The sequence below is a fragment of the Alterirhizorhabdus solaris genome (genome assembly GCF_007785815.1).
GTDB lineage: Bacteria > Pseudomonadota > Alphaproteobacteria > Sphingomonadales > Sphingomonadaceae > Alterirhizorhabdus > Alterirhizorhabdus solaris.
The window spans coordinates 1-42227 of the sequence record NZ_VNIM01000030.1; the positions used below are offsets into that span (position 1 = coordinate 1).

At 65.1% G+C, this 42227-nt stretch carries 32 protein-coding genes and 1 tRNA gene; 26 read left to right on the top strand and 7 right to left on the bottom strand.

Going from position 1 to position 42227, the window contains the following annotated elements; translation table 11 throughout:
- Positions 1-50 precede the first annotated feature (50 nt).
- Positions 51-127: transfer RNA gene (locus tag FOY91_RS09150), tRNA-Met, on the top strand.
- Here FOY91_RS09150 and FOY91_RS09155 read toward each other — a convergent pair.
- The 4 genes from FOY91_RS09155 to FOY91_RS09170 all read right to left on the bottom strand — a co-directional run bounded on the left by FOY91_RS09155 (position 84) and on the right by FOY91_RS09170 (position 4178).
- Positions 84-1799 (bottom strand): recombinase family protein, encoded by a 1716-nt coding sequence (locus FOY91_RS09155; RefSeq protein WP_238995325.1) that lies wholly within the window; start codon positions 1797-1799, stop codon positions 84-86. The genes FOY91_RS09150 and FOY91_RS09155 overlap by 44 nt on opposite strands.
- A gap of 437 nt (positions 1800-2236) precedes the next feature.
- Entirely contained in the window at positions 2237-2464 is a 228-nt protein-coding gene (locus tag FOY91_RS09160) for a hypothetical protein (protein WP_145150363.1), read from the bottom strand.
- An 83-nt stretch (positions 2465-2547) separates the two neighbouring features.
- Positions 2548-3198 carry a Ros/MucR family transcriptional regulator gene (locus tag FOY91_RS22800; RefSeq protein WP_145150366.1) on the bottom strand — a complete coding sequence of 217 codons (651 nt, stop codon included), beginning with the start codon at positions 3196-3198 and terminating at the stop codon, positions 2548-2550.
- A 506-nt stretch (positions 3199-3704) separates the two neighbouring features.
- Complete coding sequence (locus FOY91_RS09170; RefSeq protein WP_145150369.1) at positions 3705-4178, bottom strand: helix-turn-helix domain-containing protein; 474 nt, start codon at positions 4176-4178, stop codon at positions 3705-3707.
- Positions 4179-4571: 393 nt separating this feature from the next.
- On the opposite strand from FOY91_RS09170, the gene FOY91_RS09175 reads away from it, so the two are divergent.
- The 18 genes from FOY91_RS09175 to FOY91_RS09260 all read left to right on the top strand — a co-directional run bounded on the left by FOY91_RS09175 (position 4572) and on the right by FOY91_RS09260 (position 22800).
- The gene (locus FOY91_RS09175) at positions 4572-4895 is read left to right on the top strand and encodes a TrbC/VirB2 family protein (protein ID WP_145150372.1); all 324 of its coding nucleotides are present in this window, start codon (positions 4572-4574) and stop codon (positions 4893-4895) included.
- A 28-nt stretch (positions 4896-4923) separates the two neighbouring features.
- Positions 4924-5211: a type IV conjugative transfer system protein TraL gene (traL, locus tag FOY91_RS09180; protein ID WP_145150375.1), complete on the top strand. Its 288-nt coding sequence runs from the start codon at positions 4924-4926 to the stop codon at positions 5209-5211.
- An 11-nt stretch (positions 5212-5222) separates the two neighbouring features.
- Complete coding sequence (locus FOY91_RS09185; protein ID WP_145150378.1) at positions 5223-5789, top strand: type IV conjugative transfer system protein TraE; 567 nt, start codon at positions 5223-5225, stop codon at positions 5787-5789.
- Positions 5786-6592 carry a type-F conjugative transfer system secretin TraK gene (locus tag FOY91_RS09190; RefSeq protein WP_145150380.1) on the top strand — a complete coding sequence of 269 codons (807 nt, stop codon included), beginning with the start codon at positions 5786-5788 and terminating at the stop codon, positions 6590-6592. The genes FOY91_RS09185 and FOY91_RS09190 overlap by 4 nt, the downstream gene beginning before the upstream one ends.
- Entirely contained in the window at positions 6589-7935 is a 1347-nt protein-coding gene (locus FOY91_RS09195; RefSeq protein ID WP_145150383.1) for a TraB/TrbI/VirB10 family type IV secretion system protein, read from the top strand. Before FOY91_RS09190 ends, FOY91_RS09195 begins: the two co-directional genes overlap by 4 nt.
- Positions 7936-7946: 11 nt before the next feature.
- On the top strand, positions 7947-8816 hold the full coding sequence (locus FOY91_RS09200) for a DsbC family protein (RefSeq protein ID WP_238995322.1): 870 nt from the start codon (positions 7947-7949) through the stop codon (positions 8814-8816).
- Positions 8813-9649 (top strand): TraV family lipoprotein, encoded by an 837-nt coding sequence (locus FOY91_RS09205; protein WP_145150388.1) that lies wholly within the window; start codon positions 8813-8815, stop codon positions 9647-9649. The genes FOY91_RS09200 and FOY91_RS09205 overlap by 4 nt, the downstream gene beginning before the upstream one ends.
- Positions 9646-12213, top strand: coding sequence for a type IV secretion system protein TraC (gene traC, locus FOY91_RS09210; protein ID WP_145150391.1), 2568 nt, complete (start codon positions 9646-9648; stop codon positions 12211-12213). The genes FOY91_RS09205 and traC overlap by 4 nt, the downstream gene beginning before the upstream one ends.
- The gene (locus FOY91_RS09215) at positions 12206-12565 is read left to right on the top strand and encodes a hypothetical protein (RefSeq protein WP_145150395.1); all 360 of its coding nucleotides are present in this window, start codon (positions 12206-12208) and stop codon (positions 12563-12565) included. The genes traC and FOY91_RS09215 overlap by 8 nt, the downstream gene beginning before the upstream one ends.
- Positions 12558-12956 (top strand): TrbI F-type domain-containing protein, encoded by a 399-nt coding sequence (locus FOY91_RS09220; RefSeq protein ID WP_145150398.1) that lies wholly within the window; start codon positions 12558-12560, stop codon positions 12954-12956. The genes FOY91_RS09215 and FOY91_RS09220 overlap by 8 nt, the downstream gene beginning before the upstream one ends.
- On the top strand, positions 12943-13482 hold the full coding sequence (locus tag FOY91_RS09225) for a S26 family signal peptidase (RefSeq protein WP_145150401.1): 540 nt from the start codon (positions 12943-12945) through the stop codon (positions 13480-13482). The genes FOY91_RS09220 and FOY91_RS09225 overlap by 14 nt, the downstream gene beginning before the upstream one ends.
- Positions 13479-14126, top strand: a complete 648-nt coding sequence (traW, locus tag FOY91_RS09230; protein WP_238995323.1) for a type-F conjugative transfer system protein TraW — start codon at positions 13479-13481, stop codon at positions 14124-14126. Before FOY91_RS09225 ends, traW begins: the two co-directional genes overlap by 4 nt.
- Positions 14123-15157, top strand: a complete 1035-nt coding sequence (traU, locus tag FOY91_RS09235) for a conjugal transfer pilus assembly protein TraU (RefSeq protein WP_145150404.1) — start codon at positions 14123-14125, stop codon at positions 15155-15157. The genes traW and traU overlap by 4 nt, the downstream gene beginning before the upstream one ends.
- Complete coding sequence (gene trbC, locus FOY91_RS09240; RefSeq protein WP_145150407.1) at positions 15157-15915, top strand: type-F conjugative transfer system pilin assembly protein TrbC; 759 nt, start codon at positions 15157-15159, stop codon at positions 15913-15915. The genes traU and trbC overlap by 1 nt, the downstream gene beginning before the upstream one ends.
- Positions 15912-17654 carry a conjugal transfer protein TraN gene (locus FOY91_RS09245; protein WP_145150410.1) on the top strand — a complete coding sequence of 581 codons (1743 nt, stop codon included), beginning with the start codon at positions 15912-15914 and terminating at the stop codon, positions 17652-17654. The genes trbC and FOY91_RS09245 overlap by 4 nt, the downstream gene beginning before the upstream one ends.
- Positions 17655-17683: 29 nt before the next feature.
- On the top strand, positions 17684-18472 hold the full coding sequence (locus FOY91_RS09250; protein WP_145150413.1) for a conjugal transfer protein TraF: 789 nt from the start codon (positions 17684-17686) through the stop codon (positions 18470-18472).
- A 124-nt stretch (positions 18473-18596) separates the two neighbouring features.
- Positions 18597-19991, top strand: a complete 1395-nt coding sequence (locus FOY91_RS09255; RefSeq protein WP_145150461.1) for a conjugal transfer protein TraH — start codon at positions 18597-18599, stop codon at positions 19989-19991.
- Between the two features lie 10 nt (positions 19992-20001).
- Complete coding sequence (locus tag FOY91_RS09260; RefSeq protein ID WP_145150416.1) at positions 20002-22800, top strand: conjugal transfer protein TraG N-terminal domain-containing protein; 2799 nt, start codon at positions 20002-20004, stop codon at positions 22798-22800.
- 5 nt (positions 22801-22805) lie between these two features.
- Here the strand turns inward: FOY91_RS09260 and FOY91_RS09265 are convergent, their stop codons facing one another.
- The gene (locus FOY91_RS09265; protein WP_145150419.1) at positions 22806-23063 is read right to left on the bottom strand and encodes a hypothetical protein; all 258 of its coding nucleotides are present in this window, start codon (positions 23061-23063) and stop codon (positions 22806-22808) included.
- 581 nt (positions 23064-23644) lie between these two features.
- Between FOY91_RS09265 and FOY91_RS09270 the strand changes: the two genes are divergently transcribed.
- The 6 genes from FOY91_RS09270 to FOY91_RS09295 all read left to right on the top strand — a co-directional run bounded on the left by FOY91_RS09270 (position 23645) and on the right by FOY91_RS09295 (position 31934).
- Positions 23645-25588: a PIN-like domain-containing protein gene (locus tag FOY91_RS09270; protein WP_145150423.1), complete on the top strand. Its 1944-nt coding sequence runs from the start codon at positions 23645-23647 to the stop codon at positions 25586-25588.
- Positions 25585-27144, top strand: coding sequence for an ATP-binding protein (locus FOY91_RS09275; RefSeq protein ID WP_145150426.1), 1560 nt, complete (start codon positions 25585-25587; stop codon positions 27142-27144). The genes FOY91_RS09270 and FOY91_RS09275 overlap by 4 nt, the downstream gene beginning before the upstream one ends.
- Before the next feature lie 119 nt (positions 27145-27263).
- Positions 27264-28277: a DGQHR domain-containing protein gene (locus FOY91_RS09280; RefSeq protein ID WP_145150430.1), complete on the top strand. Its 1014-nt coding sequence runs from the start codon at positions 27264-27266 to the stop codon at positions 28275-28277.
- The gene (locus tag FOY91_RS09285; RefSeq protein ID WP_145150433.1) at positions 28277-29899 is read left to right on the top strand and encodes a radical SAM protein; all 1623 of its coding nucleotides are present in this window, start codon (positions 28277-28279) and stop codon (positions 29897-29899) included. Before FOY91_RS09280 ends, FOY91_RS09285 begins: the two co-directional genes overlap by 1 nt.
- A complete protein-coding gene (locus FOY91_RS09290; protein WP_145150436.1) occupies positions 29896-31425 on the top strand; it encodes an ATP-binding protein in 1530 nt (509 codons plus the stop codon). Before FOY91_RS09285 ends, FOY91_RS09290 begins: the two co-directional genes overlap by 4 nt.
- 65 nt (positions 31426-31490) lie before the next feature.
- Entirely contained in the window at positions 31491-31934 is a 444-nt protein-coding gene (locus FOY91_RS09295; protein ID WP_145150439.1) for a hypothetical protein, read from the top strand.
- Between the two features lie 27 nt (positions 31935-31961).
- Here the strand turns inward: FOY91_RS09295 and FOY91_RS09300 are convergent, their stop codons facing one another.
- Complete coding sequence (locus tag FOY91_RS09300) at positions 31962-34331, bottom strand: DGQHR domain-containing protein (RefSeq protein ID WP_145150442.1); 2370 nt, start codon at positions 34329-34331, stop codon at positions 31962-31964.
- A 350-nt stretch (positions 34332-34681) separates the two neighbouring features.
- Entirely contained in the window at positions 34682-36082 is a 1401-nt protein-coding gene (locus tag FOY91_RS09305; protein ID WP_145150445.1) for a hypothetical protein, read from the bottom strand.
- A gap of 1028 nt (positions 36083-37110) precedes the next feature.
- Between FOY91_RS09305 and FOY91_RS09310 the strand changes: the two genes are divergently transcribed.
- A partial coding sequence (locus FOY91_RS09310) for a sacsin N-terminal ATP-binding-like domain-containing protein (RefSeq protein WP_145150448.1) occupies positions 37111-42227 on the top strand: 5117 nt, incomplete at its 3' end.

The window sequence follows — 42227 nt, forward strand, 5'->3', positions numbered from 1 at the left end:
AGAACCCGTTCACATACCTCACACCGGAAATATCCCGGTCATAACCTCGGCGCGGGGTGGAGCAGCCCGGTAGCTCGTCAGGCTCATAACCTGAAGGTCACAGGTTCAAATCCTGTCCCCGCAACCATCTCAACTTGCGAAAGCCCCGCCCGTAAAATGGCGGGGCTTTTCGCGTTCGATGCGATCGTCAGGATGCCGGCGAGGTCGCCCTGCACGTCCATCTCCAGGCCACTGTCGCTGGGCGTAAGCACGATCGCGGAGATCAGCGATCGGAGCAGGTCCGCGGCCTTGAGCCGCTCTGCCTCCGGTCCGGAGTTGAGTGCCTCGTGCAGGCTCTCGACCTGGCGGCGATAATAGCCTGCCATCTCGGGGTGAAGCAGCGGTGCCGGCTCCTTGCTTTGGGCGACAACAGCTTCGAGCTCGCGCTTGCGCGCTTCCATTCGGACCATGCGCTCGTTGAGCCGATCGGCGGCACCGCCGCGCAGGATCATGTCGACGAGCCGGTCGAGGTCGCGGTCGATCTTCCTGATCTGGGCCCGCGACGCCTCCAGCGTCTCGGATCCGGCGGAACGGATACGGTTCATCTCGCGTGTGAACTCCTCGCAGAATTCGGCGAACAGCGCCGGCTCCATCAGATGATGCCGCAGGGCTGCAAGGACGCGAGCCTCGAGTTCATCGCGCCGCATGTTCGTCCGATTATCGCAGGTGCCTTTGTTACGGGCGGTCGAGCAGCCGAGCATCTCGGATGAGATCATCGAATATCCGCCGCCGCAGCAGCCGCAGCGGGTCAGTCCGGAGAGAAGATAACGTGGCCGCTTCCGGTCTCTCGCCGTGCTGAGCGTCGAAGCGTCGGGCTCGGGCTTCTCAGCCCGCATCGCCGACTGCCGGGCCTTCACCATCGACCATGTCTCGTCGTCGATGATCCGGAGCTCTGGCACCTCCTGTGTGATCCGGTCCTCCGGGGCGTTCAGCCGGGCTTGCCGCTTCCCCGTCGCCGGGTCCTTCACGAACCGCTGCCGGTTCCAGATGAGCTTACCGACATAGAGCTCGTTGTTGAGGATGCCGGTGCCGCGCTTCGGATTGCCGTTGATCGTGCTGAAGCCCCAGTCGCCTCCGTTCGGTGCGGATATCCCCTCGCGGTTGAGTTCCACCGCGATGCGCTTCGCCGATTTGCCGGCGGCGTAGTCGCTGAAGATGCGACGGACGACCGCAGCTTGGTCGGCGTGGATCGTTCGGTCGCCGCGAACCGCCTCACCATGCGCGTCGAACTGCTTCACCACGGTGTAGCCGTAGGAGTTGCCGCCGCCGGACTTTCCCTGCTCAACGCGCCCGCGCAGACCGCGGCGCGTTTTGTCCGCGAGATCCTTGAGGAACAGCGCGTTCATCGTGCCCTTGAGGCCGACGTGGAGTTGGGTGACCTCTCCCTCGGACAGGGTGATGATCTTCACGTCGCCGTACGCCATGCGCTTGAACAGGCCGGCGATGTCCTCCTGATCGCGCGACAGCCGATCCATTGCCTCGGCGAGCACCAGCTGAAAGCGGCCGCTCAGCGCGTCGGCTATCATCGCCTGAATGCCGGGACGCAGGAGCGACGCGCCGGAGATCGCGTGGTCGGTATATTCTTCGATGATCTGCCAGCCCTGACGCTCGGCGTGAGCGCGGCAGACGCGGAGCTGGTCCGCGATGGAGGCGTCTCGCTGCGAGTCGCTTGAGTAACGCGCGTAGAGGGCAACCTTCACGAGGGTTCTCCTGCTTCGGTAAGGGGGCACCGCGGGCGCGCTCCTTTTCAGTCTCGGCATTGTATCCGTGAGCCGTGCAGCAGGCCAGAGCCAGTACGAACTCGATCAAGCCAAATAGCGTACCTACGACAGCAGGACAGATTTCGCGACGATCATGCCAACGGCGGACCGACGAAGGTCGCACATCCGGGCGAAACCTGCTACAGTGTTGGCAACCAAAGCCGTTTAGTGGCGGACACACAGGAGAGCGACAATGCAGCGGATTTTCCCGCACGCCCTGCTGGCGTGCATTATCGAGGGTAGGCCGCCTCGACCTCAGGAACTGGAATGCGTAACCGATCGGGTTCTACGGGAGGCGTTAGGCGCGAGCGCGGCTTACGGCCGGCAGCATGCGGAGGCCTTGGCTCGAGCCGCGCTCGCCGGCGTGGATACGGTGAGGTCCGAGGCTGGCCTAGTAGCGGCATAAGCGCGCTCCGCATCATCGCAACCAGCGCCAACTACGCCTTTGGCGCGGGGCGCTCGGCGAGTTCATGCTCGAGGCTCTCGATCAGCACGTCGAGCTCCGCAAGCTCGGCCCCGGCGGCATTGCCCCGGGCGCGACGGCCCTCGTGCAGAAGCTCGCGCCAGAAGGCGATCGTGTCGGGATAGACGGGGTGGCCGCGAAGCCGCTGCGCGCTGGCGATGGCCAACTTCAGATTATTCGCGATCGTTCCGTCTATCTTCATGCCCGGTCGGTAGCACGGTTGGCGACCGGTGCCAGCAGGCCGGCGAGCACGCGACCAGCGATGCCCCGCCGCCCTTGTCGCGATCAGCCGTCGACCGGCTCGCCCCGCGCCTTCGCCAGCGCGTCGGCACCGCTGAGCTTTCTGGAACGTGGCTTGCGCGCCGGCTTCTCGGCCGGAGCGGCCTCAGCGGTCTTGGCCGGCCGGCCGCGTTTCGTCTTCTTGGGCGCAGGCTCGGTGTTCGCCTCTGCGATGGGCTCGGCGCTCGCCTCTGCCGCCGGCTCTGCGCTCGCCTCGGCCGCGGGCTCTAAGGTAGGGGCCTCCGCCGGCGCGCTCTTGCGGCCGAGCCCGATCGAGTGCGCGAGCGTGCGGCGCTTCTCGGCGTAGTTTGGCGCCACCATCGGGTAGTCGCTCGGCAGGCCCCACTTCCGGCGGTATTCGTCGGGGCTCATGTCATAGTTGGTCCGCAGGTAGCGCTTGAGCATCTTGAGCTTTTTGCCGTCCTCCAGGCACACGATATAATCCGGCCTGACCGAGGCGCGTACTGAGACGGCGGGGTCCTGCTTGGCGCGCTCAGGCTCTGCGGGGGCGTCGAGACCGGTGAGTGCTGAGTATATCGAGCCGATCAGCGCTGGTAGGTCCGCCGCTGCGACAATGTTGTTGCCTACATGCGCCGAGACGATGTCAGCGGTCAGCGTGAGAAGGTCTTGAGATCCGGTGGCGTTCTCGTCGGACATGTACGACCCCGTGTTCGTTTATGATTGTAAGCTCACGGTATGCGATCCAGCGAACCAATTCCTCGGTCGATCTAGAGGCATATCCCTGCATTTCACTGTAGTCGCAAGTCACGCCATAAGCGATACGCCTAGATCATTCGCGCCGGCGCATGGTTTAGGCGCGGGATGGAGCTGGACCAACCGCAGTAGCTCCCCCGGTCGCGACCGCATTTAGCCGTGGTATTTCCGTCAACGGTCACCCCGTTCGTGCTCCTCTTCGGATTCGGCAATGTATCGGTGAGCCGCGCAACGGGCTAGAAGCCTTGCGAATTCGATCAAGCGTTGATCTGCCGCCGAAGAGCCGGAGCTAAGACTCAGGTTCTGGCTTGGCGCTTCGGTCATTTCGTCGGGCACATGTTTTGGAAATCGCATGGGGCGGGCTCGTTGCCTGTCGGCGCGCTGTCCGCCCTTCCGGCCAACGCTCTCTTTTCTCGTCGCTCCCCAGCGTGCTGTCGTTCAGCGATCGATCACCCGCTAGCGGGGTGGAAACTACCAAGCCGTTCCTCGCGCTCGATCAACTCATTGATGTGGTGCGCGATCCGCTGAGCGACGAAGCGCGCGGCTTGTGTGCCCCAGCGAGGGTCAATCCGATCGCGCGTGTCACCAATCTCGGCTGCGAGTGCATCCGGCAAGGCGGCAATCATCGTCTCGAGGAAAGCGCCTGAGCCGGATCGCGCCCAGTCGGGCGCGAGATCTTGTCGACCGAACAGGGCAAGCGTTAGCGTGCCACGTGCCGGCAGTCCGGTCTCGTGCAGGATGGTAGCCGCCTCTTCCAAGCTCATGTGTCGAGTACCCTTGAGTGTCCTATTAAGTTGATCTTTCGATAGACCGACGCGTGGGACCAGATCGCGCTGGGTCACGCCGCTCTGCTCTACGAGCTCGGCGACGACGGCATACAAGGGCGCGGAGGTGAAGGGCGGAGGATCGGCGACGGCGGGCACATGAGTCTCCATCTGGCGAGTCGCGCGCAAGCTACCGCGATCCGGGCCTGTAGGAAAACAAAACAAGAACATCCTAGAAAAACTGGGCGTGCCGGTGCGTGCGAGCTGGCCGCATGCCGCCGGTTATAAGGACATAGGACGCTCGAATCGCTCTTCGTTGATGCCCGCGACGGCTGTCGCGGAGTCGCACCGTACGGCCTGCCAAAATCGCGACGGACGTCGCGAGATCGTAGGAAAATACCCAGCAATGCCGCGACGGCTGTCGCAAATTCCGCGACGAGGATGGAATTATGTTCGCTTAATGTTCCTTTCCGTTGATGCGGGCGTGGGAGCGGGGTGAGGTGAGTGGGCGGTCGGTGTTCGATCGCACCGACCCTCACGGAGACCCTCCCGATGCTCACCATGAAGCTCCCGCTGACCCGCGCCAGTCTCGGCCGTGCCAGCGACTATGTCGTACCCGCGGTCGCCCTCCTGCTCTGCGCCAGCGCCGCCTATGCCGGCGCCGACACGACGTTCGGTCCGGCGCTGACGAAATTCACCGATTTCCTCGAGGGCTCGGGCGGTAAAATCATCGCCGTCCTCAGCCTCGCCGGCGGCCTCATCGGCATGGCGTCGGGCCGCTTCACTCTGGCGCAAGTAGCGGTGCCCGTCGCGGTCGGCATCGGCGTCGGCACGGGCGTGCCCATCGTCACCTCCACCGTCACCGCGCTCATCTGAGCGCGGGAAAAGAGGGCGGAGCGACACGATGTCGGACAAGTATTTCATTCCCCGGCGGCTCGACGATCCCGAGCTCATCGGACTGTGGACCCTTGATGAATTCATCGGTCTCGCAGCGCCGTTCGCCTGGGGGATTCTCTCCCAGCACATCCTGTTGGGCATCCTGGGTGCCGGAGGCGTCTGGTTCGCGCTGCGAAAGGCAAAAGCAGGGCGCGCCACCTCCTGGGTGATCCACGCGGCCTATTGGTATCGGGGAGCGGGCTTCGTCCGGCTCCGCGCCACTCCGCCTTCCCATTGCCGCCGGCTCGCCGGCTGAGGGAGGGGCCCATGCTATCCGACATCGCGCATCAGCGCAGCCAAGCGCTGCTGCGCCAGCGTAAGATCCTGCTCGTCGTCGCCGCCGCCTCGTTCCTGACCAACCTTGCGCTCGTCTCGGCGCTCAGCACCCGCGACCGCGAGGTCATCCTGCAACCGATCACGTCGCGGCCGCTGGCGATCAGTTCGTCGGGCGTCTCGGCGGACTATCTCGAACTCGTCACCCGCGACGTTGCGCTGATGCTGCTCAACCGGTCTCCGGCCGGTCTCGACTATTGGATGGAGCAGATCCTCAAGGTAGCCGATCCCGCCGCCTATGGCGCGCTCAAGGCCGAACTGGTCAAGATCGTCACCGAGCAGCGCGGCTCGGACCTGAGCCAGGCCTTCGTGATCACCGGCATGACGGTCGATCCAAAAGCGCTGTCCTCCACGGTCGAGGGTGACCTCAAGACGTTCGTCGGTGGCCAGGTCATCGCCAGCGAGACGAAACGCTTCCGCTTCGGCTGGAGCTACGTGGGCTTACGCCTCTCGCTGACGAGCTTCGCGCTCATTTCCCAGAATAAGGAGGCGTCTCGATGATCGCCGAACCCAATGCGCCTGCTGCAGACGCGACTCCTACTGTCGCGGGCGACGCCCAATCGGGCGAGCTCAATCTGAAGCCGTTCAGCTTTGCCACCATCGCCGCTGCATTGGCGCTCGCTGGCTCGCCGGCGTTCGCCGACCAGTTTCGTCAGGCCGCAGACAATGCGCAGGTCGACTGCGTCGTCTCGGCCCGTGAGCTGACCCGCATCAGCCTGATCGCGGATGCCTTCGCCAGCGTCAGCAAGATCACGACCGGTTACCCGTATAACGACTTCACCGTCACCAACGAGCCGGTTCGCGGCGACATCTATATCTCGGTGCCGGACGGCTTCGCGCCCGGCCGGGTGACCTTCTTCGCCACAAGCAAGAAGGGGTTCGTCTACAAGTTCACCTGCAAGGTGGCCGGCGATGAGGCCGAGCAGGTCTTCGTCTCGAACCCCGCGATCGCGGGCGAACGCGCGCAAAGCTGGGAAGCGAAATCCTCGCCGCGCGATGCCGCCGTCCGTCTGATCCAGGCGATGGCGACGAGCGCTGTGCCCGATGGCTTTCAGGTGCGGCAGGTGGCGAGCGACCCGACCCGCGTCGGTGATCTCAGCGTGCGGCTGATCGCCGAATATCGCGGCGCCCGACTGACCGGCAAGGTGCTGCGCATCGACAACCGTGCCGCCAAGGCGGTCGTCATCGACCCGGCCGCGGTCGCGCCGAACGGCAGTCTCGCGGTCAGCATCGGCACGGCCGAGCTCGCCCCGCACGGCGCGACCACGATATACCTCGTCGAGGACGCGGGAGCGGGGGCATGACCGCCGCTCCCCCACCGGCCGCCGCCGCGCCCGTTCGCCCCGACGACAGCGGCAGCGCAATCGGTGCGCTGAACTCCAAGACGCGGGCACGCCAGCGCTTGCTGCTTCTCGGCGGCGGCGGAACGGTCGCGATGGCGCTGCTCTGGCTCGTCGCCGGCGGCGGTCCAAGCAAACGGCACGATGCGCAGGCTCCGCAGAAGATCGAGACCGACGGTATCGTCAATCGCGACCTCAGCCAGCGCGAGTTCGTTGCGATCTACGGCAACCGATTGGACGCGCAGGCGCGCCAGCTGAAGTCCCTCGAGGAGCGGCGCGCGGTGGATCCTGCGATCCAGGCAAAACTCGACGCGCTCGCGGCTGAGAACCAGGCGATGAAAGCCGATGGCGCACATACGATCGACGCGCTGACTCAGGAGAACAGCACGCTCCGCAGCGAGCTCACGCGCGCCCAGTCTGCCCCGCCGCCTACGCCGATCTCTGCATTACCATTCGGCACGCGCGATTCATCGATCCCGTCCGGATCGCCGCTCGATCCTAACCTGGCACGCGACGCGGGTGCATCGGCGCTGCCGGCGGCGGCCGAGCGGCAGGTGAAGACGCTGTCCTTCACGACCGTCGCAGCCGAGGGGGCGGGCGCAGCGAAGTCGGGACTGCGCGCCGGGCGACCGCAGGCACCCGCAATCGAGGTCGAGGACAGCCCCGACTATCTGCCGCCGAACAGCTATGCGCCGGCGCGCGTCATCGTCGGCGTCGATGCCTCGGCGGGTGTCGCTAGCCAGACCGACCCGCTGCCGGTGGTATTGCGGATCACCGGTCCCGCGCGCTCGGTGGTCCAGGACGGCAAGCTCCTCACGACCAACATCCAGGGCTGCGTCGTCAACGGTGCGGCGCGCGGCGATCTGTCGGCCGAGAAGGTCTATGTGAAGCTTCAGAAGATGACCTGCGACCAGCCCGGCGGCCGGGTCGCGGTCAGCGAGGTCAAGGGCTTCATCAGTTTTGCCGGCAAGACTGGCGTGCGCGGCCGCGTCGTCAGCCGCGAGGGCAGTCTCGTCACCCAGGCTTTGCTCGCCGGCATTGTCGGCGGCTTCGGTCGCGGCTTTTCGGCCAACGCCAACAGTGTCTTCTCCGGCCTTTCGAGCGGCACCAACGGAAAGCGCGAGGCGCTTGGGCCCAGCGACATCGTCCAAGGTGGTCTCGGGCAGGGCGTCGGCGACGCCGCCGACACCGTCTCCAAATATCTGATCGAACGCGCCGAACAATATCAGCCCGTCGTCGAGATGCCGACCGGCATCGATGTCGAAATCGTCTTCCTCGACGGCGTCTATGTGAGGAACTCCCAATGAATTCACTAAACATGACCCGCGGCACCGTCCTCGACAAGATGAGGCGCGCGGAGGGGCCGCTTTTCTGGGCGGCGCTTGCAGGGGCCTCGCTTCTGTTCGGCATGGGCGCAGGCGGCATTACCAACGCCGTTCGGGCCGCGCCTACTGCGACGGTAAGCATCAATACCGAGCTTGTGCGCACCGCGCTCAAGTTGCGCCTACCGAAGACCGCGATCGGCGCGATCGACTGCGGGCGGTTCGGTGGCCTGTGCGAAGTCGTGGCGGGGGCGACGCTCTTCTATGTCGATCGCGGCGCCCGCTTCCTGATGATCGGGCGGCTCTACGACATGGAGACGCGCAGCGACCTGACCGCGGCACGGTTGCTCGAGCTCAACCCCGATTTGCTGGTCACCGGCGCCGCCGGCAAGCGCGACAATGCCGACGATCAACCTGCGCCCGCACCAGTCAAGGCCGCGAAGGTCGACCTCAGCGTCCTGCCGCCAGGTGGCGCGATCCATTGGGGGCCTGTCAACGGTCCGCGCCTGATCGTGCTCAGCGATTTCGCGTGCAGCTATTGCCGGCATCTGTCGGCGGAACTGGTCAAGCTCGGCGCCCGCATCGAGGAGCGGCCGATCTCGATCTTTGGCGCGGAGAGCCGGAGAAAAGCCGAGGCGGTGCTCTGCGCGGCCGATCCCGCCGCCGCACTGCACGCGGCTTATGACGGGCGGCCACTTCGCATCACCGCCAAGTGCGACGTCTCCGGCCTCGATGCCAACGAAGCTTTCGCCAAGCAGCATGGCTTCAGCGGAACGCCGGTCATCATTCGTGCCGACGGCGCAGTGATCGAGGGCTTCCGGCCTGCCGATCAGCTCAAGGCCTTCATCGATGGAGGCAGGGCATGAACCGCTTGGCTTTCGCGCCCGCGCTGCTCGCCGCTACGGCCCTGCTCTCTGGCTGCGCAACGCTCGGTGGCACGGTCAAGGGCGACTTCGCCTGCCGCGCGCCGACCGGCACGTGCGCGCCGATGACCGCGATCGATGCGGCCGCCATCCGTAGCTTGGCAGGAAACGGTGTTGGCACTGAGGCGGAAGGCCGCACGCGCCAGCCATCGCTTACACCACGCTCCGGCGCCGTTCCGATCCGAACCGGCGAGCGCATGCTGACGATCCTGCTGCCGGCCCACGTCGATGAGGTCGGCGTGCTCCATGACGCCGCGACGGTGCACGCCGTCGTCGAGGAGGCGGGCTGGACCTTTGCTGCCGGCGGCGACCCTCTAGCCAATCCCGAGTTCTCGCGCAGTTCCGCCCCTTCCTCCCTGCGCGAGGCAGTCGCTGGTGCTTCGGCACCGGCGATCGAGGGGCTCGAGACGCTCCCCGCTCGAGCCCCTCACCCTTTGACGCCGACGGGCGCCGTCTCCGCTGCCGCTGACGACGGTCCATCGGCGGCGGCGATCGCGGCGGCGCGCGCGGGTCATCGGATCGCGCCGTCCAGTGTTTCCACGCCGGATTTGTCGCAGGGCGAGGCGGCGCCGCTGTCGGCGGCAACACCACTCGCGCTGCCATCCGGCAAGGTCGTGCTCCCTCAAGGTGATGCAGCCGCCGCGCGGGCCAGGCTCAAGGCTCTGATCGGGCCGCGGCTGCCTCAGCTCGGTCAATCGTCATTTGCCACCGACCGTGATCCTGGCGACCTCGACGATCCGTTCGCGCGCCTGCCTGGTCGGGAGCTGCCGCGATGAGCTTGTCGCTGCGCACTCTGATGGGCACCGTCATGACCGGCCTGTTCGGCGACGGCGAAGAGAGTGAGGGCGATCGTCCCGTGCTCGGGCTCGACATGCTGTCGAGTTTCCTGCCGTACCGGGTCTATGAGCCATCGACCCGGCTCTACCTGAATGCTCGCTCGACCGGCTTCGTGCTCAACGTTGCGCCGCTGGTCGGTGCTGACGAGAAGGTCGGCGACCTGCTCGGGCAGTTCTTTTCGGAGGGGCTGCCGGCGGGCGCCTGCGTCCAGATCGTCCATTGGGCGTCCCCACGGATCAGCCGCAATATCGCGCCATGGTTTGCACCGCGCTATGCGCGCGGCGGCGTCTATGAGCGGATCGCCCGCGCCCGCGCGCAGTGCCTCTACGATCTCGTCTGGACGAGCGGCTCCGCTGGTGCGCCATTCCATGCGCGTCATCACCAGTTGCTCGTCTCGGTCGGCGTGCCGGCCGCGAGCGCCACTACCAAGGAGGAGCTGATCGCAGTCCGCGAGAGCCTACTCGGTGTGCTGCGCTCGCTCGACGTGCCCGCCGCCGACATCGCGCCGACCGAGCTGATCGCCTTCCTCGACGATCTGACCTCGCCGACCACCGCGAGCGGCGACGATGTCATCGACTATAACCCGCTCGATCCGATCGCCGACCAAGCTCTGCGCCGCGATATCGAGCTTGTCGTCGAAGAGAGCCGGATGCTGCTGCGGACAGAGCGCTTCCGCCCGACCGGCCGGCGAGATGGCGACGCGCCAGAGATCGGCGAGATTTATCCCGACCGCTTCGACGTCCGCCACTTCGGGGTTCGGAACATGCCGACTCGCTGGACGCCGTGGGAGACCGCGCGGCTCATCGGCGACCTGTTCACCGATAAGCTGCGGTTTCCCTGTCCCGCCGCAACGATCCTGTGCCTCATCTATCCAGACCAGGAGGCCGCCTCGGCCCGCGCGGGGATGAAGTTCCTGCGCACCACGTCGCTCAGCGAGGGCAAGTCCGCACGGTACGTGCCGAAGCTGCGCGAGCAGGCCGCCGAATGGCGCGAGGTACAGGCGCAGTTGCAGGAGGGGCGCCGGCTGGTACGCGCCTTCTACGGCGTCACCTGCTTTTCGCCCGAAGGCGAGGGCGACCGCAATGAGCGGATGGTCAAGTCGCTCTACAAGTCGGCAGGCTGGGATCTGGCCGACGAGCGCTTCCTGCAGATCCAGGGGCTGCTGGCGGCGATGCCGCTAACGCTCGCCGACGGGCTCGGCGCGGATCTCGAGCGCTGCCGCCGGATGCGGACGATGCTGTCGACGACGGCGGCGAACATCGCGCCCGTGCAGGGCGAATATCTCGGCGGCGCGATCCCGCATCTGCTGTTCCTTGGCCGGCGCGGCCAGCCCTTCTTCTGGTCGCCGTTCGAGAATGGTGCTGGCAACCATAATGTCGCGATCCTCGGCAAGTCAGGCTCGGGCAAGTCAGTGCTGCTCCAGGAGATGTGCGCGAGCCTGTGCGGCGCGGGCGCCAAGGTCGTCGTCATCGATGACGGCCGTTCCTTCATGAACAGCTGCCGCCTCCAGGGCGGACGCTTCATCGAATTCACCCTCGCGAGCGGCTTCTGCCTCAACCCCTTCTCGATGATCGACCGCGAGCGCGTCGCCGAAGATGAGGATTACCGGCTCGACTGCATGGCGATGCTGAAGGCGATCGTCGGGCAGATGGCGCGGTTCATCGACCGGCTGACCGACACCGAGCGCGGCCTGATCGACCAGGCGGTCAACCGGGTGTGGGAAGAGCAAGGCCGCGCCGGCTCAATCGATGCTGTCGCGTCCGCGCTCGAAGCGACCGGCAATGCCGATGCCGCCAATCTCGCGATCGCGATGGGGCCGTTCCGCTCCGGCGGCACCTATGGCGGCTTCTTCAATGGCGAGGCGACGCTGGCGCTCAAGGCGGATTTCACCGTCTTCGAAATGTCCGACCTCGCTACCCGCGAGGAGCTGCGTTCGGTCGTGCTGACCGCGATCATGTTCATGACCAGCCAGGCGATGACGCGGTCACCCCGGTCGGTGAAGAAGCTGCTGCTGATCGACGAGGCCTGGGCGATGCTCAAGGGCGGGTCGATGTCCGACTTCGTCGAGACCTACGCGCGCACCGCGCGAAAATATGGCGGCGCGCTGTGCACGGCGACTCAGTCGCTCAACGACTTTTACAAGTCCGACGGCGCGACCGCGGCGCTCGAAAATTCGGACTGGATGCTGATCCTTCAGCAGAAGCCCGAGACGGTCGCGGATCTCCGCAAATCAGCCCGGCTCGATATGGACGACCGTACGGAGGGGCTGATCCGGTCACTCAAGCGGTCGGGCTCGGAATATTCCGAGGTCTTCATTCGCGGCCCCGAAATGCAGGCCATCGGCCGGCTCGTGCTCGACCGCTATTCCGCCACGGTCTTTTCCTCGTCGCCCGACACCTATGCCGCGATCGAGCAGCGGATGGCGGCTGGTGCCAGCACCGCCGAGGCGATCGACGCGGTCGCGGCGGGTGCAGCTGAACCGAGCGAGGTGTATTATGCATAAGATCCGCGAGCCGATGCGCATCCGGTTTACCCGTGTGCGCCGCCTAGCAGCCGATGGTTGCCATCTCGTGCTGAGCGCAACACTGTGGATTAGCGGCATCCTGCTCGCCGCCTTGGGCGCGATGCTCGCCTTCATGATCCTCATGGCCGACGGGCGCCCGTCACGCTTCTTTGCGCAACTGCAGAACCTCTCGACCCATTATCTGTCGGCCGATCCGGCGGCGCGCGCCAGCTTTCACGGCCAGCTCCTCGCCGTCTTCCTCGGCATCGTCGGCCTGCTCGTGATCGCGCGGCTGCCGAGCTTCGCGTTGCGGCTGCGTCGCGAGCTTCGGCGCGGAGGCGATCGTGGCTGAAGTGACCGCTCGCGCTCATCGCACCATCGCTGGCTGGCCGGCAATGCGCGTCGCCATAGCGCTGCTGCTGGCCATTGCCCTGATCTGGGCAGCTTGGGCGACGCGCGCACTTGTGGCGCTGGAGCACCGGCAGATCGTGTCGGTCAGCCTCTCGCGGCTGGTCGAAGACTTCGTCGCGGCAGAAGCGCGCAACGGCGGCACGCCCGAGGAGGCGGCGAAGCGGACTGGCGATTACCTCGCAGCAATCAATCAGGCCGTCGCTGATCTGGGACGCGACGGCACGACCGTGCTGGTTTCGGAGGCGACGCTCGGCCGCTCGGTCGAGGATCGCACCGCCGAGGTGAGGACGCGCGTCGCGCGGGCGCTGGAGGCGGACCGTGACGCGCGCTGACAATTTACCCGCAGCCCGCTTCTGGTCGACCGCACGTCGGCGGCGTTGGTCGCTGCTCGCCTGCCTGGCTGTCGGCGTCCCGGCTTATGCGAGCGTCGCCAGCTGGAGCGAAAGCCATGTCTTCCTGATCAACCAGAGCAGCAGCCTGCCGAACTGGGCTTTCCTCGTCGATCGCCACAGTGTGCCCAAACGCGGCGATCATGTCTTCTTCGATCCGCCGCCAAGCATGTTGCTCAAACGGCATTTCGGCCGCGATCCGCAGCCGTTCGGCAAAATCGTCTATGGTGTCGCCGGCGATCGCGTAGAGCGCCGCGGCCGCCTGTTCCTGATCAACGGCAATCCCGTCGCCCTCGCCAAGACAAAGACGATGCGCGGCGAGAAGCTTCAGGCCGGTCCCACGGGCACCATCCCGCGCGGCTGCTATTTCGTTGCTACGCCGAACAAGGACAGCTTCGACAGCCGTTATGCGGTGATCGGCTGGATTTGCCGACCGCGGGTGATCGGCGTCGGGGAGCCGATCCTGTGACCCGTGGCGCTCCCCTTGCGATCATTGCGGCGGCATGCGCCTGCGTCGCACCGCCCGCGTCCGCTAAGGACTATGGCCGGCAGGGCGCGGTATTCCCGATCATCGAAGCTGATCTGCTGGCGGTCATCAGGCAGCGCCTGGCCGCCATGCAGGCCTCGGGCGAGATCGATCGTGCCAATCACCAGCTGGCCGAGCGCACGGCCACCAAGGTCCGCCGACCCACTGCGGTTCCCGGCATCGTCACTACCGAACAAGAGCGGCGCTGGATGTTCGATCCGACGATCACGGTCGGCCAGGATCTGCGTGATGCGCGCGGGCGCGTGATCGTCGCGGCCGGTACGCGGGTCAATCCGCTCGACACTGTGCCGCTGCGGCAAAGGCTCGTCTTCCTCGACGGCGATGACCCCGCGCAAGTGGCCTGGGCGATGCGCAACACTACCGCGCTCGATGCCAAGCTGATCTTGATCAACGGCTCGCCGTTCGCGCTGATGAAGGCCGAGCAGCGCCGCTTCTATTTCGATCAGCAGGGCGCGCTCACCCGCCGCCTCGGCATCCGCGCTGTGCCTGCGCTTGTCCAGCAGCAGGGCCGCGCACTCCTCATCCGCGAGCTGGTCCTCCCGAACGGCAAAGGAGATCGGGGATGACCTGGGGAAGAAACTCGGCGCGGTGGTGCACGTCGTTTTTACTGTCCGCCCTCGCCGTAGTGACGTTCGCCAGTACAGCACGGGCCGAGGGCACGCCGGGCCGATGCACCGGCCACTTCGTCAATCCGATAACCGATGTCTGCTGGAGTTGCCTGTTCCCGATGTCGGTTGGCGTGCTCAACATCTGGCCGTCGATCGCAGGACGCCCGGACACCGACAATCCGAACCTGCCGATCTGCAACTGCAGCCTGCGCGTCGGCATCGCCATGGGCTTCTGGGAGCCGGTGCGGCTGGCCGACGTCAGCATGAAGCCGTGGTGCTTCGTCAATTTGGGAGGTCTGAAGCTCGATCCGGGGTTCGACATCGGCTTCAAGACGATCGCGGGGCCGAGCGCCATCGGTGGCAAGGCGCAGAATACGAGCGGCTGGCACGTCCACTGGTACGCCTATCCTCTGCTCTACTGGATGGAGATCGTCGCCGATTTCCTCTGTCTCGAGGCGGGCACGGTCGACATCCTCTACATAACCGAGGTCGATCCGCTGTGGCAGGATTCCGAGCTCACCGCGATCATCAACCCCGAGGCCGTGCTGTTCGCCAACCCGCTGGCGCTCGCTGCCTGTGCCGCTGATTGCATTGCCGCGACCGCCAAGCTGCCGACCGACCCGCTCTTCTGGTGCGCCGGTTGCCAGGGTACTATGTATCCGCTCAACGGCAATGTCGCGGCGTCAATCGGGCACGTCCAGGCGTCGCGACTGGCGCTCGCCCGCTTCGCCTACAAGCTTCACCGCGAACTCGTCGCCTGGGGCACGATGGGCAAGAAGGGGCTGTGCGGCAGCTACCTCATGCCGGTGATGCGCAAGCAGCAATACCGCTTCCAGGCCACCAATCCCAATCCCCAGACTGGCGGGCGCTACGCCTGCGCGCCGATCGGCGCGTCTACGACCTTCATGTCGGCCGGCCAGGTCTATCCCGCGATCGGAGAAGATATGGGCTATCTCGTCTGGCGCAAACGTAACTGTTGCGCACTGTGATGCGCTGCCATCTCACCCTCATCACCACCGGTGCCGCTCTAGCCGGTGTGCTGCTCGGGCTCGCCTCGGGCGGCGGCGCCCAGACCGTCGACGGCCTCGATCTTGCCAAGGTCAGGGCGCGCGCCAAGTTGGCGCCGGCCGATGCCGAGGCGTTCGCGACGTCGATCGCGCGCCGCGGCCAGTCGCTGAAACAGGAGGCGGCCGAGACCGCGGCGACCGCTCGGGCAGCGATGAGCAGCTTCGCCAGGGCGACCAAGCCATCGGCCGATCCGGCATCGACCTTCGACTTCGACGCGATGGTCGCCGTATCTGCCAGGCAGATGGCGCCCGAGGATGCGCCGCGACTGGTCGCCTTCGCCAGCCTGTCGATGCCGGCGCCATCGCTGAAGGCGATGATCGCCGATGTCAGTAAGGCCGGCGGCGTGGTCGTGTTTCGCGGGCTGCCGGGCAACTCGGCGCGGACCTTCACGACGGCGCTCGCCAAGCTGCTGCCGGCCGGAGAGGTCAGGAGCGCGGTCGGGATCGACCCGCGCTTGTTCCGCGCCTTCGAGGTTGACGCGGTGCCCGCCTATGTCGTCACCGCGACCGACTTCGATCTGTGCGACGGCTTCGATTGCCGCACCGCCTTGCCGCCGCACGACCGGATCGATGGCAACGTCACGCTCGCGCACGCGCTCGAGACCTTCGCGTCCAGCAACGGCCCGGCCGCACGCGTCGCGGCGATCCACCGCGCCCGGCTCGGCGGAGATCGGCTATGAGCGCGCGTGCCATTCCGCTCCTTGTTGGACTCGCGCTCTTTGGCGTCGGGCTGACCGGCTCGATCGCGTCGGGCCAGAGTCAGACCGAGGCCGCCCGGACCGACGGTAAGGCGTTCGCCGCCGACATCGCCGGCAAGGCACAGAGTGCGGCGAAGACCGTCCCAACGGCGGCAACGCTGCCGAACTTCACCGGCACGCCGTCGCAATCGGCGCTGTTCGACGATCCCGACGTGATCGCCGCACAGGCGTCGGCCGCAGCAACTACCAATCAGGGCTATCAGACCGTGCGCTCGTCGCTCGACCGCCGGCCTCGTGTCGCCGTCGCGGATATCGAGGCGACGATCGCGCGGGGTCGCGCCATTGCGGATGATCCGACGACCTATGTCAGCGCCATGGGGGTCAGCGGCGGCGAGGGCAGCTGCCGCGAGCTTCCACCATCGACCGGTAGCGCTGGCACCTATGAGGCGACCTGCAACGATGGCGTCGCACTCGAGGAAAAGGCGGAAAGTTGCACGATCCCGCTCGTCGTCTCGGTGACGCGTACGACCGGCTATCGCTACTGGTGCAGCACAGACAATGCCCGCTTCAACGGCGTCGACGATTGCAGCCTCTTCGAGACTACGAGTTGCCGGCATACCGGGTCGCATGGCGGGCGCTGTCTCTTGCGCGGCGGCAGGCCGCCCTATGAATATTGCATCGAGCCAGGCGAACCGGTCGAGGAGCTGCTCTGCGACACAGAGGTGCCCGGCGCACGGCTGCGCGGCACCGAGGGCGAGAACGTCGTCAGCGAGCGGCGGGAAGAAAGCGCCTGCGCCGCACCGGCCGCGGATGCCGGCTGCACCTTGGATGCGGAGACCTGCACGTCGAGCGATCCCGTAACGCGCACGATCGATGGCGTCGCCGTGACGAAGCCATGCTGGGCATGGGAGCGGCGTTACCAATGCCACCACGCCGTTCCCGCGCAGAATTGCGATGTGCTCGAGGCGAACACTTCGTGCTGGTTTATGCGCGAGGAATGCCTGACCGACGAGGCGCCGTGCCCGACCCGCGAGCGGATCTATACCTGCGCGGTGCCGGACGGCCCCGCGCCGCAGAAACAATATGTCTGCGATGGCGACATTTACTGCATCAATGGCGATTGCGAGACGATCGACCGCCAGCCGAACGCGGAGTTCAAGGATGCCGCTGTCGCACTCCATGCGGCGGCGCAGGCCGGCGGTGAGTTCGATCCCGCCACCTTGACCCTGTTCAAGGGTGAGCGCGACACCTGCCACTCCAAGGTGTTCGGCTTGCTCAACTGCTGTGCCGGCAAGGCCTTCCCGCTGATCCCTTATTCCAACCTGCTCGTTGCGCTCGGCTGCTCGCGCGACGAGGTGTTGCTCCACCAGCGAGATGCGCAGGGGCTATGCCATTATGTCGGCAGCTATTGCTCGGACAGCGTGCTCGGCGTCTGCGTCACCAAGAAGAAGGCCTATTGCTGCTTCGAATCCAAGCTCAGCCGCATCCTGCAGGAGCAGGGCCGGCCGCAGATCGGCAAGCCGTGGGGCACCCCCAAGAAGGAGAGTTGCCAGGGCTTCACCATCGACGAATTCGCCCGGCTCGATCTCAGCCGGATGGATTTCTCCGAGGTCTATGCCGAGTTCCAGGACGCCGCCAAGCTGCCCGAGGATCTCGCCACCGTCGACACGCTCAAGCGCAAGATCGACGACTATTACGCGATCAACGGAGGTGGCCGGTGATTCCGCGTCGCAACCCGGCTGGGATCGTGATGCTCGTTCTCAGCATCGCCGCCGCGCCACCGGTGCGCGCGCAGCCACCCGCTGCGCCGGCGCCGCCGCAGCAAGGGGACCGCTTCTACTGCCACGATCGCAAGCTCGGCACCTGGTTCTACTGCGACCGGCCAAAGGCCGAGGAGGCGGCGTCGCCCGCGCCGGCAGCACCCCCCGCACCGAGCGCGGCCGAGAAGCTCGATGCGGTTACCGCCGAATTGCGCGAGTTGAAGGCCCGGGCCATCCTCGAGCCGACACCGGAGAATGTCACCGCCTATATCCGCTTCCAGCGCGCGCAGCTCGATCGCGCGTCTTTGTTCGGCGACGTCTGGCAGCGCGCGCTGTGGCAGGCGCCGGAGCTCGATTACACGCTTCAGCGGCCGGTCGGCACGGTGGCCAAGCAGCAATGGTCGGACGCGCGCAAGGTCGAGCGCGACGAGGCGCTCGACCGCATTGGCCAGCGTTACGGGCTGTTCTATTTCTTCGCGCAGGGCTGCGGCGCCTGCAAAATCATGTCGCCGATCGTCAAGGCGGTCGCCGACACGCACCATTTGACGGTGCGGGCGATCTCGACCGACGGCGGCCCGTCCGAGACCTTCCCACGCTACACCGTCGAGACCAACCAGCGCGCGACGATGGGCCTGACGGCAAAGACCACGCCCGCCGTCGTGCTGTTCGACAGCGCGACCCACAGCGCGATCCCGATCGGCTACGGCATCATCGCCGCCGACGAGCTGATGGAGCGCATCTTCCTCCTGACCCAGCGAAAGGCCGGCAGTGATTACTGATCCGCCAAGTCTCCGCGTCCTCATCCGCACCGCCGCCGTCATCTCGCGATCTGCGCTCAAGCGGTGCACACGGGGCGTCGCATCGCTCGCCTGCGCCGCGGCGCTGGCGGGCGCGCTCGGGCCTATGCTGGTGCCGGTGCCGCCCGCCACGGCCGATGTCGGTGGCGCGATGGACCGCTTCGTCGCCGACGCCGGCGGTGCCGCCAATGTCACCGGCCCGAGCGCCTTCCAGGGCCAGTCGGCCGGCTATTACAGCCTCGGCGATGTCTGGACGCGCTTCCCACAGAAGACGACCAACCTCGCCAATCTGCAGCTGCCGTCAGCGCGCGCCGGGTGCGGCGGCATCGACCTGTTTGCCGGCTCCTTCTCATTCATCAACTCGAGCGAGATCGTCGCGATGCTGAAGGCGGTCGCTAACAATGCGGTCGGCTTCGCCTTCAAGCTCGCGATCGACACCGTCTGCCCGGAATGCTCGAAGGTCATGGATGAGTTCGCCCAGAAAGCGCAGCTCATGAACAATCTCAACATCTCGAGTTGCGAATCCGCCCAAGCTTTGGTCGGCTCGATGTGGCCGAAGGGCGATCTGGCTGACAAGGCGATCTGCGAGGCGATCGGCAATTCGGACGGCATCTTCTCGGACTATGCCGCCGCCAAGCATGGCTGCGGCAGCAAGGGCGAGCGGAGTTCGACGATCAGCGGCGCAGATCCGGCCAAATGGGACGCGGTCAACAGCGCGGTGCCCCGCAACTACACCTGGCACGTGCTTAAAGGCTCAAGATTCTTCAACCCCGGCGGTAGCTTCGATCGCGAGCTGGCCGAATATGTCATGACGATGGTCGGCACGATCATCTACGTGCCGCCGACCGACGGCGATCCGGGTCGCTTCCAGCCGCTCACCGGCGACACCAGCTCGACGCTTGTCACCGCGCTGCTTGATGGTACCAGCGCGGGTGAAGTCCAAGTCTACCACTGCGACACCGAGGACCAGTGCCTTGGGCCCACGCTCGCGCCCTTGTCGGTGCCGACCGCCAAGGCGCTGCGCCCGCGCGTCACCGCCCTGATCGACGGGATGGTCGAGGCGATCCGCGCCGACACCGCGATCAGCCCTGAACAGAAGGAGCTGCTGCAGATCTCGTCGGTGCCGCTCTACAAGATCCTGACCGTGCAGGCGGCCTACGCGCGGGGGCTCTCGACCGACGATCGCTCAACCTTGGCCGAGATCGCGTCGATCGACCTGCTCTATGCGATCCTCGACCAGCTCGTCAGCGAGGTCGGCAAGTCGAAGGCGAGCTTCATCGCCGCCGACGAAGCCAAGCTCACCGCCTGGAACGCGCAGATCGCTTCGGCGCGTACCGCGCTCGCCGATCGCCAGCAGACGACGCAAGCCCGCGTGACTGCGATCATGGCGATCATCCAGAAGACGCAGTTCCTCGAGAATGTGCTGGCGACCTCGATGTCACCTGGCATGGCCGCCTCGCTCGACTGGTCGCGCGGGCTCGCCGCTCGCGGCCTCAACTAGGACAGGGGAGATGGCGACGGTCGAGCTCTTCACGATTGGGGGCGGCGAATATATCGTCAACGTCCTCAACGCGGTCGCGGCATGGACCGGGGCAGGGGGCTATAAGAGCCTGCTCCAGGTCGTCATGGTCATGGGCCTCGCTTACTCAGTCCTGATCGTCGCCTTCAACCTGGACTGGCGGGCGTGGCTGCACTGGTTCCTGCAGGCGACCCTCATGTATATGGTGCTGATGGTGCCGCGGATGGACGTCCAGGTCACCGATCGGATCAATCCGAGCCTCGCGCCGGCGCACGTCGTCAACGTGCCGCTGGGTCTCGCGATGATGGCGAGCTTCACATCCCAGGTCGGCGACTATCTCGTTCGTTCGTCCGAGCTGGTGTTCGGCCTGCCTGGCGACCTCGATTATAGCCGCAACGGCATGATCTACGGCTCGCGGCTGTTCGAAGCGACGCGGGGCCTCCGGATAAACGATCCCGAGTTCGCCGCCAACCTCGACGAGCATTTCCGCCAATGCGTCTTCTACGACGTGCTGCTCGGCCGCTACTCCATGGAGACGCTGGCCGTCGCACCCGACCTTTGGGGCGCGATCGGGCCGGGGAGCCAGGCGCGGGCTCAGCGTTTCCTCACCCGCGACGGCTCGGGCGCAGTGACCTCGTCGATCCAGACCTGCCGCGAGGCCTATACGACACTGAGTTCGCAGTGGAACGGCATGACCGACGATCTCGGCAAGCTGTTCGGCCGCCAGCTTTACCCGAAGCTGACCGCCGATCTTGCCAAGGCGAAGCTCTCCGCCGATCTGCCGGTCGCCTATCGATACCTGACCGGTGTCTCGTCCTCCGCCAGCGACATCTTGAAGCAGACGCTGACGATCAACGCGATGAGCCAGGCGATGCACGGTGCCGCCGGCGCGACCGGCACGGGCAGCGTCGATGTCTATGCCCAGACCCGCGCCGACATCCAGACCGAGCGAACCTACGGTTCGATTGCGCACGCCGCCATGAAGTGGGTGCCGATCCTCAACATCGTGCTGACCGTCGTGTTCTACGCGCTGTTCCCGGTGCTCTTCCCGCTGTTCCTAATGCCGCGCAGCGGCCCGATCGCGCTGAAAGGCTATCTCACCGGCTTCTTCTATCTCGCCGCCTGGGGGCCGCTCTACGTCATCCTCCATATGGTGATGATGTTCAAAGGTGCCGCCGAAGTGGCGGGTGCCGGTGCGGGATCCGGGCTGACTCTCGGCAGCTTCACCGGCATGGGCGAGGCCAACAGCGATATCGGTCTGCTCGCCGGCTATCTCGTCGCTTCGATCCCGTTCCTCGCCGGCGGAATCGCGCGTGGCGCCATGGCGATTTCGAGCCAGGCGACGAGCTATCTGAACCCGTCGCAGAATGCGGCGGAAGAGGCCGCGCGCGAGGCGTCGACCGGCAACATCGCCATGGGTAACACCAGCTTCGACAATCAGACGGTGCAGACACGACAGCACGACCAGTGGAACCAGGCGCCGAGCTTCACCTATGGTGCGGCACAGACGCGCGCGTTTAACGACACCGGCACGATGGCGACCAGCTTCCCCGGCAATCAGTTGCTGGACGTCCCGGTTTCCAAGCTGCCGTTCATGCCGCAGGTGACGCAGTCAGTAGCGACGGAGGCGGCCAAGGTCGCCAGCGAGACTCGCGCCCGCGGCGAGACGCTCTCGAACCAAGCCAGCGAAAGCGTCAGCAATGCCGTCAGCCGATTCAACGATTTCCGCCACGCCATCAGCAACGATCGTTCGATAGCCGACAGCTACGGGGCTGAGGATCGTTCGAATATCAGCAAGAGCTTCAACGAAGTCGATCAGGCATCCCGCATGCTGCAGAGCCGGTTCGGGCTACGCGCTGAGGTGGCGGACTCGATTGCAACAGAGAAATTCGTAAGCGGTTCGCTCGGCGCGAATGCTGGTATCGGCGCGAATTTTGGTGTGGCGAAAGCTGGTGCCTCGGCGAATGGCAGCGTAGGAGCTTCGCGGCGTTGGACTGACAGCGACGTCGCCGCCGTATCCCGTGACGGCTCGCGAATCCAAGATGCACTCCAGAGTTGGTCTAGCAATCACGGCTGGTCGCAAAACCGCGACGCGTTTGATCGATCGGTTTCAACAAGCTCCCGCTCGGATGTGTCAAGTAGCGCTTCCGGAATCAGCTCGAGCGTCACCGAAGCGCAAAATTTCAGCCGCGAGGCTCGGCGCTTTTACGAAGAGGCCAGCCGTCTTGAAACTCGGTGGTCGGCACGGAATAGCGACGGTGTCAGCGGCTCACTCAACACTAGTGACGCGTTTCTCGCCTTCGCGAGAGCTGAGATGGCTACAACGCCCCTCGTGTATCGTGACTTCGATCCGGCCAATGCTTCTCACTGGCATAGCAGCGATCCTCAGGTCGCGTCTGAACGCGACCTGCTGATGTCTAAGTATGTCGATCAGGTCGGCGCAAACATGCGCGTGGAAATCGAGAGGCATCTAGCCGCGCCAGATGCAAACGGCTTAAGTAGACCGACGGAGTCGAGCGGCGACCATGTCCGGGCGGGTCGGGCCATGACCCTGGGGCCAGTGCCGACGGTCGAAGGCCTTGTTGGCAATCGAGCGCTGCTCGATCGCACCGATAATATCCGAACGGAAGTCTCTCATGCTCAAGATCGAGGTGCTCATTTGATCGGGCGCGAGCGGCAAGATCGTGAGGCCGATACTTCAGCCGCAGCTGGCGGGCCAACATCCAAGGGCGCAGAACATGCGCGCGAGTGGAGCAGATCTGCAAACCGGTCACCGCGCAGGCGTGACTAACGCAATCAGAAAGCGATGAGATAGGTCCAAATGGCCACGATGATCAAGATCACGATGATGGCGAAGTTGCGGCTTACGGGGTCAGACCAGCTTTTCTGAAAAAGATAAGCGGTGGAGCGGTTTTCCTCCCATGCCCGGCTAAATTCGCGAATGCCATCAAACCCATCATCGGTCGCCGCGGTTCGTCGTGCAATATGATCGTGCTCCAGCGCCCGAAGGCGATCTGCGTGAGCCTGCACGTGGGTAGTACCGTCGTCGGTCATCGAACTCAGCCTCATTCGTTCTTCTGTCATACCTGATGCGCCCCCTTGCCGCGAGTGGAATTCGGGAATTCACGCATTCTCTCCTCCCGAAACCGCGGTCGCGCGGGGGTACTTACGCATGTTCATGTTGTTGATGAGACGCTGGCCCAGCGGGCTGACAGCGGCGGGATCACTGATTCTGGGAGTGCCGATCTGGGGACGCTTGGTGATGGGTCGTCTAATCGTGCGCCGCAAGGCAAGCCGTTTCGGTCTGGGTCGTATGCCGGGTACAGGGTCGTCTTCGCGGTCGGCATGAGCCGCCGCATCATCATGGGTCTTCGCGAGAGGGGCCTTCCGGTGCGGACGCTGCACTTCACTGCAAGCAGCGAGCTGTTGAAGCCTTGCCTCGGTCCAACACACGACCTGACGCACCGAGCCACCATCGCAGACGGTCAGTTCGTCCCTCAAGGACGAGACATCATCCCGCCTTGTCCCAAATGCTATTTACTGGCCCGCGCTGTGCGCTAGACCTGCCAATAGGGCCGCGGTCGGCGTTCTTAGGGGGTGTTTCAAGTGGGGAACGGCAGTGCCATCGTACGCCTGTGCTGATTCCGCTGCAGGTAGAGCCGGCGGAGGACTTCCTCACGCGAGCCGCCGCGGCGATCGCAGACGCTGGGACCCACATCTACGTCGATACGTCGCTCACGATGTGGCTGACGGCGATCGGCCCTGCATCCCGTGCCGCCTTCATAGACTGGACATCTGGGATAATTGGCCGCATCCACGTCCCCGCGTGGACGATCCAGGAATACTATCGGCACCACCGGTCTAAGACCCTCACCAAAGACATCGGCGAGCAATGCGAGGCGGTGGCCAAGGCAACGTCGGACTTCAGGTCGAAGATCCGGCTCATCGCCGATGGTCCGCTGCTGCCGGGAGAGCCCGAGTCGGCGTTCCTACAGAGGGTCGACGCGGTGCAAACGGAGCTTCGTGCACTCGCCACAGCGGCGGAGCGATGGAACTACGAGGGGGCTTCGGCCGAGGTGATCGGCTGGATGAACGCGCACGCGCTGGACACGTCGGGGATCTTCGCGCGCTTTGGGCGTCTCAAGGAAGCGGGCGCTGCGCGCTACGCGCATGACGTCCCGCCGGGCTACGAGGATCGCCGGAAGGACCTCAACAAGTATGGCGACCTGCTCTTCTGGCAGGACGTAGTCGCGGATGCGCGACGGAGAAAGGCGGCGCGCGTCATCGTCCTGACGCGCGACCGGAAGGAGGACTGGTACGGCTCCGCGCCCGAGCCGGAAGTCGGCCCCGCCCTAAGGCGGTTGAAGAGTCGGTGGGAGCCAGTGCCGTCGCCGCACCCGATGCTCTCCTTTGAGTTGAGGACGCAAAGCGGCTGCGACCTTCTGCTGCTCGACGAACTGTATCTCGGCGCCGTCCTATGGCGCGCCGACAAGAGGAGGTTCGGGCGGTTCGCGGCAGTGGCGTTGAGCATGAGCGCCGACAAGCTGTCCCGTGAACTGGCGCCATCCACGTCGGTGCATGTGCGCGCCGCCGCCCGGCAAGTGGACGACCGGATATCGCTGGCCCAGGCATTGGCATTGGTGCGTGGCGCCTTGGAACAGGAGCCGGACGCGGCGCAACTCGGTATCCTGGCCGCGTTCGAAGGCGACGCGATGGTCGCTGAGCAAGCGCTGAAAGGACTGACGCCGGACTGGGTCGGCATTCAGGAAGGCATTCCGCTCGCGTCGTTCAGCCGGCGCGTGTTCGACCTCGCGGATCCGGCTCAGCCCTTCGCCACGCAGGCGGCGCGGCAGCTGCTGGACACCGTCGACCAGACGGACGCGGAGCACGCCTCGGCAGTGGTCGGCGGCATGTTGACGGCCGCCTACTACAAAGATGCGTCCCCGCGGAACCGGCCCGGCGGCAACCTGCTGCAGGAGGTGTTCGCATGGGCCGTCGACCCTGGCTGCGAACGCATCCTGAAGGTCCTCGCTAACCGTCTCAGGTCGATGCAATCCGCTGGGTTCGTTTTGCCGGACGCCGTCGCCACCTCACTCGAGGTCCGCCTCGAGGCGTCTGCCGTCGTGGCGACGGTGCCGCCGACGCTCGGACAGCTTTACCTCGGCGCGCAGGCGATCCTGACCGGGCAGGCTGTCGGCGACGAGACGCGCCTCCGCGACCTGCTGACAGACCGTGAGGAGGCGTCCGTCGGCGAGATCGTCGATGCAGTGGCCCGCCACTACGGTGTTCCGCTCGTGTCGCTGGCGATCGTTGAATCGGCGGACGGCGAGACCTGGAGGATTGGCGAAACGACCGGCCTGGAGAGGTTCGGACCCGTCAGCCAGCCGATAAGGGGCAATGCCGCGCCCGTGGAGGACCTGGCTGGCGCAGCCAAGGAAGCTGAGACGCCCATCCAGGCAGGCGCGGAACCAGGGCCAGAAGGGCACGGGGAAGACATCGATCAGCGAGAAGGCAGCAACGGCGACGAAGGCCAGAACGACGATGATGACGACGACGATTACGTAGGGGAAGAAGAATGAGCACCGTCAAGATCGACTTCGTGCCTCACTTCGGCGCCTTCGTCATAGAGACGCTGACACTCGGCATGTATGGCGAGAGCCGCAACGCAATCCGAGAATACGTCCAGAACTGCCGGGACTCGCTGCTGCAAGCCATCGACGATAAACTGATCACGGCCGATCAGGCGAGGATCGATGTCGAGATGGACGCAGACCACAACGGTCTCACGATCCGCGACAACGGGCACGGAATCCGCGTCGAGAACGCCGCGAAGGTGTTGGCATCCATCGGCGCATCCAACAAGGACTACCGCCGGAACGCCGGCTTCCGTGGCATCGGGCGCCTGGCGGGAATCGTGTTCTGCGACCGCCTGATCTTCCGCACGAAGAGCAAGGGACAGAAACAGTTCACCGAGGTCGTGATCCGAGCCGACGAGCTGCGCGAGAAGCTGTCACCCGAGGAGACCTACGCCAAGGACGCGGCACAGACCCTCGCCGAGTGCGTGGACGCAACACTCCAAGACGACGCGGATGCGGATGCGCACTACTTCGAGGTGCGTCTTGAGGGTTTCCACAACCCTCCGGCCGAATGCCTGGACGTCGAGCTCATGCGCACATTCCTGGGCCAGGTCGCCCCGCTCCCCTACGCCGCCGAGTTCCCATTCGCCGGGGAGATCGAGGCGGCCGCCCTCAAGGCAGGTGTCCCGGTCGAGAGCGTGCACCTCTTCATCAAGGACGGAGACGCAGCGGCCGTCGAGCTGTTCAAGCCCTACGGCAGCGACGTCGCGGTGAAGCGCACGCGCACCCCGATCAGCGTATCCTTCGAGGCGTCGCCGACGGGCAAGTGGTTTGGATGGCTTGGACGCAAGCGGGTGTCCGGCGCAATCAAGGAGAAGCACGCCGGCATCCGGGTGCGGGTCCGCAACATCCAGATCGACGACACCAAGATCATCCGGGACATCTTCGCGGAATCACGGCTCACGAGCAACGCTCGCACGTCGTGGGGACGGTTCGCCGAATGGTATGTGGGCGAGATCTTCGTCGATCCCCAAGCGGCGATACCGAACGCCCGGCGCGATGGCTTCGAGGAGAACCAGTCCTGGTCGACCATGCGAGACGAACTCGACCTCCAAGTCGCGACGCCGCTCGGGAAGCTGGCCTACAGGACGTCGAAGGCCGACAAGCTGTCGCCCGCAAACCTCACGGCCGCCATGGACGCATTGGAGGCGATCGTCGATCAACTCGAGGTTGACGCCAACCCGACGATGGAGCGGCTGGAGACGCCGCTATTCACCGCGAGCGACCTGCGAAGCCGGCTGGCTTCGGCCAAGGGCCTCTACGAGGGCGACGAGGCGGCCCAGCTGGACGCGCTTGCAGTGAGGCTCGCCGCCGTCCAACTCCGGCTCGAGGCGCTGGTGGCGCTCGCGCCCGCGCACTCTTGCGACGAGGAAATCGGATTGGCCATCGAGGAGATGGCGCAGCACATCCTCCGAGAACTGCGCGACCGGCTCGGACCGCAGGACTGGCTGCAGGCGAGATCGGTCATCGCCAACGTCACGGGCGTGAAGCCGAAGTAGATAACGGTCTCAATTCGAACCTTCTCGCTTGACACGAGGAGCCTAGATCGAGAGGAGGCGATGCGCAACCTGCATCCCTGCGATGCAATTCGCGCAGTGGCACGATGCAGGGGAAGCACATGCAACCGATCGAAATCAAATGCGGCAGCGGCCGGTCGGGCGATCGTCGGGTGCTCCTCGGCTTCGCGCCAGCGTCTGTCCTGCACTCGATCAGCTTCACCGACGTGCTCGATGAGCGCAGCGGTACAGGTTACCAGCGCCGCTTCAACTCCGGGCACAGTCTCGACTTCCGCCGGTACATCCGGGAGGCCGGAAGCACGACGATACCGTTGACCTTCAACCTTCGCGCCACGGCCGGCCGCGCCTGGACGCTAGCGGAGGACGGCACCGGCGCAGCGCGCCTGACCATCGATCCCGTGGCGGGGCCGGTGATGGCGCAGGTCGACTGCCAGCATCGCCTCGGCCACCTCGCCGACCTCGACATTGAGCTGCCGTTCATGTGCTTCGTCGGCCTCACCGTTGAGGAGGAGATGGCGGTGTTCACGGTCATCAACCGCAAGGCCAAGGGCCTCAGCCGCAGTCTGCTCGACTTCCATGACGCCCGGCTCTGCGAGGACCTGGCTAACGACCGGCCCGAATTGTTCATCGCGCTCTGCCTGTCGAACGACCCGGCGTCCCCGTGGTGCGGCCAGCTGGACGTGGGCGGCAATAAGGTGTCGGGCATGACGCGCAAGGCGTCGCTGCGCACCCTGCAGAAGGCGGTGCGCCGCTTCCTCAACAGGTCCTCCATACTCAAGCAACGCTCGGTCGAGGAGGCCGCCAGGGTCGTGCTCGACTTCTGGATCGCGGTGTCGATCGCGATGCGCGACGACTGGGCGCGACCGCGTGGATCGCTCCTCGCGAAGGGTGTCGGCGTGTACGCCCTCATGGACATCGCCGCCGACATGTGGCGCGAAAGCGGAAGTGCACTAACCCGCGACCTGATGATCGCCTACCTTTCCGACCTCGCAGCCGACGTAAACTGGTCATCGGACGGACCGTTCAAGGGGCTCGGCGGAGAGGGCGGCGTCGCGGCCGCCGTCGCGCTGCTGCGCGGCATCCGCGTCCAGCAGACCATACGGGCGGCAGCCTGATGGCCGGCAAGCGCATCCTGCTCATCGAGCCCGGCTACAAGAACAAGTATCCCCCGCTCGGACTGATGAAGATCGCCCAGTATCACGGGCCCAACGGCAAGAACGACCACGTCACGTTCGTGAAGGGCGAGGACCCGTCGGTGCTGTCGCAGGCATGGGATCGCATCTACGTCACCACGCTGTTCTCGTTCGAATACCCGAAGATATCAACGAGCATCGACTACGCCCTCAAGGTCGCCAACGGGCAGGCCGACAAGGTCTTCGTCGGCGGCATCGCCGCGTCGCTCATGCACGAGCGATTCCTCGAGGAGCGTCGCTGGCAGGGTGTGCGGTTCATCAAGGGACTGCTGACGGGACCGCCGGCCAAGGCGCTGCAGCTCGACGACTTCTCGGAGGAGCTCTACTCCGACGACTACAGCAACACCGCGATCGAGGATCTCGTCCCCGACTACAGCATCCTTTCGCAGATCGACTACGAGTACCCCGTCCGCGACGCCTACTTCGCCTACACATCGCGCGGCTGCATCCGGAAGTGCCACTTCTGCGGCGTTCCCAAGCTCGAGGGCATGCAGCGCGACGTGGAATCGCTAACCGACATCGTCCGCTCCATCGACGAGATGTACGGTCCCAAGAAGGACCTTATCCTCATGGACAACAACGTCGTCGCCAGTCCGCGGTTCAAGGACATCATCGCCGAGATCCGCGACCTCGGCTTCACGCCGGGCGCGAAGCTGACGCGGCCGGGATCGCGCGTGGCCGTCCAGCGCCGGGTCGACTTCAACCAGGGCGTCGACGCGCGCATCCTCTGCAAGGACCCGATGTACCTGCGCGAACTGGCGACGATCTGCCTCAAGCCACTCCGCATCGCGTTCGACCATCTCGGCGTCCGCAAGCCATACGAGCAGGCCGTCCGCTATGCCCACGAGCACGGCCTGACCGAGCTCTCGAACTACATGCTCTACAACTTCCACGACGATCCCGCCGACCTGTTCGAGCGCATGCGCCTCAACGTCACGCTGAACGAGGAGCTCAACATCCGCGTCTGGTCGTTCCCGATGCGCTATCAGCCGACCAACCGGCCGGACCGCGGCCACATCGGAGACAAGTGGTCGCGCTTCGAGCTGCGCTCGATGCAGATCATCCTGCAGGCCACCCACGGCGTCGTCAGCGGCGAGCCGACCTTCTTTCGACGCGCCTTCGGCGACACCGTCGCCGAATACGAGACAATCCTGATGATGCCGCACGACATGATCTTCAACCGCGACTGGTACGACAAGCACGACGGTCGGGCCGAGTACGACCAGTATTTGTCGGAGGCGAGCCGCCTGTCGCCTGAGCGGCGCCACGAGCTCAAAACGCTCCTTTCGTCCTGCGACCCGCGCCACTACCACACGCTGCCGGGCCTCACCGACGACGCGGGGATCCAATCGATCCTCCAATTCTACATGCCTCGCGCCAAGGACGAGCTCACCACGATCTGGCGCAAGCAGGCGGAGTGGAGCGCAGTCGCCCACGCGCTCAACGTGCCCGAGGACGAACGCGTCGAGGACGCGGGACTGGACGCCGAGGAGGAACCGATCGTCACCGTCGCGGAGTCGGCCCGCGCGAGGAAGGCGGCATGAGCGCGCCCATTCGCTTGGCGAAAGCTTCGCAAGTGGTCGAGGGCAGCCCGGCGGTCGTCGGGAAGGACGTGCTCGAGCTGCTGTCCACGGCGATGTACGTCGATCCACTCACGATCTACCGCGAATATGTCCAGAACGCAGCCGATGCGATCGACCAGGCGCGGGCGGGCGGCCACGATGCGGGACGGATCGCGATTGTACTCGACGCCGCCGCCCGGACGGCGTCGATCCGCGACGACGGGGCGGGCATTCCCGCGTCGGACTTCCGACGCGTTCTCACCTCGGTCGGCGCCAGCGCCAAGCGCGGGACGGAGGCCCGTGGTTTCCGCGGCGTCGGACGCCTCTCGGGACTCGCCTACGCCCGATCGCTCTCCTTCCAGTCGCGCGCCGCCGGGGAGGCCCGGGTCTCGACGATGACATGGAACTGCCAGGCCCTGCGCACCGCGCTGCGCGACACTGCCGACACGCGCGACCTCGCTGCGATAATCGACGCCATCACGACCACCACCATCACCGACGAGGCAGGCGATCCCTACTTCGAGGTGCGCCTCGAGGGCGTGGCCCGGCAGGGCGACGACAGGGTGATGTCGCCTGGCGCGGTCGCCGACTACCTTTCTGAGATCGCGCCGGTTCCGCTCGATACGTCCTTCTCCCACGGCGCCGCGATCGCAGAGAGACTCGGCGGCACGGTCGCGCTCGGCGACCTGACGATCACCATCAACGGAGGCGAGCCGGTCATGCGCCCGTTCCGGGACGAGCTCCCGGTCGATGGCGGCCGTCCGCTGAGGCTCCGCGAGATCGCCTTCGTCGAGGTACCCTCGATCGACGGGGGTATCGCGGCCGTCGGTTGGATCGCGCACCACGACTATGAGGGTGCCATTCACCCCTCCACCCATGTCCGGGGGCTCCGGGTTCGTGCCGGCGACGTGCAGGTCGGCGAAGCCGGCGTGCTCGCTGATGTCTTTCCGGAGTCTCGCTTCGACGCCTGGACCGTCGGCGAGGTCCATGTCTTGGACGCGAGGATCGTCCCCAACGGCCGTCGCGACGACTTTGAGCGCAACGTGCATCTCGCAAACCTCAAGAACCATTTGGCGCCGCTAGGCCGTGACGTCGCGAACCGCTGCCGCACCAGCTCGCGCGACCGCAAGCGATTGCGCGACCTTGAATTGGAGCAGGCGGCAGCGCGCGAGGGCCTCGCGGTGCTCGCCCAGGGTGGTCTGAATGCCGCCGGTCGCGACCGGATGGCGCTCGGCGTCGAGTTGTCGCTCATGCGGGCTGAGAAGCTGCTCGGCGAGCCTGATCTGGTCGACGGTTCCAACAGCGGCGATCGAGGCGAGGTGGCGCGGCTGCGCTCGGAGCTCGAGCAGCTAGCCGGCGCCGACGCTCCCGCCGCATCGCCGCTTGACCGGCTCAGCCCCGACCGCCGTGAGTTCTACGAAGAGATGTTCTCGCTGATCTACGACTGCTCCGCTAATCGCTCAGCGGCGAAGAGCCTAGTGGACCGCATCATGGCGAAGGTCGCCTGACACCGGACCCTCGCGTCAATAGAACGCCGCGCTCTTGGTACTTCCTCCTGCGCGATTGAGCCAATATGCCGCGCAAGTCCCGCTTTGACCTGGCCTTCGAAGATCTGTGGGGCGAGTTTCGGGCCAGCACGAAGCGGCAGTTCTTCAGCGATATCCAAGGTCAACTGGAGGAGGAAGACGAGATCCGAGACATCCTCCGCAAGAGCCGTGCCGAGCCGCAATACCTCGCGGTGTCGTTCGACCGAAAGCCGAACGACGACGAGTTCTCCTACCACTACTTCGATCTGGCGCTCGTCATCCTCGACGCAATCTTCGGCGGCGAAGGCATCACCAAACCGGTGAACCAACTTCGAGTCCTCCGCTGGGAAGCCTCGCGCTCGGACCTTCTGAAAGTCCTCAACTGCCTCGCCGAGCAGAACCGAGAGCTTAAATTCCGGCGTCTTCTCATATTGCCGTTTCCAAGACCAATCATCGGGCGCAGATTGGACCGATCGACGCACATGCGCTGACGCGATGGCTCGCTCAAACGTTCTCACTCAGGCGACCTCGCGCTGCTCCTCGGGCTCAACGAACAGCAACTGGGTCTTGCCGTCCACCGGCTCTTCACCCTCGATGTGGCGCTTCACCAGCGTGTAGACATCCCGCACATACTCGACCTGGTCGCGCGAAAGCGGCCCCTTCTCGACATGCGTTGTGATGTTGCGTAGGCGACTGATCCTGCCGATCCAGCGTGCCAGCTTCGCCTTCGGGCCCTTGCCGTAGAAGTTGTAGCGGCCCTTGAAGAGATCCCAGTTGCCTTCGTAGACAACGATCTGCGAGTAATCGATCAGGTTGAGCGACTGCCACCTGTCGCGTGAAGTGTCCCCTTCCGTGTTGTAGCGGACATCGCAGTCGATCCGGACCTGCTTCGGCACTCCGGTGATCCACCAGGAATCGCGGGTTTCGCCGTAATGGGCCTTCAGTGTCGAGACGACGTCGTCGTAAAGGATCTTGTGGATCTCGAGGATCATGTCGCGCGCTTGCTCCGTGCCGGCGGCGTCCTGAGATTCAAGGTATTCTCTAATCTCTGGTAGGTCGAAGTCTGGCTTTGCAGACGCGACAATCGCCATCATCTGCAGGGCGTTCTGATCCACACTCGCCAGGGAACTCCCCCGGGCGCGAAAGTAGGTCACCTCGTTGGCGGTCGCGCTAGCGAAGAAGTCAATCACCGGCTGCGCGTACGGCTGGACGAGCTCGACCAGATCCTCGGCCGAAGACGACACGACCCTCGTCCCGTCCGACTCCACGAAGTGCACGATCTTGCGCAGCAGCACGAGAAGCGCGCGCAGGCCGAGGTTGGTGCCGAGGTAGCCCCCCTTGGCGTCACCAAGATCCCAGTGGTCCGGGGCGCCCTTCGCGAACAGGGCAAAGTACAGCTGCAAGCCGCGCTGCAGCTTGCGCATCGAGTCTGTGGCATTCGCCGAAAGGTGGCCGAGCGGCCCCGGCTGCAGCACCGTAGCGCCGTTGCGCCCGGAGAGTCTCTGAACCTTTCCGACGAGGTTGTTGCCCTTAATGCCATCGACCAGCGACGTGAGCGTCAGGCATCTCTTGTTGGTCTTGTCATCGCCGGTCAGCAATAACCGGTCCTTCAAGGGAGACGAGTTGTCGGAACCCATGTTCAGCACCGCCCGCGCGCAGACCGCCTCGAGCCGCTTGCGCGGATCCTCGTCCTCGATGTCCAGGTTCGACACGAGCTCCTTCACAAGATTGCTCTGCACCTTCACCTGCTGGGTGTTGATATCGACGAACATCTTGATTTCGGCCGTTGAAGGCAGGTTCTCGTATGCCAGCACCGACACGACCGAACGGTCTTCCTCGGCATCCCGCCCTGCGTAAGCATAGCCGTAGAGGCGATGTTGCCCGTCGATGACCCAGGCGGACCCATATTGGCCAGGCAGCTCGAGCATTCCCGTCGCCGTGTCGCCATAACGGTCCTTCAGGTCGAATCGAAGGCCGTCACGCTTGATGTTGACCACGATGTTGGTCGGGAACGTCCCGCCCTCGTCGATGAAGGCGCCGATGGACTTGAGACGCGTAGGCTTCACCATGCGCTGGTATGTTTCGAGGTCGTCGTTCGACCTACCCATGTGGCTGATGTACGCGATGCGCAGCAGGTCGTGGGGCGAGATTAGGAAGCTGTAGAAGGTCGTGTCGCCGACGCGTCCCCGGGTCGCCGGCACCGATGTGCGCAGACCCTCCACCTTCTCCTCCCGCAGGTATCGGCCCAGGAATTGGTAGCGCGCTGCTACCTTCAGTATGCCGGTCAGGCGCTGGAAGTACTCTAGGTCCGCCTCGGTGATGATCGGTACCTTTGCAGTTGCCGCCCTGTCTCGGTCCGCAGTTCGGATGTCCACGTTCCGCGTAGCAATCGCCAGCTTGACCTTCAGCTTGCTTTCGCGACCATACTTCGCCTTCACCGCGGCGATGACGTCCTCACGGACGGCCTCGATCTTGTCGAGCAGACCCTTGATCGACTTGGCGCCGCCGTCGCGCGAGTGAGTGCACTCGACGATAAACACCGTCTCGTCGTCCTTCGCGAAGACGTCGAGCTGACGCCTGGACGAACCGTCCTTGCCGATCACCATGAGGTTGCGGTCCGCATTCATCTCCTTGAAGCCCATCCGGTAGAACAGAGTCCAGACATCGTCCTCGAGCTGGCGGTCCTCAGGCTTAGAGCGCTGCATTCGCAGGGAGCGCTTGTTCTCCTTGGCTAGCTCCCAACCATCGTGCTCCTCGGCCTCGCGCTTCAACTGAAGTGCCGTCGCCGACGCGGCGGTTACCGTCTTCTCGTCAACGCGCTTCGAGCGCAGGCCATATGCGCTACGCAGCTCATCGCCGCTGACCAGGTCCCCAAGCGTAGCCGTCATCCGCAAACTCCCCCCAGGCTCCTGCTTCTCGCACACTGTCGTGCAGGAACAAGCACGTCCAACGCGACCGCGTTTACAGCGACCACGTCCTGCCTCGGACGGCAAATCCCATTGACAGCGAACGGCTCTGAATGGCGAATTATTATGACGTGGACGGCACTCCAACCCTCCAGCAGGGTGTCCCTACAGGAGGTCGAGGGAAATTCACGATGGGAGGCAATCTGCGAGGCCGTGAAGTTGTCGCGCCCGGTGTTGGCCGTCACGTAAGTCAGGTCGTTCCTCGCCGGCTGAGCCGCATAGATTTCGTTCTGCAACGCCGGCAGCTTTCAACTTCCAGCATGCGGCGGCGGCTAGCTGGCTGGGGCCGCGCGAGCGTCGGCGATCAGCGCCTCGACATCAACCGGTGCCCATTGTCTGGTGACTGAGGCATATGGGTGGAACAGCGGCACCCGGCTCGCCCGCTCGCCCGTGGGCGAGATAAAGTGGTGCGCGGCATTCGGCAGCATCTCGATTCCGAGGCGCTCTACCGCGCGCGGGTTGTGGAAGACGTTAAGACCCTCGACCCACGTCTCGCTGTAGTCGGGCGAGTTAACGAGCCCTCTGAACACCTTGGGCACCGTGGCCTCGGGATCGTGGTCGACCGCAGTGCCCTCGCGGACCATCGCGACCCTGCCCGAGCCGAAGCCCGCAAGCAGACCCATGCGGTTGAACTTTGAGATCGTGCCGCTGGCGGTCGTCAACACGGCGCTGACGTTTTCCGCATCCGGCAGGTCGAAGAACCCCGACGGGATCGGCGCCTTGTCTCCGAATTGATGTTCGACAATGCGGCGGGGCGTCACCGTGAGCCTGCCGTCGGCCTCCCGCTCTGCGTCGTGGACATAGCCGTAGAGATATCGTTCAAGCGACGACGACGAGCGCACCATCGAGCCGGGTGACGAGAAGTCGGCGATGGCCAGCGCGAACGGCGCGCTCTTGACGTTGTCCCGCTCCCAGTAGCGCTTGCGCAGCTTGGAGGTCAGCGAGCTGCCGAACTTGATGGGCAGGTAATGCTCGAGGTAGGCCTTCAGCTTCTCCGGCGTATCCGTCTCCGGCGGCGGCACGACCCTGCTACCCACCCGCGTCGGGCCGACCGTCACCGCCTCTGCCGTGAACCGCCCCGCCAATCCCTGGCAGGCAAAGTCCGGCACGGCCTCCGCCCGGTCCAGCAGGTATCCCTGCTCGATGAACGTGGCGAATAGGTAGAGTTCCCAGATCCGCTGGTCGAAGCCAGTAGTCTGAAACTGCTCCACGAAGTTGCCGTCGGCGTCCTCGTACCAGCGCATCATCGGCTCGATAATGCCCCGGGCAGGGGAGAAGGACTCGTCCTCGATTAGCGTGACAAATGCGGGATCCAGCTGGTCGAGCGGTCGGACCGGCGTGAAGAAGTCGACCGGCGCACCCTTCTCGTCCGCCTGGTGGTGCGTCTCGGGCGGTGCTGCGGCGGCTTCGTCCATCGCGTTGGCTAGGTCGCCGGACGCTCCAGCCGCCGTCGCGACGAACGGCGTGATGGCGACGTTGCGGAAGCGCAGCTTCGCGTCCCTCGCGAACACGAGGCCAAAGTAGTCGCCGTCGGCATTGTCGCGCATCACGATGCCCGTCACCTGGCCGCCGTCTGCCTGATGGTAGCTCAGCTCCTTGCCGAACAGCGCAGCTTGTGGCTGCCTGGCGTAGCCGGCGATCGCGTCGAACCTGACTTGGGGGATGTCCTCCATTCTAGCGATATAGTTCGTCCGATAGGGATCGATAGGGCCATGTCGGATCCTCGTGTCTCGGACCGCGTCACAGCCGCTAAGCGATGCCGTCGTTCTGTCCCGGCCTGCCCGACGATGCGCCTCGGCCGCTGTACATGGCTGGCGCATTTACGGGTTCGTAGCCGCGTCCTCAGCGTCGTGGCGCGCAGCGTCTCGGCGGGGGACCCGTCCTTCCGGCGCCCCCCGTGATCCCGCGGCGAGGACCACGGTGGCCTGGGGCTTGAGCCGAAATGTCGCCCGTTGTGCCGACATGGGGGGGCTCCTTAAAGACAGGTCACGAGGTGAGCGGCAATCTGCCTAGATGCCCGCATTCAGAGATGAACGAAGGCCGGCTCTCAATTTGGCCACAGATCGGACGTGGATGTCTGGATCTGGGTCTCAGCGGCGAGCACCTCAAGGCAGCTCGCGACCAATTCAAGACATCAGCATCGCTGATGTGAGCGGCGCCTCTTGCTGAAACCCGGCATTCGGGTCGCGCAGCCAGCCGGTCGGCTTTGCGCCCCATCTCCGTCGTTCGCCCGACCCTCAGCTCATCTCGAAAGCCGCCCTTGGTTCACGCGGCGTCAGTTGGCCGGAATGGTGAATAATGGCTGGTCCGCTTTCCGGTGCGCTCAAATTGGCTAAACAGCCTCTCGATTAGGCACTGCCTGCCGGCAGCTACGTTACCCACCAATCAGCCACTCGCAAGTTCGGGTTGCTCCTGGAAAGGAGACCCGGTCAGCTCCCTTCGTGAAGATCAAGCTCCAGCCGCCGTATCCTGGACAATACATCCCCGCCGCCTGTCATGCGGGATGGATCGACGCGGCAAGGCTCGTCAATCGGATGCTCAAGGTGCCAAGAACACCGTGCCGCCGACGATAGGGCCCGATCGGCATCGTCGAGGCCGAGACGGCCTCGGCATACAAGACAACGGACGATCTCAGGGATAGGATGTGACGCTCTTGGGGCCGGTATACTGGGGAACGGCGATCGCTACCTCAACCGAATTTATGCCGGTGGATCACGAGGGGGCAACGCCGCCGCCCGACGCCGCAGAACGGGCCCCGCGCGCGCATGTCGAGCGTATTGCTAGCCGAAAGATAAAGGGCTTTCTCGGCACGATCGACGGAAGCGGCGAATATTACGATTCGATCCACAAGCAGAATCAGAGCCTCTCGCAGCATATCATTGCCGACTACCACGGCCGCTTCCTGATCGAGTTGATCCAGAACGGCCATGATGCTCACGATCGGGAGCGACGCGATGGCGAGATCGCTGTCCTGTTCGCGAGCGACGAAGGCGAGAGCGGCACCCTCTATGTCGCCAATCGCGGGAAGCCGTTCGAGCGACGCAATGTCGATGCGCTCTGCGAGATGGGCCTGTCGAGCAAACCGCCGGGCGAGGCGGTCGGCAACAAGGGGCTCGGATTCCGGAGCGTGCGGCACATCTCGGACGCGCCGCAGGTGTATTCACGGTCGGTCGAAGCCGGGCAGGGGGCCGTGTTCGATGGGTATTGCTTCACGTTCGCGCGCGGCGCGGAGCTCGATCCCCTGCTTCCCGACAAGACCACCCGCGCCCTCGCTCGGTCAGATCTACCCGCATTCTACATCCCGCAATGGATCGAAGCGGTCCCGCCGGCCGTCGCCGATTTCGCCGCGCGCGGCTTCTCGACCGTCATCCGATTGCCGTTGAGGAACGATGCCGCGCTTGACGTGGTCCGAGGCGAGATGCTCGGCCTGGAGAAAGCCGACGCGCCCATGCTGCTGTTCTTACGACGCATCGGGTGGCTCGAGGCACGGATTACGGGCGAGCGTCTGAAAGACCATGCGTTCGATCTCGAATTGACTAGGGACGAAGCGCCCCTCGTTGGAGAAGATGGCCCTACGCTCGTCGACCTCGGCGATAATGGCCGGTTCTGGGTCGCCCGCGCGGTGATCCCCCAAGACGACATGCAGGCGGCGGTCGAGGAGGGCCTCGAATCCGGGGCGCTTCCGCAAAGTTGGAAAGGCTGGAAGGGCGCCGGCGAAGTGGCCGTCGCGATCCCGGTCGGCGAAGAGCGTACCGACTTCAACCCGCGCCTTTACGCCTTCCTGCCGATGGGACGCGGGGCGACATCGCCGTTCAGAGGTCATCTCCACGGGAGTTTCTTTCCCAGCTCGAACCGGATGAGCCTCGATCCGACCGTGCGCGTCAATGCGCTCGTCCTGGATCATGCGGTCAAACTCTCGTCCGCGACAGCGCAATGGATGACCGAACGCGCGGCGGCGGGCGAAGACCGGAGCGGGATCTCGTCCGTGACGGCCGCGCGCGTCGCTATCGATCTACTCATGTGGAAGACGCCAGCAAGTTTGCTTGAGGTCGAGGCGAGCGATCGCGACAAGACGTCCGTCGCAGTCGATTTGGGTGCCGTCATGGCCACCGAGATCGCCCGGCGATGGTCGGTGCGATCGATCGGTGAGGCGCCGATCGTCCCCTGTCTCGCCGTCTGGACGGGCGACCGGCTCGCGATTCCGGAATTCGGCCCGATCATCTGGACCGCACCTGCCGCGGCGCGCCGTCTCACCGTCAATCATAAATCCTTCACGATCGAGATCGTGGCCCGCTACGGCGCCACCGCAGGTGTCGCCCCATTCTGGCCCGGTCTTGGTGTCCGACGGACCGAACAGCTCGCGGAATTCTTACGACGACATGTGGGCGCGACCCACAAGGATCGACTCCTCTCGGCCGAGCGCGCCATGATCGCGGAAGCGCTCGCCATCGCTTATTCGAATCAACGTCGGCCGGACTGGGATCGCTGGAAAGCATTCTATCGTGATCTGCCCGAATTCATGGGAGGCGAGGCCACCGCCCTGGCGGGACGTAAAATCCTCATCTGTCAGGACGGATCCTTGCGACCGACCCGCGCGCCGGCAGGGACGGGGCAGATATCCACCGAAGAGCAGCCTCGGAAACAGCGGCGGCGCGCTCGCGAGACGTCCGTCTTCATCCCACCCCGGCGCGGCGATAACGAGGAGAGCATCGGCGAGGAGTTCTATCCGCCGGCGCCTGTCCGCGAGTTCTTCGCCTTCTTAAGCGACGCACTCCCCTGGTACAGCGAACTGGCCGCCGCGCGGCAATTCCTGGAGAAAGATCTCGCCACGCCGTTCGAGAGCGAGGCCCTCCTCACACGCATCGCCCAGATCGTGGAGAAAGACACGGCCAAAAAGGTCCGGACGGCCGGACTTCGCTGGGCGTTCGCGATTTGGCGCCGTTCGGTCGCGATCAAGCGGCCGGTGGCGCTTTCGCCCAGCTATCGTCTTTTCGTGCCGACGCTGACAGGCGAGTTCATCCGCGCGACTGACGCGATATTCTCATCGTCCTGGCCCGACCGCACGCTCGGCTACGACCTCCAGCAATTCCTCGAGATCGCTCCAACCGATTCCAAGGATCTCGACGACGTCCGCGCCCGGCGATTGGCACAACCTGCGAGCGCCGCCTTCGGCAAGAACCTGATCAAGGAATGGACCGAGTTCCTCGAGGGCTTGGGCGTCCAACGCGGTCTCCAGCCGCGCACGATCGAACACCCCAATTACATCCCTGCGGGCCGCGTTCTCAATTTCGCGTTCCTCGCCGAGGTCGATCTGCCAGCCAGCTTCGGCCCGCTCCTCAGGACCGATATCGGGACGAGGCCCGGACTGGCTCTGTCGCTACCGACCTCCACGGATTATGATGTGGGGGCCTTGTGGTGGTTACCCGGGCAGGCCGATATCGATCGCTTCACCGACGATGCCCTCGATCTGTACGCCAAGCTGATCGTCGAATGGATCGGAACCTCTGAGACCCGGCACTTCCGGATGACGGTCAAGCATCGTCACAATCACAACGCGGACAACCGTGACTGGCCGACACCGCTTGCTGCCTTCCTGCGCTCAGCCGCGTGGATTCCTTGCGAAGAGCAAGGGGAGGAGGGGCCGCGACGGCGGAGGTGCACGGGCCGGGACGTCTGGCTGGCCGGAGGGACGGATCGATATCCGCCCTTCCTGAGGCGCCCATCCTTCAAGCTGGCACGAGCGTTCGATCGCGCGCCGACCGGCGCGATGGACGTGCTGCGTGCCCGCGCCGAGATCCGCACGTTCAACGCGCGGGACAGCCTGCTCGCGCAGATCGAATTCCTCACCGAACAATATGCGGACGGCTGTGTCCGCCGTTTCCATGAGCGCGAGCTCATGAACATCTACGCGCGATGCTGGGTGCGTCTCGCCGATCAGCATGCCGCAAATGAAGCGACGGCAACATCGGCCAACCCCCCGCCCCGCCTCCTGGCACGGCGAAAGGCTCAACTGGGGACCGTGCGTGTTCGCGGGCAGGAACCTGAACCGGTCTACATCCGCGACGGCGTCGATCCGATCGCGGCGAGCCTCGTCGAGGTGATCGGCGATCCGTTGATTGACATCCGGGCGACCGATCCCTCGCGGCTCGGCAACCTGATGCACAAACTCTACGGGGGAGCGATACGCAGGACGTCAGAACTCGCGTACGCGATTCATGTCGACGGTGCGCCGTTCGAACAGCTCTCGATCGGCGCCCGCCTCGTCAATCGTTGCCCTTGGCTGCGTCCGATGCTGGCCGTGGCGCTGGAGGCGCTCGAAAGCGTCGATCTAAATCGCTTGCCGTCGGACCGATCGGGTATCATCCAGGCGCTCGATCGTATCGAATTGCAGCAGGCGACGAGCGTTCGCTTCTTCCTCGAAGGAAGCGATGTCACCCCGCCCACATCCCGACCCGCTTATCAATTCTCGCGCGCCGATGAGCAGCCGGTCGTCATCATCATCGCGACAGGCGACTTGTCCTGGCAGCAGATCGAAGCAGCGCTCCCAGCGATCGGCGACGCCATCCGGCAGCCGGCCGCCGTCCCGCACCTGAAGCTGCTTGCTCGCCAGCTGTCGATGGACTTCGCGTCGGTCGATGATCGCCCAGCAGGCCAGGATGATCTGGTCCGGTTATGCCGCACGTTAGAATTGGGGGAACAGGCCACCGATGCCGCACGCGACGCCTTGGGCGAGCGGATCGAGCGCCTCCTGCCCTGGTACCGGGCGATCGTCTGGCATTTCGGAGGCGAGCTAGCCCACGAGCGCTGGCTGGAGAACGAGTTGGCGGCGAGCGAGGATCGTGCCACGCTGATCGAGCTCCTCGGCACGATCTTGCCCGATAGCTCGGCCAACCCGGACGAGATCGTGGAAGCGGCCAAGATGAGCCTGTCGATCCCCGAATTGCGTGCGAAGCTCGATCTCGAGTTCGGCGCGTTCAACGCCAGCCTCGTCGCGACCGGAACCCTTCCCGACGTCGATCCGGACGCGCAGAAGGCGCAACTCGCCTTCTTCGTCGACGATCGGAGCATGGCGATCAACGATGCCTTGCGGAACATGGTCGCTCCGACCCTCTTCGGGTTCGAACCGGATCCTCGCTATCAGGCATCCCGCAAAGCGCTTGAATCCCTGCAACCCGATCCGGATTGGCTCCAGCGCTACGAACGAATTCCGGAGGACCTGATGTTCGTCCGGCTTGCCGACTGGCTCGCCGAAATCGGTGCGCCGCCGATGGGGAGCAATCCCGAAGGGCTCGATGAGCTCGTGTCGGTGCGCGTCGCGAACGCCGCCATGTTGCGGAAGGTCGTGAAGGTCGGCCAGCCTCTCGTTCGGGCCTGGGGCGTCCAGCGATCGAAATACGTGCCTGACCTCTGGAAGGATGCCGGACAGGCCGAAGTCGCGCTTCGGCAAATGCTGGACGAGACCGGCGCCTTCGATTGCCGCGGGTGGAGCGAGGCGGACCTGCTAACTTGGTTTGGTCGGCTGGGTGTCTGGCCGGCCGAAATGCCGAAATCAATCGACCGAACCGAGCTGGATGTCGCCGAAACCGAGGTTGAGGCGCAGGCTGTGCGAGCGCGCGAGGATCGCGAAAAACGGGACCGCGATGCGCGATCGGTGCAAGTGAATGGGCAGCGTCGCGATCCGCAGACGCTCGACTGGTTGGCGCTTTCGGAGGAGCTTTCCACCGGTCTGACCAAGAAGCTCCTCAGCCGGCCGATCGGGACATTCGCTGACCTGGCGCCCGCGGATCAATCGCGGCGGCGGCGCGGGGCGCCAGGCAC

What these genes read in the sequence shown, in the direction of transcription:
- FOY91_RS09275 (WP_145150426.1), top strand. Translation starts at nt 25,585, where the DNA reads ATGAGCACCGTCAAGATCGACTTCGTGCCTCACTTCGGCGCCTTCGTC.
- FOY91_RS09260 (WP_145150416.1), top strand. Translation starts at nt 20,002, where the DNA reads ATGGCGACGGTCGAGCTCTTCACGATTGGGGGCGGCGAATATATCGTC.
- FOY91_RS09195 (WP_145150383.1), top strand. Translation starts at nt 6,589, where the DNA reads ATGACCGCCGCTCCCCCACCGGCCGCCGCCGCGCCCGTTCGCCCCGAC.
- FOY91_RS09290 (WP_145150436.1), top strand. Translation starts at nt 29,896, where the DNA reads ATGAGCGCGCCCATTCGCTTGGCGAAAGCTTCGCAAGTGGTCGAGGGC.
- FOY91_RS09200 (WP_238995322.1), top strand. Translation starts at nt 7,947, where the DNA reads ATGACCCGCGGCACCGTCCTCGACAAGATGAGGCGCGCGGAGGGGCCG.
- FOY91_RS09190 (WP_145150380.1), top strand. Translation starts at nt 5,786, where the DNA reads ATGATCGCCGAACCCAATGCGCCTGCTGCAGACGCGACTCCTACTGTC.
- FOY91_RS09305 (WP_145150445.1), bottom strand. Translation starts at nt 36,082, where the DNA reads ATGGAGGACATCCCCCAAGTCAGGTTCGACGCGATCGCCGGCTACGCC.
- FOY91_RS09205 (WP_145150388.1), top strand. Translation starts at nt 8,813, where the DNA reads ATGAACCGCTTGGCTTTCGCGCCCGCGCTGCTCGCCGCTACGGCCCTG.
- traU (WP_145150404.1), top strand. Translation starts at nt 14,123, where the DNA reads ATGACCTGGGGAAGAAACTCGGCGCGGTGGTGCACGTCGTTTTTACTG.
- FOY91_RS09245 (WP_145150410.1), top strand. Translation starts at nt 15,912, where the DNA reads ATGAGCGCGCGTGCCATTCCGCTCCTTGTTGGACTCGCGCTCTTTGGC.
- FOY91_RS09285 (WP_145150433.1), top strand. Translation starts at nt 28,277, where the DNA reads ATGGCCGGCAAGCGCATCCTGCTCATCGAGCCCGGCTACAAGAACAAG.
- FOY91_RS22800 (WP_145150366.1), bottom strand. Translation starts at nt 3,198, where the DNA reads ATGTCCGACGAGAACGCCACCGGATCTCAAGACCTTCTCACGCTGACC.
- FOY91_RS09215 (WP_145150395.1), top strand. Translation starts at nt 12,206, where the DNA reads ATGCATAAGATCCGCGAGCCGATGCGCATCCGGTTTACCCGTGTGCGC.
- FOY91_RS09175 (WP_145150372.1), top strand. Translation starts at nt 4,572, where the DNA reads ATGCTCACCATGAAGCTCCCGCTGACCCGCGCCAGTCTCGGCCGTGCC.
- trbC (WP_145150407.1), top strand. Translation starts at nt 15,157, where the DNA reads ATGCGCTGCCATCTCACCCTCATCACCACCGGTGCCGCTCTAGCCGGT.
- FOY91_RS09160 (WP_145150363.1), bottom strand. Translation starts at nt 2,464, where the DNA reads ATGAAGATAGACGGAACGATCGCGAATAATCTGAAGTTGGCCATCGCC.
- FOY91_RS09295 (WP_145150439.1), top strand. Translation starts at nt 31,491, where the DNA reads ATGCCGCGCAAGTCCCGCTTTGACCTGGCCTTCGAAGATCTGTGGGGC.
- traL (WP_145150375.1), top strand. Translation starts at nt 4,924, where the DNA reads ATGTCGGACAAGTATTTCATTCCCCGGCGGCTCGACGATCCCGAGCTC.
- FOY91_RS09280 (WP_145150430.1), top strand. Translation starts at nt 27,264, where the DNA reads ATGCAACCGATCGAAATCAAATGCGGCAGCGGCCGGTCGGGCGATCGT.
- FOY91_RS09300 (WP_145150442.1), bottom strand. Translation starts at nt 34,331, where the DNA reads ATGACGGCTACGCTTGGGGACCTGGTCAGCGGCGATGAGCTGCGTAGC.
- FOY91_RS09265 (WP_145150419.1), bottom strand. Translation starts at nt 23,063, where the DNA reads ATGACCGACGACGGTACTACCCACGTGCAGGCTCACGCAGATCGCCTT.
- FOY91_RS09185 (WP_145150378.1), top strand. Translation starts at nt 5,223, where the DNA reads ATGCTATCCGACATCGCGCATCAGCGCAGCCAAGCGCTGCTGCGCCAG.
- FOY91_RS09255 (WP_145150461.1), top strand. Translation starts at nt 18,597, where the DNA reads ATGCTGGTGCCGGTGCCGCCCGCCACGGCCGATGTCGGTGGCGCGATG.
- traC (WP_145150391.1), top strand. Translation starts at nt 9,646, where the DNA reads ATGAGCTTGTCGCTGCGCACTCTGATGGGCACCGTCATGACCGGCCTG.
- FOY91_RS09250 (WP_145150413.1), top strand. Translation starts at nt 17,684, where the DNA reads ATGCTCGTTCTCAGCATCGCCGCCGCGCCACCGGTGCGCGCGCAGCCA.
- FOY91_RS09155 (WP_238995325.1), bottom strand. Translation starts at nt 1,799, where the DNA reads ATGCCGAGACTGAAAAGGAGCGCGCCCGCGGTGCCCCCTTACCGAAGC.